The sequence below is a fragment of the Paraburkholderia dilworthii genome, assembly GCF_000472525.1.
GTDB lineage: Bacteria > Pseudomonadota > Gammaproteobacteria > Burkholderiales > Burkholderiaceae > Paraburkholderia > Paraburkholderia dilworthii.
In genome coordinates, this window is sequence record NZ_AWZT01000019.1 from 1 (window position 1) to 57,173 (window position 57,173).

At 62.1% G+C, this 57,173-nt stretch carries 50 protein-coding genes and 1 pseudogene; 22 read left to right on the plus strand and 29 right to left on the minus strand.

Going from position 1 to position 57,173, the window contains the following annotated elements; all coding sequences use genetic code 11:
* Positions 1–703: 703 nt before the first annotated feature.
* From F759_RS0117645 to F759_RS0117660, 4 genes are all read right to left on the minus strand, one after another.
* A complete protein-coding gene (locus F759_RS0117645; RefSeq protein ID WP_027801048.1) occupies positions 704–2,035 on the minus strand; it encodes an MFS transporter in 1,332 nt (443 codons plus the stop codon).
* A 41-nt stretch (positions 2,036–2,076) separates the two neighbouring features.
* Positions 2,077–3,060: a hydroxymethylglutaryl-CoA lyase gene (locus F759_RS0117650; protein WP_027801049.1), complete on the minus strand. Its 984-nt coding sequence runs from the start codon at positions 3,058–3,060 to the stop codon at positions 2,077–2,079.
* A complete protein-coding gene (locus F759_RS0117655; RefSeq protein WP_027801050.1) occupies positions 3,057–4,250 on the minus strand; it encodes a CaiB/BaiF CoA transferase family protein in 1,194 nt (397 codons plus the stop codon). The genes F759_RS0117650 and F759_RS0117655 overlap by 4 nt, the downstream gene beginning before the upstream one ends.
* Before the next feature lie 122 nt (positions 4,251–4,372).
* Positions 4,373–5,311 (minus strand): LysR family transcriptional regulator, encoded by a 939-nt coding sequence (locus F759_RS0117660; protein ID WP_027801051.1) that lies wholly within the window; start codon positions 5,309–5,311, stop codon positions 4,373–4,375.
* A gap of 266 nt (positions 5,312–5,577) precedes the next feature.
* On the opposite strand from F759_RS0117660, the gene F759_RS0117670 reads away from it, so the two are divergent.
* Complete coding sequence (locus F759_RS0117670) at positions 5,578–6,540, plus strand: GlxA family transcriptional regulator (RefSeq protein WP_027801053.1); 963 nt, start codon at positions 5,578–5,580, stop codon at positions 6,538–6,540.
* 103 nt (positions 6,541–6,643) lie between these two features.
* On the plus strand, positions 6,644–7,402 hold the full coding sequence (locus F759_RS0117675; RefSeq protein ID WP_027801054.1) for an SDR family oxidoreductase: 759 nt from the start codon (positions 6,644–6,646) through the stop codon (positions 7,400–7,402).
* A gap of 661 nt (positions 7,403–8,063) precedes the next feature.
* On the opposite strand, the gene F759_RS0117680 is transcribed toward F759_RS0117675, so the two are convergent.
* The 4 genes from F759_RS0117680 to F759_RS0117695 are packed head-to-tail and all read right to left on the minus strand — an operon-like array spanning position 8,064 to position 12,163.
* Positions 8,064–8,429 carry a response regulator gene (locus F759_RS0117680; RefSeq protein ID WP_007178665.1) on the minus strand — a complete coding sequence of 122 codons (366 nt, stop codon included), beginning with the start codon at positions 8,427–8,429 and terminating at the stop codon, positions 8,064–8,066.
* A gap of 29 nt (positions 8,430–8,458) precedes the next feature.
* The gene (locus F759_RS0117685) at positions 8,459–8,998 is read right to left on the minus strand and encodes a hypothetical protein (RefSeq protein ID WP_027801055.1); all 540 of its coding nucleotides are present in this window, start codon (positions 8,996–8,998) and stop codon (positions 8,459–8,461) included.
* Positions 8,995–9,729 carry a methyl-accepting chemotaxis protein gene (locus F759_RS44855; protein ID WP_027801056.1) on the minus strand — a complete coding sequence of 245 codons (735 nt, stop codon included), beginning with the start codon at positions 9,727–9,729 and terminating at the stop codon, positions 8,995–8,997. The genes F759_RS0117685 and F759_RS44855 overlap by 4 nt, the downstream gene beginning before the upstream one ends.
* A 43-nt stretch (positions 9,730–9,772) precedes the next feature.
* Positions 9,773–12,163: a HAMP domain-containing protein gene (locus F759_RS0117695; RefSeq protein ID WP_027801057.1), complete on the minus strand. Its 2,391-nt coding sequence runs from the start codon at positions 12,161–12,163 to the stop codon at positions 9,773–9,775.
* A gap of 273 nt (positions 12,164–12,436) precedes the next feature.
* Between F759_RS0117695 and F759_RS0117700 the strand changes: the two genes are divergently transcribed.
* Entirely contained in the window at positions 12,437–14,176 is a 1,740-nt protein-coding gene (locus F759_RS0117700) for a phospholipase D-like domain-containing protein (protein WP_027801058.1), read from the plus strand.
* 376 nt (positions 14,177–14,552) lie between these two features.
* On the opposite strand, the gene F759_RS0117705 is transcribed toward F759_RS0117700, so the two are convergent.
* The 4 genes from F759_RS0117705 to F759_RS0117725 all read right to left on the minus strand — a co-directional run bounded on the left by F759_RS0117705 (position 14,553) and on the right by F759_RS0117725 (position 18,044).
* Positions 14,553–15,770, minus strand: a complete 1,218-nt coding sequence (locus F759_RS0117705; protein ID WP_027801059.1) for a diguanylate cyclase domain-containing protein — start codon at positions 15,768–15,770, stop codon at positions 14,553–14,555.
* A gap of 309 nt (positions 15,771–16,079) precedes the next feature.
* Positions 16,080–16,610, minus strand: a complete 531-nt coding sequence (locus tag F759_RS0117715; RefSeq protein ID WP_027801060.1) for a hypothetical protein — start codon at positions 16,608–16,610, stop codon at positions 16,080–16,082.
* A gap of 219 nt (positions 16,611–16,829) precedes the next feature.
* Positions 16,830–17,309, minus strand: coding sequence for a nuclear transport factor 2 family protein (locus tag F759_RS0117720; protein WP_027801061.1), 480 nt, complete (start codon positions 17,307–17,309; stop codon positions 16,830–16,832).
* Positions 17,310–17,348: 39 nt separating this feature from the next.
* The gene (locus F759_RS0117725) at positions 17,349–18,044 is read right to left on the minus strand and encodes a TetR/AcrR family transcriptional regulator (protein ID WP_027801062.1); all 696 of its coding nucleotides are present in this window, start codon (positions 18,042–18,044) and stop codon (positions 17,349–17,351) included.
* A gap of 107 nt (positions 18,045–18,151) precedes the next feature.
* Between F759_RS0117725 and F759_RS0117730 the strand changes: the two genes are divergently transcribed.
* Complete coding sequence (locus F759_RS0117730; protein WP_027801063.1) at positions 18,152–18,802, plus strand: YceI family protein; 651 nt, start codon at positions 18,152–18,154, stop codon at positions 18,800–18,802.
* A gap of 40 nt (positions 18,803–18,842) precedes the next feature.
* Here the strand turns inward: F759_RS0117730 and tdh are convergent, their stop codons facing one another.
* Together tdh and F759_RS0117740 are read right to left on the minus strand one after the other, a co-directional pair.
* On the minus strand, positions 18,843–19,874 hold the full coding sequence (tdh, locus tag F759_RS0117735; protein ID WP_027801064.1) for an L-threonine 3-dehydrogenase: 1,032 nt from the start codon (positions 19,872–19,874) through the stop codon (positions 18,843–18,845).
* 12 nt (positions 19,875–19,886) lie between these two features.
* The gene (locus tag F759_RS0117740; RefSeq protein ID WP_027801065.1) at positions 19,887–21,086 is read right to left on the minus strand and encodes a glycine C-acetyltransferase; all 1,200 of its coding nucleotides are present in this window, start codon (positions 21,084–21,086) and stop codon (positions 19,887–19,889) included.
* Between the two features lie 175 nt (positions 21,087–21,261).
* On the opposite strand from F759_RS0117740, the gene F759_RS0117745 reads away from it, so the two are divergent.
* Positions 21,262–21,888, plus strand: a complete 627-nt coding sequence (locus tag F759_RS0117745) for a helix-turn-helix domain-containing protein (protein ID WP_027801066.1) — start codon at positions 21,262–21,264, stop codon at positions 21,886–21,888.
* Positions 21,889–22,009: 121 nt separating this feature from the next.
* On the plus strand, positions 22,010–22,408 hold the full coding sequence (locus tag F759_RS0117750) for a DUF2471 family protein (RefSeq protein WP_027801067.1): 399 nt from the start codon (positions 22,010–22,012) through the stop codon (positions 22,406–22,408).
* 227 nt (positions 22,409–22,635) lie between these two features.
* Here the strand turns inward: F759_RS0117750 and F759_RS0117755 are convergent, their stop codons facing one another.
* Positions 22,636–23,841, minus strand: coding sequence for a DNA-binding protein (locus F759_RS0117755; protein WP_027801068.1), 1,206 nt, complete (start codon positions 23,839–23,841; stop codon positions 22,636–22,638).
* Positions 23,842–25,671: 1,830 nt separating this feature from the next.
* Here F759_RS0117755 and F759_RS0117760 point away from each other — a divergent pair.
* Positions 25,672–27,021 carry a replication initiation protein gene (locus F759_RS0117760; protein WP_027801069.1) on the plus strand — a complete coding sequence of 450 codons (1,350 nt, stop codon included), beginning with the start codon at positions 25,672–25,674 and terminating at the stop codon, positions 27,019–27,021.
* Positions 27,022–27,123: 102 nt separating this feature from the next.
* On the opposite strand, the gene F759_RS0117765 is transcribed toward F759_RS0117760, so the two are convergent.
* On the minus strand, positions 27,124–28,179 hold the full coding sequence (locus F759_RS0117765) for a ParB/RepB/Spo0J family partition protein (protein WP_027801070.1): 1,056 nt from the start codon (positions 28,177–28,179) through the stop codon (positions 27,124–27,126).
* 24 nt (positions 28,180–28,203) lie between these two features.
* Positions 28,204–28,866, minus strand: a complete 663-nt coding sequence (gene parA, locus F759_RS0117770) for a ParA family partition ATPase (protein WP_027801071.1) — start codon at positions 28,864–28,866, stop codon at positions 28,204–28,206.
* Positions 28,867–29,175: 309 nt separating this feature from the next.
* Between parA and F759_RS43665 the strand changes: the two genes are divergently transcribed.
* The 3 genes from F759_RS43665 to F759_RS0117785 all read left to right on the plus strand — a co-directional run bounded on the left by F759_RS43665 (position 29,176) and on the right by F759_RS0117785 (position 30,956).
* Positions 29,176–29,397, plus strand: coding sequence for a hypothetical protein (locus F759_RS43665; RefSeq protein WP_152530666.1), 222 nt, complete (start codon positions 29,176–29,178; stop codon positions 29,395–29,397).
* Between the two features lie 371 nt (positions 29,398–29,768).
* Entirely contained in the window at positions 29,769–30,128 is a 360-nt protein-coding gene (gene arsC, locus F759_RS0117780) for an arsenate reductase (glutaredoxin) (protein WP_027801072.1), read from the plus strand.
* A 537-nt stretch (positions 30,129–30,665) separates the two neighbouring features.
* Positions 30,666–30,956: a DUF1272 domain-containing protein gene (locus tag F759_RS0117785; RefSeq protein ID WP_027801073.1), complete on the plus strand. Its 291-nt coding sequence runs from the start codon at positions 30,666–30,668 to the stop codon at positions 30,954–30,956.
* A 40-nt stretch (positions 30,957–30,996) separates the two neighbouring features.
* Here F759_RS0117785 and F759_RS0117790 read toward each other — a convergent pair whose 3' ends face one another.
* Positions 30,997–31,206 carry a zf-HC2 domain-containing protein gene (locus tag F759_RS0117790; protein ID WP_209440496.1) on the minus strand — a complete coding sequence of 70 codons (210 nt, stop codon included), beginning with the start codon at positions 31,204–31,206 and terminating at the stop codon, positions 30,997–30,999.
* The gene (locus tag F759_RS0117795) at positions 31,187–31,795 is read right to left on the minus strand and encodes an RNA polymerase factor sigma-70 (RefSeq protein ID WP_027801075.1); all 609 of its coding nucleotides are present in this window, start codon (positions 31,793–31,795) and stop codon (positions 31,187–31,189) included. Before F759_RS0117795 ends, F759_RS0117790 begins: the two co-directional genes overlap by 20 nt.
* A gap of 451 nt (positions 31,796–32,246) precedes the next feature.
* Here F759_RS0117795 and F759_RS44860 point away from each other — a divergent pair, with 451 nt between their 5' ends.
* A complete protein-coding gene (locus F759_RS44860; protein ID WP_020068649.1) occupies positions 32,247–32,378 on the plus strand; it encodes a hypothetical protein in 132 nt (43 codons plus the stop codon).
* A 144-nt stretch (positions 32,379–32,522) separates the two neighbouring features.
* Here the strand turns inward: F759_RS44860 and F759_RS0117805 are convergent, their stop codons facing one another.
* On the minus strand, positions 32,523–32,729 hold the full coding sequence (locus F759_RS0117805; protein WP_027801076.1) for a hypothetical protein: 207 nt from the start codon (positions 32,727–32,729) through the stop codon (positions 32,523–32,525).
* A gap of 277 nt (positions 32,730–33,006) precedes the next feature.
* Between F759_RS0117805 and F759_RS0117810 the strand changes: the two genes are divergently transcribed.
* Positions 33,007–33,561 carry an NADPH-dependent FMN reductase gene (locus tag F759_RS0117810; protein ID WP_027801077.1) on the plus strand — a complete coding sequence of 185 codons (555 nt, stop codon included), beginning with the start codon at positions 33,007–33,009 and terminating at the stop codon, positions 33,559–33,561.
* Positions 33,562–33,657: 96 nt separating this feature from the next.
* Here F759_RS0117810 and F759_RS0117815 read toward each other — a convergent pair whose 3' ends face one another.
* Both F759_RS0117815 and F759_RS37925 read right to left on the minus strand, forming a co-directional pair.
* Positions 33,658–34,734, minus strand: a complete 1,077-nt coding sequence (locus F759_RS0117815) for a hypothetical protein (protein WP_027801078.1) — start codon at positions 34,732–34,734, stop codon at positions 33,658–33,660.
* Positions 34,735–34,975: 241 nt separating this feature from the next.
* Positions 34,976–37,258 (minus strand): annotated as a pseudogene (locus F759_RS37925) (ATP-binding protein).
* Positions 37,259–37,934: 676 nt separating this feature from the next.
* Between F759_RS37925 and F759_RS0117830 the strand changes: the two are divergent.
* From F759_RS0117830 to F759_RS0117860, 7 genes are all read left to right on the plus strand, one after another.
* Positions 37,935–38,303 carry a response regulator gene (locus F759_RS0117830; protein WP_027801080.1) on the plus strand — a complete coding sequence of 123 codons (369 nt, stop codon included), beginning with the start codon at positions 37,935–37,937 and terminating at the stop codon, positions 38,301–38,303.
* Positions 38,296–38,919, plus strand: a complete 624-nt coding sequence (locus F759_RS0117835) for a chemotaxis protein CheC (RefSeq protein WP_027801081.1) — start codon at positions 38,296–38,298, stop codon at positions 38,917–38,919. Before F759_RS0117830 ends, F759_RS0117835 begins: the two co-directional genes overlap by 8 nt.
* On the plus strand, positions 38,916–39,854 hold the full coding sequence (locus F759_RS0117840; RefSeq protein ID WP_027801082.1) for a GGDEF domain-containing protein: 939 nt from the start codon (positions 38,916–38,918) through the stop codon (positions 39,852–39,854). Before F759_RS0117835 ends, F759_RS0117840 begins: the two co-directional genes overlap by 4 nt.
* A 289-nt stretch (positions 39,855–40,143) precedes the next feature.
* A complete protein-coding gene (gene hpnD / locus F759_RS0117845) occupies positions 40,144–40,992 on the plus strand; it encodes a presqualene diphosphate synthase HpnD (RefSeq protein ID WP_027801083.1) in 849 nt (282 codons plus the stop codon).
* Between the two features lie 4 nt (positions 40,993–40,996).
* Positions 40,997–42,271 (plus strand): hydroxysqualene dehydroxylase HpnE, encoded by a 1,275-nt coding sequence (hpnE, locus tag F759_RS0117850; RefSeq protein ID WP_027801084.1) that lies wholly within the window; start codon positions 40,997–40,999, stop codon positions 42,269–42,271.
* Positions 42,268–44,355: a squalene--hopene cyclase gene (shc, locus tag F759_RS0117855; RefSeq protein WP_027801085.1), complete on the plus strand. Its 2,088-nt coding sequence runs from the start codon at positions 42,268–42,270 to the stop codon at positions 44,353–44,355. Before hpnE ends, shc begins: the two co-directional genes overlap by 4 nt.
* Before the next feature lie 3 nt (positions 44,356–44,358).
* A complete protein-coding gene (locus tag F759_RS0117860; protein ID WP_027801086.1) occupies positions 44,359–45,090 on the plus strand; it encodes a phosphorylase in 732 nt (243 codons plus the stop codon).
* A gap of 215 nt (positions 45,091–45,305) precedes the next feature.
* On the opposite strand, the gene F759_RS0117870 is transcribed toward F759_RS0117860, so the two are convergent.
* Both F759_RS0117870 and hpnN read right to left on the minus strand, forming a co-directional pair.
* Positions 45,306–46,370 carry an MlaA family lipoprotein gene (locus F759_RS0117870; protein ID WP_027801087.1) on the minus strand — a complete coding sequence of 355 codons (1,065 nt, stop codon included), beginning with the start codon at positions 46,368–46,370 and terminating at the stop codon, positions 45,306–45,308.
* Between the two features lie 2 nt (positions 46,371–46,372).
* On the minus strand, positions 46,373–48,988 hold the full coding sequence (gene hpnN / locus F759_RS0117875; RefSeq protein WP_027801088.1) for a hopanoid transporter HpnN: 2,616 nt from the start codon (positions 48,986–48,988) through the stop codon (positions 46,373–46,375).
* A gap of 298 nt (positions 48,989–49,286) precedes the next feature.
* Between hpnN and F759_RS0117880 the strand changes: the two genes are divergently transcribed.
* Entirely contained in the window at positions 49,287–49,892 is a 606-nt protein-coding gene (locus F759_RS0117880; protein WP_027801089.1) for an MlaC/ttg2D family ABC transporter substrate-binding protein, read from the plus strand.
* A gap of 129 nt (positions 49,893–50,021) precedes the next feature.
* On the opposite strand, the gene hpnH is transcribed toward F759_RS0117880, so the two are convergent.
* The gene (gene hpnH, locus F759_RS0117885) at positions 50,022–51,176 is read right to left on the minus strand and encodes an adenosyl-hopene transferase HpnH (protein WP_027801090.1); all 1,155 of its coding nucleotides are present in this window, start codon (positions 51,174–51,176) and stop codon (positions 50,022–50,024) included.
* A 10-nt stretch (positions 51,177–51,186) separates the two neighbouring features.
* On the minus strand, positions 51,187–52,131 hold the full coding sequence (gene ispH, locus F759_RS0117890; protein WP_027801091.1) for a 4-hydroxy-3-methylbut-2-enyl diphosphate reductase: 945 nt from the start codon (positions 52,129–52,131) through the stop codon (positions 51,187–51,189).
* A gap of 339 nt (positions 52,132–52,470) precedes the next feature.
* Here ispH and F759_RS0117895 point away from each other — a divergent pair, with 339 nt between their 5' ends.
* Positions 52,471–53,652, plus strand: a complete 1,182-nt coding sequence (locus F759_RS0117895; protein ID WP_036024672.1) for a glycosyltransferase — start codon at positions 52,471–52,473, stop codon at positions 53,650–53,652.
* A gap of 95 nt (positions 53,653–53,747) precedes the next feature.
* On the opposite strand, the gene F759_RS0117900 is transcribed toward F759_RS0117895, so the two are convergent.
* Complete coding sequence (locus tag F759_RS0117900) at positions 53,748–54,290, minus strand: hypothetical protein (protein WP_027801093.1); 543 nt, start codon at positions 54,288–54,290, stop codon at positions 53,748–53,750.
* A 92-nt stretch (positions 54,291–54,382) separates the two neighbouring features.
* A complete protein-coding gene (gene hpnA, locus F759_RS0117905) occupies positions 54,383–55,393 on the minus strand; it encodes a hopanoid-associated sugar epimerase (protein WP_027801094.1) in 1,011 nt (336 codons plus the stop codon).
* Positions 55,394–55,569: 176 nt separating this feature from the next.
* Between hpnA and F759_RS0117910 the strand changes: the two genes are divergently transcribed.
* Positions 55,570–55,863 carry an acylphosphatase gene (locus F759_RS0117910; protein ID WP_027801095.1) on the plus strand — a complete coding sequence of 98 codons (294 nt, stop codon included), beginning with the start codon at positions 55,570–55,572 and terminating at the stop codon, positions 55,861–55,863.
* A gap of 293 nt (positions 55,864–56,156) precedes the next feature.
* Here the strand turns inward: F759_RS0117910 and egtD are convergent, their stop codons facing one another.
* Positions 56,157–57,137 (minus strand): L-histidine N(alpha)-methyltransferase, encoded by a 981-nt coding sequence (egtD, locus tag F759_RS0117915; protein ID WP_027801096.1) that lies wholly within the window; start codon positions 57,135–57,137, stop codon positions 56,157–56,159.
* Positions 57,138–57,173 lie beyond the last annotated feature (36 nt).

A 57,173-nucleotide genomic window follows, 5' to 3' on the forward strand; every position in this document is an offset into this window, starting at 1 on the left:
CCATCAGTGAATCTCCCAATCAGAATCAGACGATGCCGCACGTGCTGTCGCAGCGCAGATATCGCCGCTGTTCGACCAACCCATGCAATTCAAACTAATCAGGAAAGCATATCGTTATGCAGCGTCAGACTGATATGGGAATGTCCTGAGAAAACTCCGAAAATCGACCGGCAAAATATTCGAGATGGTAAACGGGAGAAGTCAGCGCCATACATTCCGGTAGGGTCCGACGGCATCCATCCGGTGCAACAGACATGTGCGGCCGGTTGACCCATGTTCCACGCCCGGTCTATCGGGTTCCCGTGGCACGCGCCGTTCATCGCCCTAACCGCCGTTGCCGTGTTCCTGTCTACTGATTGCGAGGGATCTGGCGTCATCCCGGTATCAGACCAGCACAGGACTCCTATGGGAATGACGCGAAAAGAAGTGCGGAAAATTCAGATTGACGTGCGTCAGTGCCCGCGTCGAGCAGAAGTATCGCGGCGACCGCAGTGGCGTATGGATGCGCGACCTGCTTCGAACAGTGCAGACGCGCCGTTTGTCGTCAGTCCAACGCCAATCCCGAGTTGTCTCTAATCGGCAAGGCGCAGGTCGTCCAGCAGGTCAGGAACCTATCCACGCAGAGCGCGATAGCCGCGCCCCTGGTCCTGACGGCATCCAACAGATGCTGCGCACGGTGAAGGCGCAGCAGCTTGCCGCCGCCTCACCCCACCCCATCCCTCCTCCGCAGCGACTCCGGCAACCCACGCAGCACGATCAACGCACAAATCACACTCATCGTGCCGATCACATACAACGCCGGCGTCGTACTGCCGGTCAGATCCCGCACGCGCCCAACCATGATCGGACTCACGATTCCCCCGAGTTGCCCCAGCGTATTGATCAACGCGATGCCGCCAGCCGCGCCTGCCCCGGTCACCAGCTTCGGCGGCAGCGCCCAGAAGGCCGGTATCGACGCCACCACTCCCGCGCCCATCACGGCCAATGCGACGATGAGAAACCCCGTCTGTTCATCGAAGAAGCCCGCAGCAAAAAATCCGATTGCCGACATGAGGAGCAGCCCGAAAACGAACTTGCGCCGCTCGCCGGTCGCGTCGGATAAACGCCCCACCACGACCATGCAGATGGCGCCGCATACATACGGCACCGCCGTGAGCAAACCGATCAGCGTCGGATTGTGCGTGCCCGCCACGCGGATCAGATGCGGCGTCCAGAAATTCAATCCATACGACGCAACCTGAATCAGAAAGTAGACGAGCCCCAGCGTGAGAAAGCCCGGCGTCCTGATTGCGCCGAGCAGCGAATGTCCGGTCTGCGGATGACGGCTCTGCTGCGCGATCTGCTCAGCGAGAAACGACTTTTCAGCGGGAGACAGCCAGTTCGCATCCTCGATGCGGTCTTTCAGCAGCTTCAGCACGAGATAGCCGAGCAACACGCAAGGTAGCCCGCCGAGCAGGAACAACCAGTGCCATCCCGGCATGCCGAGCACCCCGTTCATGTGTCCGATGACGAGCCCGGCAAGCGGCGCACCGACCAGTCCCGAGAACGCCGACGCGAGAAACAGCATCGACGTAATCCGCCCGCGATAGCTCGGCGGAAACCACAGCGTGAGGTAATACAGCACGCCGGGAGCGAAACCCGCTTCCATCGCGCCGATTACAAACCGCAGCCCGTAGAACTGCCATTCGGTATTGACGAACACCATCGCCGCCGTCGCGAGACCCCACGAAATCATGATCCGCGCGATCCAGCGCCGTGCGCCAACCTTGTATAGAAACAGATTACTTGGTACTTCGAACAAAACATAGCCGATCACAAAGAGGCTTGCACCGAGACCATACGCCGTATCGGACAGACCTAGATCGCTTTGCAACTGGAACTTCGCGAAGCTGATATTGATGCGGTCAAAAAACGCAAACAGATAGCAGATCATGATAAGCGGCATCAGCCGCCATGCCACTTTGCGGATGATGGCCGCCGCGCCGTCCGCGCTTTGCTCGCGGCCGCCGGTTGCGATTGCGCCCAGGTCACTCATGTTCGTCTCCAATGCCGGATTCGGCGATGCCGTCCGGTCGTTTAGTGGATTAAGGAAGGTGAGATTTGCAGCACGTAATCCGGCACGGGATGCAGGTCGCTGTTGCGACCCGCCTTCGCCACTTGCCCGGGAACGTCATGGCCGAGCAAGTCCGGCAGTGCCCGCGACAACGCAAGCAGCTTCTCCAGATCGATGCCGGTCGGGATGCCCATCTCGTCGCACAGATTCACGAGGTCTTCCGTGCAGATGTTGCCGGATGCACCGGGCGCGAACGGACAACCGCCGAGGCCGCCCAACGCGGCGTCGAAGCGGCGCGCGCCGGCTTCATATGCGGCCAGCATGTTGGCGAGCCCGAGCCCGCGCGTATTGTGAAAGTGCAGCGTGAGCGCGGAAGGCGCCACGCGTTCGAGCACTCGCGTCACGAGCCGCGTCACCTGGCGGGGATTCGCCATGCCGGTCGTATCGGCGAGCGTGATGCCCTCGATGCCCATCTCGCGATACGTATCGACAATGCCGACCACGCGATCCTCGTCGATCGTCCCTTCGAACGGACAGCCGAACGCGGTCGCCACGGAGGCATTGAGCAACACGCCCGAATCCTTTACATGACGCACGATGTCGCCAAACGCCGTCAGCGACGACTCGCAACTCATGCGCATGTTCGCGCGGTTATGCGTCTGACTCGCGGACATCACAAGGTTGAGTTCATCCGCTTTCGCGGCCAGCGCGCGCTCGGCGCCCTTCAGATTCGGCACCAGCGCCACATAGATCACGCCCGCGTGGCGCTCGATCTGCTGAAACACCGCGTCGCCGTCACGCAGTGCAGGAATCGCTTTCGGCGACACGAACGAGCCCGCCTCGATGCGCGTGAAGCCCACCGTCGAGAGCGCGTTGATCAGCGCGATCTTGTCGGCCGTCTCGACCCATGTAGGTTCGATCTGCAAGCCGTCGCGCGGTGCGACTTCCTGCACGATGAGCTTGTCGGCGGGCTGCGTGTTCAACGCACGGTTCGATGCGTGGCTCATTGCACGGCTCCTTCGCGGCGCAGCCGCTCGATTTCTTCGGTTGCAAATCCGAGCTCGCTCAGCACGCTGCCGGTATGTTCGCCAAGCGCCGGACCTTGCCAGCGCACTTCGCCCGGCGTATCCGAAAGTTTCGGCACGATGCCCGGCATCTTCACCGACGCGCCGCCCGGCAGTTGCGCCTGCAACAACATGCCCCGCGCCTGGTAATGCGGATCGGCGACGATGTCCGCCACCGAATAGATGCGTCCCGCAGGCACTTCGGCGCGTTCCAGCGCGGCCAGCACGTCGTTGGTGGAATGGTGCGAGGTCCACGCGGCGATGGCGTCGTCGAGCATCGCGCAATGTTTGGCGCGGCCGTCGTTGTGAGCGAGCGCGGGATCGTCGGCGAGATCGGCCCGGCCGATTACCTGCATGAGCCGCCTGAAGATCGGATCGCTGTTGCCTGCGATCACCACATAGCCATCGTCTTCAGTGGGATACGTGTTGGACGGTGCAATGCCTGGCAACGCGCCGCCGCTGCGCTCGCGCACGTGACCGAGCAGATCGTATTCCGGCACGAGGCTTTCCATCAGATTGAAAACGCTTTCGACGAGCGACACATCGACCACCTGGCCCTCGCCCTGTCCGGTCTTCACGCGAAGCAGCGACATCAATGCGCCGATCACGCCGTGCAGCGACGCGAGCGAATCGCCGAGACTTACGCCGACGCGCGCCGGCGCGCCGTCTACTTCGCCCGTCGTATAGCGAATACCGCCCATCGCCTCGCCGATCGCACCGAAGCCGGGCCTGTCGCGATACGGACCCGACTGGCCATATCCGGAGATGCGGACCATCGTCAGTTTCGGGTTGATCGCGTGCAGCACGTTCCAACCGATGCCGAGCTTTTCGAGCGCGCCGGGACGCAGGTTTTCGATCACGACATCGGCCTCGGCCGCAAGCCGCTTGACGATCTCGACTCCATCCGCCGACTTGAGGTTCACGCAAACCGACTTCTTATTGCGCGATTGCAGATACCACCAGAGCGAGGTGCCCTCATGCAGCTTGCGCCATTTGCGAAGCGGATCGCCGGTTTCGGGCGCTTCGATCTTGATCACGTCGGCGCCGAACTCGGCCATGAGGCGCGCGGCAAACGGCGCGGCAATGAGAGTTCCGATCTCGACGACGCGGATACCCTGAAGGGGTCCACCCATGTGCTGTCTCCAAAGCAGTTTTCTGTTGGGAGACAGCTTGCAGGCATGCCGTGGCGGCGTCCAACCGCAATTCGCCAACGACCGTTCGCGAACGGCGAACGCTCAGGCGGCATCCGGCGGATTCATGTCGCCGGCGTGTGCGGACCGTCCGACGCCTCGACCGACCGCAGATGATCGAACAGCAGACGGCTCACCGGCGATAACGCGTCGACGTCGCGCACGGCCAGCACGAGGCTACGCTGCGACCATTCGTCTTCGAGTGGCGCGCCGACCAGTCCAAGCGGACGGCCCATGAGTTCATAGACCTTTTGCGGCAATACGCCGACGCCCATGCCGGCTTGCACCATCCGGCACACCGCGTCGAAACCCGGCACATGGATGCGCAGCCGCAACGGCTTGCCCGCCTGCCGCGCCGCCATATGCGTGCGCGCGTTGATGGAACTCGCGGCATGCAGACCGACGTGATCGCCGTCGAGCGTTTCGGCGAAGGCCACGCTCTTGCGCGTGGCCAACGGATGATCGTCGCGCATCACGAGCACGAGCGAATCGCGCCGATAATGCTCGACGTGCAGATCGCGTGTGTCGGCGTCGCCGGAACAGATGCCGAGATCGGCCAGGCTGTCGTCCACTGCTTCAACCACGCCGCCGCTCGGCCGCTCTTCGAGATCGAGCTTCACGCGCTCGTGCTCCAACTGAAACGCGCGCAAATCTTCGGGCAAGAATTCGACGATCGCCGACAGGTTCGCCATCATCCGCACGTAACCGCGCACGCCGCTCGCGTGGCCTGCGAGTTCAATGCCGATGTTTTCGATGTCGCGCATCACGCGCCGCGCGTGATGCAGCAGCGTTTCGCCGGCCGGCGTGAGGGTCATGCCGCGCGCGTTGCGTTGGAATAGCGTCGCGCCCACCGCCTGCTCGAGTTCGAGCAGGCGCTTGCTCGCAGCCGATACGGCAATCGCCTCGCGCTCCGCGGCGCGCGTGAGCGTGCCTTCTTCATAGACGGCGAGAAACAGTTGAAGCGTCGTGAGGTCGAGCTTGCGGAGGAGGTTCTTGATCACCATTGGCGCGGCGCCGGGAGTTCGGTCAGTGGGTAATCATCCCATATGCAGATGAGGAGCCGCTGTTTGAACGCACGGTCGCTCCACGATGTGTGCTCATGAACCATCGCGCCGATGTGCAACGGCTCTGCACCGAACTTCAACCGGATTGCGCTCGCCGTGCAGCGCGAAAGCGCGTTTGGTATGCTGGACCGCCTGGCATTCCACGCAAGTTGCCGCGTTGCGCACCGCGGCTCGCGCAATTCGCTCATCGTCACAGGAATCATTCGATGCCCACCGTCGCGATTGCGATCTTTCCCGGCGTGCAGGCGCTCGACGTCGCCGGGCCCGTCGACGTCTTCTCGGAGGCCAACCGCTTTATCGCGCCCGAAAAGCACTACGAGGTCACGCTGCTGAGCGCGGAACCAGCACCGCTGCGCGCGTCAAACGGCATGACGTTGATCGCCGACGCCACGTTCGGTCACTCTCGCGAGCCGTTCGACCTCGCGTTGGTCGCGGGCGGCCCCACACTACCGGAAGGCGACCCGCCCGATGCCCGCTTGCTCGACTGGTTGACGAACGTAGCACCTCGATGCGGCCGCTACGGTTCCATCTGCACCGGCGCTTTCGCGCTTGGCCATGCTGGCCTGCTCGACGCGCGCAACGTCACCACGCATTGGCAGCATGCGGCCCAACTGGCCGCGCAGTTTCCAAAAGCGCGCGTCGATTACGACCGCATCTATCTGCGCGACGGCCAACTGGTCACCTCGGCGGGCGTGACCGCAGGCATCGACCTGTCGCTCGCGCTCGTCGCCGAAGACCACGGTTCGCACGTCGCGCTGGCGGTGGCGAAGCGACTCGTCGTGTTTGCGCAGCGGCAAGGCGGCCAGTCGCAATTCAGCCCATACCTCACAGCACCCGCCGACGAAACATCACCGGTCGCGAAAGTCCAGGCGCACGTGATGGAGCGCATCCACGAGAGCTTCACGGTCAAGGCGCTCGCCGATGTCGCCGGAATGAGTGCACGCAATTTCGCCCGCGTTTTCGTGCAGGAAACGGGCGTGACGCCGCATGAGTTCGTCGAGCGCGCGCGTGTCGATGCGGCGCGCAAGCTGCTCGAAAGCAGCAGCGCGGCGCTGAAGGCAGTCGCCTACGATTGCGGTTTCGGCACGGCCGACCGCATGCGGATCGTCTTCATGAAAAGAATCGGCGCCACGCCGATGCAATACCGCGAGCGCTTTCGTGCAAGCTGAGTGCGTGCGTGCGTGCGTGCGTGCGCGCCGCGCCGCGCCGCTGCGCGCGGGAAACATGCGTGAGAAGATAACGGCATGCCAAAGCCAACGCTCAAGGAACGACATGAACTCCTCTTCTCCGATTCGCGCAATCGTCACCGGACACACACGCGGCCTCGGCGCGGCGCTCGCTGAACAACTGCTCGCACGCAATATCGCGGTGCTCGGTTTGTCGCGCTCGCGTCATGCGTCGCTCAAACAGCGCTTTCCCGCACTGCTCGAAGAAATCGAACTCGAACTCGCCGATACGGCGCGCGTCGCTCAATGGCTGGCGACCGATGCGTTGCGTGCATTCGTTGGCGGCGCAAGCACGGTCCTGCTGATCAACAACGCGGGCATGGTGCAGCCGATTGGTCCGATAGAAGGACAAGACGCGGCGGCCATTGCCATCGCCGTCAGCCTTAACGTCGCCGCGCCGCTGATGCTGGCGAGCGCGCTCGCCGCGGCAAGCCCGGACGCGAGCGATCGGCGCATCATGCATATTTCGAGCGGCGCGGCGCGCAATGCGTACGCCGGCTGGAGCATTTACTGCGCGACGAAAGCAGCGCTCGATCATCATGCGCGTGCGGTCGCGCTCGATACGAATCGCGCGCTGCGCATTTGCAGCCTCGCGCCAGGCGTGATCGATACGAATATGCAGGCGGAGATTCGCGGCACTGGCGCTGAACAATTCCCCATGCGCGAGAAGTTCGAGGACCTCAAACGCAACGGCCAGCTTTCCACGCCCGATCAGTCCGCGGCTCACTTGCTCGACTATGCATTGAGCGATGCATTCGGTGAAACGCCAGTGGCCGATATCCGCGAGATTGCGAAGCCGGCCTGACGCGCTGCCATTGTCGTAGCTCCCGAAAAACCTCACCTTTGAGCGCACGCGGCGATGATTCGCGTACTTTTGCAGCGGGTCATCGCACGAATCGGGCTCTGTATGCGGGGCTTCTCGCGCGTTGCTTTCGCTACTTGCTGGAAATACGATGGCGAACCGCACGCTCCCGAAAACGCTCACCTTTGACTGGAAGCCGTCAACGCCCGGCGGCGATCAGCGGTTTGGCAACTCCCGAAAACGCTCACCTTGGGAGTCGGGGACAGGCCGCAAAGCCATACTGGTCGGGGCATCGCCTCCGCCAAACAGACGGTTCCCGAAAACTCTCACCTTTTGAATCAGCGAATGATCGGGATACCCAGGTAAGAAGCCGTGGGCGCGATTCGATACACGAGCACTCGTGGGCAGCGAATCCGACTTACAAGAACGGTGAGGCGGCCTCGGTTGTACCGCTCACGGATCGATGCAGCGCGTCATCGGCTCCTGAATTTCCTCACCTTCGCGTGAACGACACGGCACGTGGAGCATCCTTTCATCACCGCGCGGGTCGGACCTTCAGCGGATTTGGCGCATTCCGGCAGCAACAAGCAGAGCAAACCGGGCGTTCGGCCCGTTCGTCGACTGGCTCCCGAAAAGGCTCACCTTCGACAATCGCGCCCCGCAATTAGCTCGCGAGCTTGCGAAACGTCTCAAGAACCGCGTCGCCCTTGAACGGCTTCACGATCCAGCCTTTGACGCCCGCCGCCTTGCCGCGCTCTTTCATCGCGGGGCTGCTTTCCGTTGTCAGCATGATGACGTTGACGGTCTTGTTCGCGAGTTCGCCGCGAATCTTTTCGACCATCGTGAGGCCGTCCATGTTCGGCATGTTGACGTCGCTAATCACGAGCTTGATGCCTGGACTGGCTTTCAGTTTCGCGAGACCGTCCTTGCCGTCCACCGCGGTGTCCACATCGAGACCGTTTTTCTTCAGAAAGCCGGCCACTTCGTCGCGCACCGTGCTCGAGTCATCCACTACCAGAATTTTCGACATATCTTTTCCTTCAACAATCCGTCGGAAGATCAAAACAGCTCCAGCTCACCGCTGGTTTCCTCGATGGCGCTCGTATCCGCGATGAAGTCGACCGGCGCAGACGCACAAACACATAAGGTCGCACCAAGCCGCGCAATGCCGCCGAGCGTCACCGAATACGAAGACAGCAGCCCTGGCTTTAGTTCATGCAGATGTGGCAAGCAACGCGCGCTCAGCACGTAGGGCGTCGACATGCCCAGGTCCGGGAAGTAGCGCAACAGTTCCTGGTTCATCGCGCCACAACACAGGTTGCAGATTTCCAGAAACGCATCCTGAAACGGCCGCTCGTCGCCTTCTTTCAGGTAATACGCGCGCGTGCTGTCGTTCTCGTCGAAATGAAGAATCAGCAGCAGTCTGAATACGATCGACGAAATGGTCAGTACGACCACCTGTGTGCCAGGTGTCGCGTGCGTGTCGGCCTGTGCGATGGGCACGATGTCGCACGGATCGTCCGGACTCAACGGCAAGCGCGCCTGCGCGGCCTTGCGAAAAATACGCTCGAAGCTGTCCTTTGCGTGGGCCGTAATCACGCGGGCACCTCGTCCAGCTTCGAGTGAAACTGACTGGCCATCGACTCCACGCTCGCAAGCGACGCCGCAATCATCTTGCCGCCCGCCTGAATGTCCTGAAACGTCGAGGTCGTGGTCAGGTCGTTGCGATGCAGGCTGTCGCGATAGCTCTTCGACAATTCCTCCGAACGCGCGGCGAGCGAGCGTACTTCGCTCGCCACCACCGCGAAGCCTCGGCCGGCGGGGCCCGCGCGTGCCGCTTCGATCGACGCGTTCAGCGACACGATCACCACATGCCGCACGATCGACGACAACTCCTGGTTTTTCGCGTGCATGTCGTGGTTCTGCGTCATCAGCGAGATCATTTGCTCGTGCCAACGCTCGAACGCGGCGCCGAGACTTTTCAGGCGCGCGGCTTCACTGGCAAGTTGCCTCGCCTGTTGTGCCCACTGCGCCTTGTCTTCGGTCAAGCCTTTGAGCGTCGCGCGCAGTTCGTCGACGCTTGCCGATCGCTCCATCAACTCGGCGCGCAATTGGGCTGTTTGCGTTTGCAGTTCATGCGCGGCCTGCTCGCGCTCGTGGGTCGATACGTCGAGCGAGGCCTGCTCGGTCTCGAGTGAATCGATTCGCGCTTGTGCATCGGCGCGTAGTCTTGCCGTAAGCCTCGCAACGTACAACCGATGCGCGGCGAACCCGAGCAACGCGGTCGCGGCGCTGCCCGCCAGCGCCGCCAATAGATACTGTTGAATCACAACCATTCCTTGAAGGGCGCCGCGACGTGCGGCGCAAAAATGCTCAGCGCGTCATTGCGTCGATGCGAACTTCGCCGTCTTCGTTGCGAGACTCGGTGCCGAGCGTGTCTACGGCGACGCTGTCCGGCAGACACACGATAGTTTGAAATTGACGGAAGGCCGCGCCCTTGTGATCGTCGGTGAAGCGCAGTTCGATGCTGCCGTTTTCGCGCTTCAGGAAATCGCGCACCGCATCCATGCCGACGCCTCGCCCCGACACCGCAGTGACGGTGTCCGCTGTCGAAAAGCCAGGCCGGAAAATGAACTCGGCGATGCCTTCGTCGCTCGGTGTTTCGTCCGCGCCGATCCAGCCGCGCTCCACCGCAATGCCGCGTATCCGTTCGAGCGCAAGGCCACGGCCGTCGTCGCTGAGTGTGATCTGCAATGCACCGTTGTCCACGCCGACCTCGATCGAAATAGCGCCGGCCGGCGTCTTGCCTGTCGCGCTGCGGGCCTCGGCGGGTTCAATGCCGTGATCCATCGAGTTGCGCAGCAAATGCATGAACACGTTGTTCAGCGTGCTCGCCGCCTCGGCGCGCAGCCGGTAACCGTTGTCGTCGATATGCACGGTCGGCGCCGGCTTGCCCAACTCGCTTGCTAGCGACGGCAGCGAGCCGAGCACGCCTGACAGCGCATCGCGGATGCTTTCGCTGCCGAGCGCGCGCAAATTCCGGCGCAGTGTCTCCTGCATCGCCCGAAATTCGTGCGGCTCGCGTGCATCCGACCTGTCGAGCAGATTCAACGTGTGCTGGATCTGTTCCTTGTCGACCATCACATAGCGCCCCGCATTGCCGGCATCGTTTTGCTGCGCTTTGCCCTTGCGGCCAAGACTCTGTTCGTTGATCCTCGCGTAACTCTCGATTGCCTCGCGCACACGTGTCAGCTCCCGCATCAGATGCTCCTGATCCCACGGGCGATCCGCGTCCGGCTGGCGCAGTTCGTGATAGCTCTGCTCCGTTTCGTGAACGACGTCGGTCAGATGCTGCAAGTTATACGTGCGCGCGTTGCCCTTGATGGTGTGCATATTGCGGAACAGTTCGGCAATCGCCGCATGGTCCGCCTCCGAATGCTTGCGAATGATGCGCTCGTTCTCGCTGATAAAGCCCGCCGAGCTCTCGATGAAGTGATGAAACTTCTCTTCGCTGACAGCAAGGATTTCACCGATCATGTCGAGGCGCCGGCGCTGCTCGCTGGCTTGCGCAGCGAGCTTGCGCAATTCGGTCACGTCGCGCACACACAGCATCAAGCGGACGATCGTGTCGTTTTCGTCGGTAATCGCGGACCAGCTCAGATCGAGTACTTTCACGCGGCCATCGGGCATGCGCTTCGAAATTTCGCCGACCAGCAGATGCTGGTTGAACGCGAAATTGATGCAGTCTTCGCCGAGGCACGCATGCGCGGCGGCGTCGACTTGCGACAATGCATCGGCGCCCAGGTCGGTATCCGCGAACACGAGATCCATGAGTCCGCGTCGGGCAATGTCCTTCGTCTCGAAGATGTCTTCCAGATACGCCGAGTACTCCGCGTGGATCACGGCGCCGTCGATCACGGTCAGAATGCCCTGCTGCATGTTCTGCAACATTGCCTGAATGTCGGCGGTTTTCTGTTTGAGTTGCGCCGAGCTTTGCTGGATCTTTTCGATCATGCCGTTGAAGGCGACAATCGAATGGCCTATTTCGTCGAGCCGCCCAACCGGCACGCGGCGCGTGAAGTCCTGGCTCGACGCGATCTCGCTCATCATCGCCTGCATGCGGCTAAGCGGGCGCGTGATCTGACGGTAGAGCAATGCGCCGATCGAAGTCAGCAAGATAATCGCGATGCCGGTCACGACAGCGATCGCAGTCGTCGTGGTCGACAGTGTCGCGTTGAGCGCGGTAATCGCTTCGTCTTTCTCGCGGTTTTTCTCGACGCGCAGCGTCTCGACAATGCCTTCGAGTTCGTCGCGATACTGCGCGACGTTCGCAAACAGATACGCCTGCGCGAGCTCGTTCTTGCCGTCGGCTTTCATTTTCGCCGTCTCGGCAATCGCGGAGAAATAGTTGTCGAGACTGTCGCTGGCCTGCGAAACGAGGCCCTTTTGCGCATGGCTCGCCGCGTCTCTCGCTTGTACTGCCAGCGCCTGTTGCAGCACGATTCTTTTCTTCTTCAGTTCGTCCTGCGCCTGCGCGACAACGTCGCCGTCGGGCGCGTAGACAAGCGTCATCGTAGCGAGCTGCACGTCCTTGACTTGCGACACAAGGTCCGCTGAAGCGAGCGCGCTTGGCACCACGCCTTCGGTGACCTTGCGCACTTCGGCTGCGCTGCCGCGCGTTTGATAGACGGCGTAGCCGCCAATCGCGGATAACGCAACGAACATTAAAACAACCAATAGCGTGATGCGATGACGGATAGTCATGTGAACCCCGGGTTCTGGCCTTCGCGTCTGCCCTCGTTTGGAGCAGCGCGTTTTTATGCGAAATGAAATCGTGCTTGCAGCGCTGCCGAGTATTGCCGACGCGTGTTACTAAGCGATGACTACAAACTTTTATCCGCATTCGGAGGCGCAAATTTATTTCTCAAGTTTTCGGCGGCTATGCCGTTAATTTACGGTCATTAATTTTCGCGTTGTCACCATTCCAACAAACTGCGCGTCCATGCTGAAACTCCATCTGAACCGTGGAGCGATGCGATGAACGTCAGCGTGCGCAGCTATCTTTCTCCGACACTCGTATTACTCGCGTTCGATTGGCCCGAAGGCGGCACGCGCGACGATTTTCTCGGCTTCGCGATCAAGCGCACGCCGGGCTTTCTTTCCGCCGATGGAAAACGACGCGAAGCGAGCAGCTGGCTGCCGAACCGGCTGACGTTCAATGGCGCCGTGCGTGACACGCAAAAGGACGCGCCGACCAACGAGGCGCCGATCCAGAAATTCATGTGGTGGGACGCGCGTATCGACGAAGCGGATCGCGAGAAGTCGTTCACGTATCTGGTGTATCCGGTGGTCGGTACGCCACACGCGCTACATCTGCTCGACGCGCAAAAGGGCGAATGCAAGCTGACGTTGCCGTCGCATATCGAAGCGGGCATCGGCACGTGGTTCAACCGCGCGGTGGTCAGTTCGCAGGCGTTCGCGCGCAAGGTCGCGGCGCTGCACCTTGCGCCACACGAGGCGCCGTCAGCGGAGCAGGCGTTGCGCCTGCGCACATGGCTCGCGAACGATTTGCAGAATGTGTTCTCTTTGACACTCGGCGATGCGCGCCGCGCGGCTTGTGCCGTGTATCACCTGACCGACCCGTTATGGGCGATTCCGGCACTCGCCGCGTTCGGCGCAAAGCAGGGTAAGGCGTCGCTCGCGATCGTGTACGACTCTCACGAAGTGCCAGAGAAGGGCACGCCGCCGGCACCGTCGCCGAATCAACCCGCTGTCGAACAACTGGCCGATGTCGCGACCTTCGCGCCGCGCGACAAGACGCACATCATGCACGATAAGTTTATCGTCACGGACAACGGCAACGGCGAAGCCGCGCCCGCACGCGTGCTGACGGGTTCAGCCAACTTCACGAGCGAGGGCATCACGGAGCAGGCCAACGTGCTGCATCTGTTCGATTCGCCGGAACTCGCCACGCTTTACAGTGAGCGCGCGAAGGCGCTGGCGGGCAACCCCAGTATTGCGGAGACAGCGAAACTCGCGCCGGGCTGGTCGGACGCGGTCACAGTGGGCAGCGCGAAAGTACGCGTCTGCTTCTCACCGGAACCGAAGAGTTCGCGTTTGCAGATCGATACGATCGTCGATGCTATCAAGAAGGCGAAGCATTCGGTGGTGTTCTGCCTTTTCATGCCGACAGACGCGCCGTTGCGCGACGCGTGCTTCGCGGCCGGCGACAAGGGTTTGATGATGTTCGGCCTCGTCAACCACATTAGCGTTAAGTCCGCGCAGGCAGCGCAAGAGGCACAGGAAAACGGGCAGATCGTCACGACCACCGCGCTCGCCAACATGGAGTTGTATCACCGCGGGCGCGACCAGCACGACGTGATCGATGCGGAATACTTTTTGCCCCGCCTCTTTCCTGCCGAAAGCGCACCCAGCTACGCGCCTGTGATCATTCACCACAAATTCCTGGTGATCGACGCGGAAGGCGCGAATCCGATCGTCTACACAGGCTCGGCGAATATGAGCAACAACTCGGAGCACTTTAACGACGAGAATTTGCTGGAGATTCGCGACCGCCGCATCGCAAGCACGTATCTCGCGGAATTTTTGCGGCTTTATGAGCACTACCGCGCGCGAGCTTTGGCGATACGTCAGCGACACGGAGGTACGCGCCAGCAATTGATGCTCGCACCGGACGGCGCATGGTCGAAGAAATACTTCGTTAGGGATAGCCCAGAAGAGAAAGCGCGCGTTGCGCTCGCTCACGGCGCGGATTGAACAGCACAAGGCAGGCGGGAGGCAAAGCACGCTCCCGCGCTCCCGTATTCCCTCACCTCAAAGATAAAAGTGCGCCGACAGGTATGCACATACTCACCTCGCGGCTCCCGAATATTCTCACCTGACGGGCGGCGATCTCCTGGAACTCCTCACCTTTTAGCCGGACGCCGCGCGAAATACCCGCGTCGAATACTCGAAGGTGCGGCTCGAATCCTGGGATCACTCACCATTGCGCGCCTGGCAACGTCTCCTGGAACTCCTCACCTTTGCACCGAATACGTCCCACGGTGACACCGTCTCCTGGAAATCCTCACCATCCTGGAATTGCTCACCTTTGACGGCCGTACGCGGGCGCAGCGTATCTTCCTGCGGCGCGTTACCGCGTCAGCTTTACGACGTTCGAAAGTCCCGGTCCGGGCGAGGCGCCAAAGCTGTATGTCGAGCGGCCGCCGCGCTTGGCTACGTACATGGCCGCGTCCGCGACGTCGAGCAATCCCGCAATCGTCTGGACGCGGTCGGGAAAGGTGGCGATTCCGATGCTCACGCCAATTGCAAAACGGCCGCGATACTCTTTCTCGCCGACGGCGCGAACGCTCGAAATAAGACGCTCCGCCAGTTCTCTCAATCGCGAGTCGTCACCGCAATCGGTCGCAAGCAGCACGAATTCGTCGCCGCCGACACGAGCCAGCATGTCGTTGTGTCGCGTCGCCGTCCGCAGCGATTCGGCGAGCCGGCGCAGCAATACGTCGCCGGCGCTATGGCCCATCGCGTCGTTGACATTCTTGAAGCCGTCTATATCGAGGTACAGAAGCGCAATTCGCTGTGAGTCGGCCGCTTTGCCCGAGAGCGCGTCGATGGTTGCAAGCAGCCGACGGCGATTCGGGAGCTCCGTCAGGATGTCCTGCGCCGCTTGCTGATCGAGTGCGTTCGAATACGCGTGCACCCGGGCGAACGCGCGACGCTGGATATAGACCGTATAAACCATCAGGCAGCACACCAGCACAGCGATGGCGACCAGCGCGGCGCTTCCGAACACGAGCCGCTGGTGAGCGTCCTGTGTGGCGACACTTCGTCTTTCGCGCCAGTCGTTCAGCAGCAGCCCGAGGTCCTCGCGCAACGCATCCATGTATTGCTTGCCTTCGTTCGTCTGCACGAGCGCGATGGCGGCCGCACGGTTGCCGCTGCGAGCCAGTTCGATAGTGCGCGCAAGTTCCGTCACCTTGTCGGTCTTCGCATGCTCGAGGCGGCGCACGAGTTCGATAGACCGCTCGTCGCTGCTCGCTACCTGTTGCAATCGCAGCACCGTGTCGTCGAGATCGCGAACGCCCTGGCGATAAGGCACCAGGTAAGTCTCGTCGCCAGTCAGCAGGTAGCCGCGCTGGCCGGTCTCCGCATTCTCCAGATCGTGCAGCACGCGATTGGCGGCGCCCAGCACGGCGAATGCTTCCTCGTCGCGCAGACCGTCCGCGACGATGATCCGCGCTTCATACACAAACAGACCGGCGGCGACCAGCAAGCCAATGGCCATGCTGACGTAAAGCGCAATGAAACGGTTACGGTCAGCTTTCGCAGAGCGGAACAAACGCGCGGGCACAAGGGGCTCCAAGGCGGTGTGGGGTGGGGCAAGGGCGCAATGATACTGGAGAGCCGTGACGGGCCTTTGCCAGGTGTTTCGCGAGGCCGCCAGGAAGTCCTTATCGGCTTCACGCTGTGCGTCGCAAATGTGGCGACACCTGCTATCAATCCAACGTTGCGAGTAACCCAGGTGGCAGCGACCGCCCGTGCTGCTCGCCGGCGAGCGCGGCGGCGGCAGGCTCTATGCGCATGCGGGCCGGCGTGGCCTGAAGATCGTTCGTTGCGTTTTCATCAAAACAGCTTCGCCCAGCCTCCCGGCTCATGCACGCTAGAACTTTACCTTCACCTGAAAGCCGATGGTGAACGGCAGGTCGTCGGACGGAATCGGCGGAATCACGATGAAGTTCGCGCCCACTCGCTTGTATTCGACCATGATGAGCGGCGCGAGCACCGGTCCGATCGTATGGTCGCGGCCGAGTCCCCAGTTGCCATAGTTGTAGCCGGAGATGACGCCGCCCATCGCCGCGATTCGCACGATGCCCCAATGCAGGAAATCGGGCGACCAGACGCCGCCGCCGTAATACGACGGCCGACGCAGCGAATTGCGGAAGCCGCCCGCCGTCAGCGCCCATTGATTATTGAGCCAGCATTCGACGCCAAGCCCCGGATTGAACTGTTCGAAATGCTTGTCGGGGTCGGGATTGATGTGATACGAGCCGAGCATTGCGTCGACCCATACGCCGCCCTCGCACCAGTTGCCCGCGTGTGCTGCGGAAGTACCGGCGAAGCCCGCGACGAGCGCGAATAATGTGTGGCCAATGTGCTTGCGGATGTTCTTGCTGATCTGCCGAAGATGCATGTCCTCTCCATCACCGGTCGAGCGCCGGCGCGATGCTGTTCTGGTATTTGTGCGTGCCGCCCGTCGCGCACTGTACCGCAAGCCACTCATGCGATGTTGAAGACGCACTCGGGCTTGCGGGCACAAGACGTGCCGGCAAGCGGCAGCACAACCATAACGGAGGACCGATGGCAAAGCGGTAAAGGCGCCTCGCGCGCCTTCACGTTGCGTGATGAACGGCTACAGACCGAGATCGGAGAGACCGGGGTGATCGTCGGGGCGGCGGCCGAGCGGCCAGTGGTACAAACGGTCTGCTTCGCGAATCGGCAGGTCGTTGATGCTCGCGTGACGGCGCGCCATCAATCCATGCTCGTCGAACTCCCAGTTCTCGTTGCCGTACGAGCGGAACCAGTTGTTCGAATCATCGTGCCATTCGTAGGCAAAGCGCACGGCGATGCGGTTATCGGTGAATGCCCACAACTCCTTGATCAAACGATAGTCGAGTTCCTTCGCCCATTTGCGGCGCAACAACCCGACGATTTCCGCTCGGCCATGCGTGAACTCGGCGCGGTTGCGCCATATGCTATCCGGCGTGTACGCGAGCGATACGCGTTCGGGATCGCGAGTATTCCAGCCGTCCTCAGCGGCTCGGACTTTCTGGATCGCGGTTTCGCGCGTGAACGGCGGCAGCGGTGGGCGGCTTTCGATTGGATCGGCCATGAGGTTCCTCGCTTATTGGTCGTTGTGGTCGGGTTGTGGTCAGATTGCTGTCCGCCTGGACGGCGGGGACTTGCTTGAAGATCGACGTGAGGCCGTGCTGCTAGCGGACCCGTTTGGCTTGCCGGTCGATTGCGCGTCGAGCAAGGTCCGAGCGACGGCCTGCGCGTCGAGCGCGGCGTCAGGCTCGCCGCTAACCAGAGCAACGGCGATCGCACCGTCGAGCAAAACCAGCCATTGCCGCGACAAACGCGCGGCGCGCCTTGCGTCCGCATTCGTTTCCGCAAAGAACGCGTTGCATTGCGTGCGCACGAATGCCAGCAGGCGTTCCTTGTGTTCACGCGCGACGACGCGGATCGGGTCTTGCGCGGAAGCGATTTCGCCGGCAGCGTTCAGAAACGCACAACCGTGAAAGTCCTCCGACGCGAACCATTCACGCAATACGTCGAACATGCGGAGCAGGCGTTTGCGCGCGCTCGTGCCGCCGCGCTGCTGAGTGCCTGCGATAAACCAGTTCATCCAGCGTTCGTCGCGCCTTTCCAGCGCGGCGGCGACGAGCGCGTCTTTCGATTCGAAATGCGTGTAGAAGCTTTTGCGCGCGGTGCCGGATTGCCTGACGATTGCATCCACGCCGGTTGCATGAATGCCGCCCGCGTAGATCAACGCTTCGGCGGCGTCCAGCAGTCGCTCGCGTGCACCGGGCGCTGACGCTTCTTCAGTGCGAGTATGAGTAGCCATGTCCGAAGAGTAGAACGATCATTCTCCACCGTCAAGCTGACCGCATTTTGCGCGCGGCTGCCGTCAACTGTTATCTTGATCGCGATCAGTCAACCGGAAGCCACTTGATGAATACATCGACTGCCCGCGCCATCGTCGTGCGCACTTTGCTCGCGGCAACGCTGCTCTCTGCAATGGCATGCACGCCACTGCAGGTGCTCACGCATTCGGTCAGCCAGAACGAGGCACGCGTGCCGCCTGGGCGCTACGATCTCGACCACGATCATTGCAGCATCACGTTCGACGTCGAACACTTCAAGTATTCGCGCTTCACGATGCGGTTCGACCGTAAGAAAGGGCAGTTGGACTGGAAGGAAGGCGGCCTTGAGGGCAGCAGCGTGTCCGTTGCGATCGACGCCGCGAGCATCGACACGAATGTGCCGCTGCTCGACAAAATGGTGAAAAGCCCGAGCCTGCTAGACGTGGAGCGCTATCCGGAAATCCGTTTCGTGAGTACGGGGTTTGAGCGCACCGGCGAATCTCGCGGCACGTTGACGGGCGATCTGACCATTCACGGCGTAACACAACCCGTCACACTCGATGTCACGTTCAACGGTTTCGCACCCGATCCGCTAACGAAGAAAGACACGCTCGGGTTTTCGGCGGAAGGCCGTTTCAGCCGCGCGAAGTTCGGACTCGCGACATGGTACCCAGCGGTCGGCGACGATATTCACGTGCGCATTCAGGCCGAGTTTGGCAAAACGCCCGCAGGCGCCTGAGCACGCTGCGGGCGTTTGCGACACGACAAGCAGTTGTGTCCTATGCCGAAGTCCAGTCGAGAATGACCTTGCCGCTTTCGCCGGAGAGCATGGTCGCGAACGCCTGCTGATAGTCGTCGACCTTGAAATGGTGCGTGAGGATCGGCGACAAATCGAGACCGCTCTGCAGCATCGCGACCATCTTGTACCAGGTCTCGAACATCTCACGTCCGTAAATGCCCTTGATTTCGAGGCCTTTGAAAATCACCTGCGTCCAGTCGATCGCCGTTTGCGCGGGCGGAATACCGAGCAGCGCGATTTTGCCGCCGTGGTTCATTGCTTCCAGCATGCCGGTGAACGCGTCCGGAACGCCGGACATTTCGAGGCCAACGTCGAAGCCTTCGGCCATGTGCAGGTCGGCCATCACGTCGCCCAACGATTCACGCGAGACATTCACTGCACGCGTCGCACCCATCTTGCGCGCGAGTTCGAGCCGATAATCGTTGATATCGGTGATCACGACGTTGCGCGCGCCGACGTGCCTGGCAATCGCCACGGCCATGATGCCGATCGGCCCCGCGCCTGTGATCAGCACGTCTTCGCCGACGAGATTGAACGAGAGCGCGGTGTGCGTGGCATTGCCGAACGGATCGAAAATCGCCGCGAGGTCGTCGGAGATTTCAGGCGGAATCTTGAACGCGTTGAACGCCGGAATCACCAGATACTCGGCGAACGCACCTTCGCGATTTACGCCGACACCCACCGTATTGCGGCACAAATGCCGGCGCCCAGCGCGACAGTTGCGGCAAAAGCCGCAAGTGATGTGCCCTTCACCCGACACACGGTCGCCAATCGAAAAGCCGCGCACTTCCTCGCCCATGTCGACGATTTCGCCCACGTATTCATGACCGACATGCATCGGTACGGGAATCGTTTTTTGCGCCCAGTCGTCCCACTTCCAGATATGAATGTCGGTGCCGCAAATAGCGGTGCGCTTGATACGGATCATTACGTCGTTATGGCCGACTTCGGGCACCTTGACGTCAGTGAGCGTGAGACCGGGCGCGCGTTCGAGTTTTGCCAATGCTTTCATATGCGTCCCGTTTCAGATGACACCCAGTTCGCGGCCGACGCGCGCGAATGCATCCACGGCGCGGTCGATCTGTTCGGTTGTGTGCGCCGCGCTCATTTGCGTGCGGATGCGCGCGCGGCCCTTCGGCACAACGGGGAACGAAAAGCCGATCACGTAGACGCCTTCGTTCAGCAACGCATCGGCCATTTTCGATGCGAGCTGCGCGTCGCCGAGCATGACTGGAATGATCGGATGCTCGCCGGGCACGAGCGTGAACCCGAGCGCGCTCATCTTGTCGCGAAAGTGCGCACCGTTTTTGCGCACACGCGCGCGCAGTTGCGCGCCTTCGTCGCTTGCGAGCAATTCGAGCACTTTCAGCGATGCAGCAGCGATGCTCGGCGTCAGCGTGTTCGAAAACAGATAGGGGCGCGACCGCTGGCGCAGCAAGTCCACGATTTCCTTGCGCGCGGCGACGTAGCCGCCCGATGCGCCGCCGAGCGCTTTGCCCAGTGTGCCGGTGATAATGTCGACGCGCGACAGCACCCCGCAATGTTCGGGCGTGCCGCGCCCGTGTTCGCCGACAAAACCAACGGCGTGCGAATCGTCGACCATCACGAGCGCGCCGTAACGATCCGCGAGATCGCAAATGCCGGCCAGGTTGGCGATGATGCCGTCCATCGAAAACACGCCGTCTGTCGCGATCAGCGTATAACGCGCGCCGACCGCGGCGGCCTCCTGTAGCTTCGCTTCGAGATCGGCGAGATCGTTGTTCTTGTAGCGAAAGCGCTTGGCCTTCGAGAGTCGCACGCCGTCGATAATGCTGGCGTGATTCAACTCGTCGCTGATGATGGCGTCGTTCTCGTCGAGCAGCGTTTCGAAGAGACCGCCGTTGGCATCGAAACAGCTTGAGTAGAGAATGCAATCGTCAGTTTGCAGAAATTCGGCGAGCGCTTCTTCGAGTTGCTTGTGCACGGTCTGCGTGCCGCAAATGAAACGCACCGACGCCATGCCGAACCCGTCGTTGTCGAGCCCTTGTTTTGCGGCCTCGATGAGCCGTGCGTCATTGGCCAAACCGAGATAATTGTTCGCGCAAAAATTCAGCACGCCAGTACCGTTGGCGAGCCGAATGTCAGCCGATTGCGGGCTGGCGATCACGCGCTCGCTTTTGAAGAAACCATCGGCGCGAATCTGCTCCAGGGTGCCGCGCAGATGAGCGAGGTATTGGTCACGCATGAACGAGACTCCTGAGTGAGTGACAGACGAGGCAACACATCCACCGCCTTGGGTGCTTTCAATATAGGCGGAGACGAGACGGCCTGCTATAGTTGGCTGTCAGTTCTATCGGAAATTTTCGTTTTTTCGAACGAAATTCCGGTATGTCGAACAACTTTAAACGATGGGTCAGGAAATGGCAAGTTTGGGTATCCGCCGTGCGACGACTGGCGCCGCGTCCGCTCCCAATGCAATGGCGGCTCCGGCAATCGCGGCGCCGCCGCGCGTCGGCGAGCAGATTCAGCGTTTGCGCGCCGAACGGCGCATGACGCTCGACGATCTGTCGCGTGCGGCTGGCGTGTCGAAATCCATGCTTTCCGAGATTGAACGCGACAAGGCGAATCCGACGATTGCGGTGGCCTGGCGGCTGACCAACGCGCTCGGCGTCAGTCTCGATTCGCTGTTTGCGCCGCAAAAGACGCCGGAGGCGATCACCGTCGCCGGTCCGCACGAGATTCCCACGCTGAGCGGGCATGAGTCGAAATACCAGTTGCGGGTGTGGGGGCCGATCGAGCTGGCGGGCAAGTTCGAGTGGTACGAGTTGACGCTTCAGCCGGGCGGGGCGCTGGTATCGAACGCGCACGAACCCGGCACGCGCGAACATCTGACGGTGCTGCAAGGGTCGATCGAGGTCGAGGCAGCCGGCGCCACGAAGCGACTCAAGGCGGCGGACACTGCGCGCTATGTCGCGGACGAGCCGCATGCTATCCGCAATGCCGGCAAGGGCGAGGCGAAAGCGTTGCTGGTGGTGATTCACGGCTGAGCCCAGCTTCGTTCCGCGACTGCGTGAAGTCGTAAGACGCTCGCAGACGGAATCACGAAGCGTTCAGGTTGCGTCGAATACTGTATGTTTGTACAGTATAGGATATCGACTGGAGCCGATAATGAACGACCTGACGACCGAGCCAACCGACCGCGGTCTGGCTGCGCTGCGCTATCAAACTGCGGCGCGCGATCTCGAATATATCGTCCGCAACATCGCCGCGCGCTATATCGTGCGGCAGGTGCCGCTTACCTGGCGCCTGCTTCACGCAATCGAAGCCGAGGCGCTTGCGGACCTCGGATTTGCCAGCCGGCATGACGCGCTCATGCTCGGTCTGTTCCAGCGGCCGTCCGACCTTCCTTATCCGGAAACCGACGAAGCGGTGGACTTCGGCATGTCGACCGCGTTGCCCGCCGTATTCGCGTTCGCCGTCTCAGCCTACGAGCAGGCGGCTCAAGGCGCCGCGCAACGGACATCCCAACATGCTGCGCCCAGGCGAGTGCGCGCTTGGGGCGGCTGAGCGTCGGGTTCGTGGTCGAGCCTACAGTGTGCGCAACTAACTGAAAGACAGCATGGGCGAATCAGCACAATTCGCGTGCCGTCGATGAACCGGATCCGGCCGCACCGCTCTTGCCGGAGCCCAGTTGACAGGCGTTTCACGAGGAAGCCAGATACGGCGGAGTCCTGAAACCTCTCACGTTTGGGGTCCCGAATTTCCTCACCTTTGACCGCGGTCCGGCCGTCGCTTCAGACAGGTGCCGAAAGCGAGCCGCTGGACAAAAACTGGCTCACCGCTTCAAGCCGTGAATTGCCGAGCCCGGACGAGTGCTCGCATTCCGGACATTGCAATTCAAACCGGTGATCGACCTGCGAAAGTTCCGGCTCACCTTCGTCGCACTTCGGGCAACGCAGCGGCAAGCGGACATGGCCGTCCGCCGCAGTGCCGATGGTCCGCAATTCGTCGCTCCTGAGCCGGCCGGTTTCGACGAGCGAGCACAGCAGACCGCCGATCGCCGGATCGATACCTTGCTGGCTGCGCAGCGCCGCGACCTCTTTTGTCAGCGCGTCGACCTCGTCCGATTGTTCGCGTAACTGCGCGTCGAGCCGGTCGCCGCGCGCCTTCGCCGCCGCAAGTTGCTGAATGAACTCGAACTCCTTGCGGCTCGCGTCGCGCACGCCCGACTGATAGGTCGCGGCCATGCTGCGCAACGAATCCAGTTCGACGAGCATCGGTTTCACCCGGCGCTCGGCTTCCGCGACGGCGTCTTTGATCTGCTGCGCGTAATGTTCCGTGCTTTGACGCAGTTCGATATGCAGGGCGTCGATGCGATCACGCAGCGTTGTGTTGGTCGCCTGCTCGGTGTCGAGGCGTTGGCGAAGTGTTTCGTTCTCATTCTCCAGCCGACGCACCGTTGCCTGGAGGCCTTCATGGTGAGCGGTGCCGTGCGTGGTGACGCTCGACAGTTCGTTTTCCAGCGCCCGAACTCGCTCCCACGCAGTTTCGGCCCGTTGCTCGCTCCGCCTGATTGCGTCCTCGGAAGCGTCGCGGCGAATTTCGGCGTCGCGTGCACGTTGTTCCGCTGCGGCGATTTGCGCGCGCGCTTCCTCGCGTTCGGCGTCCAGGGTAGTGCGGGCTTGTGCGACAGCTTCTTCGAAAAGTGCGCCGAGCAGTTCTCCCGCGCGTTCCTCCAAAGCTTTTGGGATGGCTCCCGCTCCCACCTTGATCCGCGACACGTTGCGGATACGTTCCCAGAAGTGGTCGATGTCTTTTGGTATGTCGCTCGCGCTGCCGGTTTGGGTCAGGTCGCGCACCGCAGCCATCGATGGGCGGACGCCCAGATCGAAGAACAATCGCTTGCAGGCGTGTAGGGACAATTCCTGGCGGCGGCTGCCGCGCGTTCGCATGGCGTCAAGTTCCTGACGGATAGCTTGGCGTTCGTCGTCCTGATTCATAAAGGCCTCGATCGTCATAAACCGAATGAATCATAACAATTTACGTATCAGTTGCTACATTTTTCTTTCGTTACTTTTTCCTTGGGGTTCGATATGCCGTGGAACTGCCACTTTGTCTGCGCAAAGTCGTATGGGGAGGGTTTTTTCGTGAAACAAAACTAAGAACCACGGGCAACCGATTGTAAATGAAGACATTTTATGGCGTTGGCCTTCACACAGCATTGTTTCACGATGCGCAACTAGCCAGCCGCTTAGGGGTAAGCGTCTATCCGAGGGGCTCTCCAATGCTAGAGAGTAATAAAAGTAAACACCCTTGAACCCATGTTAAAAGCGTTAACGCCTCGGCAAAAGCTTGCCTGGCGGGGCTTTTGGCGGAGCAAGGTGAAGCTTTTCGGGAAGCTTGGTGAGGTGCTGCGGGAATCTGCAGTGATGAGGTTCGGGAGACACGGTGAGTAGGTCCGGGACAGTTCGTGAGCGGGTTCGGGAGGCCCCCTCGTAACGCGGGTCAGTGCAAGGTGAGATTTTGCGGGAGTTCATCGGCCGCAAGCGTCCGACAGCGCGAGACAGTGATCGCTCACGCGGTCGTAGCGAAGGTGAGCGCTTTCGGGACGGTCGCGGCGCGGCCGTTTTACCCATATTTGGCGTCCCAAAAAAGCCGAGGTGAGCGAAGACAGGAGCAAACCCGAACGGAAGGTGAGATTTTACGGGGCTTCACAGCCCGTTTTGCCTCAGTTTCGGGCGATGCAAGCTGTCAGGTGAGCCTTTGCGGGAGGCGCTTGCGGCCAAGGCACCGCTCCGTACATGACGAGGGCAGCCTGTGCGGCGATTATCCGATGCAAAGGTGAGGAAATGCAGGAGCGGTTGCTGACATTGCTCGCGGCTCGCCAAAATTCGAGGCCCACCAGCAAAAGGTGAGACTTTTCGGGAGGGATTGTGGCCGATTTTAAGGGTAAAGGTGAGCTAATCCGGGGACGCGAGGCGCTTTGTTGTCCGCGAAAGACCAGCGGACGGGACGTTCCTCTCCATCTGCTCGATAGTACATAAATGGCTAGGGTGAGAGTTTTCGGGAGTATCAAGTCCTCGAATGCGGGCTGGAGCCACCGGCAAGACAGCGTTAAGGTGAGACTTTTCGGGACTCGCGAGGCTTGGCGTTCATGGTACGACGGTACTCGATGACGATATAAGTCGTTGAAGATTAAGGATAAAACGTCTCTTTGTTTTCTAAGGTGAGGTTTTTCGGGAGGGGATGCCGGCGCGCTTTACCGGTGCAGCGTTGCTCGTCAGGTGAGATTTTCCGGGACTGCTTGATGCCGATTGTCAGCGGTTGCACCTAGGAAACCCGCGCCGTCCGGAGCATTGAACTTGATCAACGGTGAGCTTTTACAGGAAGCAGCGGACGAACTAGGCGCCTGACGCCGGGTGCACGGCGCAATTTTGCTCCGTTCGGGTGGTGCCGATCTGAGCTTTTGGCCACGGTGCGGTAGCACGCGCGTTGGGGAGCCAGTCGGCCAGCGAACCGTCCGTTTGTCGGCGTGTAGGTTCTCGCCCGAGCAACGCAGCGGAAAACCCGAAAATTATTTGAGGTGAGAAGATTCGGGATGAGACGCTCCCCTTTGAGCCGACGTCAAAAACGTGGTGATTTTCCCTAACCCGTGACATTAAAGGATCGCCGGAACCTGGCGTGAAACGGCGAAGGTGAGGGTTTTCGGGAGTTACCGGAGGTGAGTCCCGCCGCGTACACACGCTTCACCCGCAACGGTGAGAGCGATGCTATAGACGTGTATCACCGCAGTCGGTATGCTTTCGCCAAATCTCTCCCTGACCAGACGCATGGCCACGAAGCGCGCCAAGAAAACCGATGTAGTCAGCCCGAGCTCGGCGGAATTGCGCAAGGCCGTCGAGGCGATCGCCATTCAGCCGAAGAGCGGCAAAATCACGCTGCTGACACGCAAGCTGTTCAATGTGCTGCTCGCCGTCGCCCAGCAAGCCGACGAATCAGGCGACACCTATCGCGCGTTGCTGTCCGATATTGTTGCCAATTCCGCGTTCGACTCCAACGACACTGCTCTCGTTAAGGAGCACCTGCGCCGGATGGTCTCTGTTCAGGTGGAATGGAGCACCGGCACCTCCAGTCAGAAGCCCGGCCGCAAGTGGGGCATCTCGACGCTGATTGCCGACGCAGAAATTCTTGAAGATCCGACTACACGTCGCGTCTGGGTCGAATTTTCTTTCGCACCGAAGATCAAGAAGAAGCTGCTCGATCCGGTCCAGTATGCGCGTTTGAGCCTGCAGTTCCAGAGCCAGTTGCGCAGTAGCGCGGGCTTGGCATTGTACGAAATCTGCGTGCGCTATCTGACTAATCCAAGCCATCTGACGATGCGCGAATCGTGGGAATGGTGGCGCCCTATCCTCTCGGGCACTCCGGACACCGAAGCGGGCGACGAAGCAAAGCGCGAATACAAATACTTCAAGCGCGATTATTTGCGACCAGCGATTGCCGAGGTAAATGCCGTCACGAACATCTTCGTCGAGTTGATCGAGCACCGCGAAGGCCGGCGTGTGGCGGAAATCCAATTCCGCGTGACCGAGCGCAAGCAGCCGATGCTAGCGCTCGACGAACATCCGAACGTATTCGACAGCACGCTCGTGGACCGCATGGTCAAGATTGGCATTCCTCTGAAAGAGGCTCAAACGCTGTACGCGGACAGTGAGGAAAACCGTATCCGCGCGGCTTTGCAAATGACCGAGCAACGCATGCGTAGCACGTCGTTGCCGCCTGTGCGCAGCGCGCCGGCGCTCTTCAAGGATGCGTTGAAGAAAGGTTATGCTCCGCCGGTTGAAGCTGTTCCGTCTGCTGGCGGCGCCAAGGCTGCGGTGGCTGCTCCTGCAGACGACCTGAAAGCTCGCCTATTGGGCGAGTATTCCGCATATCGCCGCAGGGAAGCGCGCGAACTCTATGATGAACAGGGCGAGTCGGAACGCGAGATGGCGCGGCAGTCGTTCGAGCAAGAGGAACTGCCGGGGCTTGGAACCCACATGCGCGACGACTGGCGCCGCCGCGGACTGGACTCGAAGATCGTTGAAACGGCGTTCTTTGATTGGCTCGCCCGCAAGACGTGGGGCGAGCCGACGGATGGCGACCTGCTCGCCTTTACGCTGAGCCAGTCGCGCGCGGCCTGATCAGCTGGCCGTCCGGCAGACTGTTGGCACCTTTGGAAGCGGCGGCGCCTCTGGCTGTGGGCCGCTGCGCCGCCGCTTACTCGCCACTTACTTCCGCGTCTGTTACTTCAACATCTTTTCGATCTGGCGAAGAATGTCGTCGCGCTTCTCACGCGTGAGCCCCTTGAGGCGCAGTTCGATCCGATCGTCTCCGTACGACTTCAGATCGCCCACCGACACGCCGTCGAGCTTGATTTCCAGACGCTGCGCATAGCGCTGCCGACCCGCCGGTTTGGTGCTTTCCTGCGCACTGGCCCTGCCCTTGACGATGTCGGCTACTTGTCGCGTGCTGAGGTCGTCGGAGAGGATCTTGTTGATCAGGCGCAGCGTCGCGTCAGCGCCGCGAGCGGCGTGATAGCGGCCCACCTGATACGCCATGTTGGAGCCAAACCGGTCGGGCCGGGCCACCATCTCATGCATAACAGGCTCCGGCAGCTTGGCGATCGACAATGCCACCGCGACCGTCGACTCGTCCAGGCCAAGATGCTCGGCCAGTTCTTTCTGGCTCTGGAAATGGCGGTCCTCGAGAAAGCGTTTCCATACGACTGCGTTGTCGAACACTGTCTGCGAATCCCGCTGCACGTTGAGGTCGTAGCCCAGCTTGTAGCTCTGGATTCCGATTGGCAGATCGATAACGATTGCCTTTACCGATTCCTTATTCGCTTCCTTCAACGCGCGCACACGTCTGCCACCGTCGCTGACGAAGTAGGTGCCGGGATTGTCGTAATCGGGAATGACATGGATTGCCTGCTGTTGGCCCTGCTTTGCCAGGTTGACAGCAAGCTCAGCAATCGACGACTTCAAATAAAAATGCCGCGGATTGAACGGGCTGGGCTTGATGGTTTTCAGCGCAAGCTCGATGACCTGGCCTGGACGATATCCATGCTCGATCCTCCACGCACGGTACGCTCCGGACTCGTTTTGCGTAGCGGCGTCGAGATCGGAAGCGGTTTCCGGGACGACGGCCGATAGCGTTCGTGCGTTTGCGTCCGGGGCTTTCGAAGCATTGTTCTTGACCAGACCGTCAATGGCGTTCAAACGATCTAGCGCGGTTCGCTTCTCGCTGCTGGTCGTATCAGGACGTGCTTGAAAGCCTTTGGCGAATTGGGAGGGTTTCATTCAGGGTCCTTTATGCGCATAAATTCAGGGAAGCAAGGCGGCGATCTCACTCGCGCACGCCCGTACTTCAATGGCCGCGAGTTTGGCGCCGCGATCGCTCATCTGTAGCACTGTTTGACCCAGCGCCATCGCCTGTTTATAGGCTTCGCGCGTGGGAATCTGGGTCTTGAGAAGAGGAAATCCAAGTTCCTCTAACGCACGCTTCAACTCGCGCGTGAGCATCCGCTTTTCTTCGGTCTTGTTCAGGAGGAAGACCGCGCGCAGATCTTCGTTCATCACCTGCGCTTGCTGGACAAGTTTGACTAGTCCGACGCTCGACCAATAATCGGCGGGCGAAGACGACGTCGGAATTACGGCGACGCTCGCCGCGAGCAAGACGACGCCCGAGACCTTTTCCGTGATAGAAGGCGGGCAGTCGACCACGATTATGTCGTAGTCCCCCACGAACTTTTTGATCTCGCGGTGAATCTGGCTACCGGCTTCGGAGAGGTTGACGACGGGGAACGGGATACCGGTGTCGCCGTCCGACGACGCGCTGGCCCAATGGATCAGTGTGTTCTGACCGTCTGCATCTACGACGAGGACTCGTTTGCCTTTCTCGTGGAAAGCCGCCCCGAGGTGCATCGCGATTGTGCTCTTCCCGACACCACCTTTTTGCTGAGTTACCGCGATGATTTCCGCTGCCAATGTTCACCTCCTCTTTTTAGATGCAGATGGATTTTACCTGGATGAATTCGCATTTCAATCGTTTCATTGGAAATGAGGATAGAAATAGCCATTCGGCCAAGTTTATGCGCATAAAGAGACGAGGTCGGAGACGCGACAAGCAGCGATCCCGAGTTCGCCGTCGAAGGGCAGCAGACCGTGTTGACGCGTGATGATGCGGGCCACTGCGCGTCGGTTAGTAGGCCGGCGCGACTCTTGGCGCCGTCTTGGACATGCGCTGGCGAGTTGACGGTTCGTAGCGCCCGGGAAATGTCTGCGCTAAGCAATCAGATGATGGCGGCCACGTCACTCAGCGCCATCGCCATCGCCATCGCCATCGCCATCGCCATCGCCATCGCCATCGCCATCGCCATCGTCGGCGCCATCGCCATCGTCGGCGCCATCGTCGGCGCCGACGACTTAGCGTGGCGCCTGCTGTGCGTCGAAGTCACGACACGCGCCGTCAAAAGCGCAGTGGCACGCGACCACCGGCGCATCAGTTTCTGCGCATAAACCGCCGGCAGTCCTGAACGTGCCATGTTTGCGCTTTGCTCGGTCGAGGACGTGGTCGGTGTGTCTTTGCCTTGCTCACGAAGAGCGGGCACCTAGATATTTGGTTGTGGAAAATCAGTCATTCATCGATGAACGAGGAGCGGCTCACCTCGGGCAGAGCCATAGCCGCTGGCGCGACGCTCTTTATGCGCATAAACCGCGCTCGGCGTCCTGCCTCAGAAATGAACCACGCCCTTCAAACTTCGACTCAGATCAAGAGCGGCACTAAGCGACGACCGCGCCCAGAGCTTGGGGGCTAGCAGCTAAAATCGCACACTCCCGGTTTCCACCAACCGACCGGTCCCATCTAACCCCTACTGAACCGAACCGACATGGTTACCATCTATCACAATCCTCGGTGCTCGAAATCCCGCGCTGCCTGCGAACTGGTTGCAACTATGTACGGCCGGGACGAAGAAGCAGCAGAGATCGTCGAATACCTCAAACAGCCGCTCACTGTGGCTCAACTACAGGAACTCAATAAGCAACTCGGCTGTCCGGTGCGCGCGATGATCCGCGACTCCGAGGCGGTGTACGAAGAACTGCGTCTTTCCGACGCCGCACTATCCGACGCTCAGTTATACGAAGCATTGGCGGCGCATCCCATTCTTCTCCAACGCCCGATCGTCGTCCGGAACGGGCGAGCGGTGATTGGCCGGCCCCCTGAAAATGTAGCGACATTGTTCGTATGACGCGGCCCCGACGAGCGTCAGGGAACCGCATGCCGTCGTCCCGCGACGCCATGCAAGGCGTACTGCAGCCGGCTGGTCCGCTGCATCTTGCGCAGCGGCCCTTCTGAGGATGATGTAGCACTTCGCCGATTCCTCGGCGACGCGTCGTGGTCCGGACGGTACAACTGGGTTGGCGTCCTTACCGATGCGGCCATAGTGGCAGGACCCACCTTCGGTCCGCGCACGTCAAGGCGCAGTTGCGTTGCCGCCTCGCCGAAACGAGCAAGCGCTCATGTCGCATCTTTATCGATCTAGTCGCTTCTGATCGACCCAATCTCTCCGTCGCATTGCATGAACACGCGTCCAGCAACGAACCTCGGCTGATTGATGACCACCATACTGCCGCTACAGGCGAACCGTTGCACAACGCCATATGGCAGCAATTAACGCAGCGCTGTCACTTGCAAACATCGCACGCCCCATACACTAGCGTAGCAGCACCAACAGATGCCTCGCACGTCTAGCGCGAGCAAAAGCAGAACAGAAAACGGAGCCCTAATGCTTGAACTACGACCGTCCTGCGAAGGATGCGGCAAGTCACTGCCGCCGAATGCGTCCGACGCCATGATCTGCACCTACGAATGCACCTTCTGCGAAGTGTGCGCGCTCACAACTTTGCGCAACGTGTGCCCTAACTGCGGCGGCAATTTCAAGCGTCGGCCGATACGCACGCGAGCGCAGTTAGCGAAACACCCCGCTCGTAGCGAGCGAAGCGCCGTCGCGATCGACGAAGCCTCCCACGCCAGCTTTTTCGACCGCTACCGCGATACGCCTCCCGGCGAGCGATAAAGCGCAAAGCCTGCCGCTCATGGCGCGGCGCGCTGCGGCGTCAATCGTCCCCGTTCGTTGCGCCCGGCGTTGAAATGCCGCTCATCGTATGGGCGGCGTTACGCAGCAGGCGAATCTGCTTGCGATAGTTGCGACAGCCGCTGCACGTCGGCAAATGCAGCCGGATGGCGACCCATTCGCCGGTCGTCAAAGGACGGTCGAGTGCGTCGGACAACAGGCGGGTGATGTTCTTACATTTCCCCATTGGCATCCTCACTGGATAGTCCCTTCTCGCTCAGACAAGTGCGCAAGCGCAGTCGCGCGCGGTAGATCAGCACGCTGCAATGGTTGGCGGTCATCTGCAATTCAGAACAGATCGCGTCGGTGTCGAGATCGAGAAATTCGCGCATCATGAAAACGCGGCCTATGTGTGCAGGCAGATGTTCGAGGCACATCTCGAACAAGGTCCAGAACTGTTGCTGACGCAGCGCCGTTTCCGGCGTCGGCCACGGGCGCGGCTTCGTCTGTTGCGACCAGTGGCCGTTGTCCTTGAACAACTCGCGATCAAGTAGCGCCTCGTCCTCGAGTTCCGATTCGAGGGCCGAGAGGTTCACCGTCCGTTGCCGCGCGCGCAGCGTATCGACGAGCTTGTGCCGCAGTATTCCGAACACCCACGTCTTATGCTCCGACTGCCCAACGAACCGGTCAGCCTGCGTCCACGCGGCGGCCAGTGCTTCCTGCACAGCGTCTTCGGCGGCTGCGGCGTCGCGCAATTGCAGACGGGCAAACCGCACGAGATCCCGGCGAAGCTGTGCCAGATAAACCGGATCGTCCAGTGCGGCTCTGCTCAATTGCGCCACGGCAGGCTCCGCTGTACGTTTAGCGGCACGCGCGTAAGGTCGTTTGGGTGGTTGTCGCTCATAAGCGGGGCGTTGGTTTCGCACGAGGTATGGACACGTGCGCCATTCTGCCGTAGACGGCAGCGCAAACGAATGGATATCGGACATTCGCGGCTCTCGAAGATAAGGACAAGACGAGCTTCGTCGCGCGGGGCCGCCGACTTATGACAAAGAGAAATAGATTATTGCGCAGACCGAGAATAACGCCTGTTTCGATTTTCCCACGACGTTTCCCCCAGCCAAGCCGCGCAACGGTGACGCCGCGTCGGCTCCCTAAGCCGTACCGACACATTATTTCAATAACTGAAAAAAAGTCTTCCAATCTTCCCCATTTTTATGCAGACACTGAATCGCTATTCTTCAGGCATCGATCGCACTAGATCGCCAGCCAACACTCAAGAGGAGTAGCACCATGAAACGCATCCTGTCCGCCCTGATCGCTTCCGTCGCCTTGTTCGCCGCCGCTTCGGGCGCAGCCGAAGCCGCCGCTCCGGCGCAATGCAACGGGCCCGCGTCATACTGCAACGTGTTTTTCGGCAACTGATTCGTTGCAGCTACTGGCCGGAGGCAGAATCAGCAGCCGATGTCCGGACACACGGACGTAGCAACGGAGGGCGCCCATAGGGGCGCCCTTTTTGCATCCAACGCCGGCGGGGCAGGAGGAGAGCTATCGGTGCCAGCCTGACGTCTAGGACTTCCCGCTCCCGTCCATGCCGGCGCCCTCACGCCAAACCTGCTTGCCGCGCTCCGATAATCGGCCGCTGCTGTGCGTCGCGTCCGGTTGCGTGCCTTCGACGGCCATCTCGCCGCCCGGCTGCTCCAGCGAACGGGGCTTTTCCTTTTTGCGAGCGGCGACTGCTTCATCGTGCGATTTACCTGCGTGATCGAGACTCATCGTTGATCCTCCGTAAAAGCTGCTGCCTCCAAATGGCGCGAACCGGAGGCAAGCTTGATTGACAAGGCAAAAGTAGCAGTTATCCACAAGGTTATTCAGTAAATCTGTGGATAACTTTGCTGCCTGAAATGTTATCCACTGGGCTAGTCCGAAGCCGCCGCATCTTTCCGCCACTTCGCCCGGTTCAGGTAGCCGCGCGCGCTTGCGCCGAGCTTTTTGCCTATGATGGCAACTCGTACCCTTTGCGCCTCGAGCGCCTCACTCAAGGAAGCGAACCATGGCCTTACACATTGCAGTTGTCGTTGGCAGCCTGCGCCGCGAGTCGTTCAACCGCCAGTTGGCGCAAGCCGTTATTTCACTTGCGCCGCCCGAATTCACATTCGAGTTCATCGATATCGGTTCATTGCCTCTGTACAGCCAGGAGTACGACGCCGATTACCCCGAAGCCGGCAAGCAACTCAAACAGCGGGTCGAAGCCGCGGATGGCCTGTTGTTCGTCACCCCCGAATACAACCGCTCGATTCCTGGCGTCCTCAAAAATGCGCTCGACTGGGGCTCGCGCCCGTGGGGCACCAATTCCTGGGGTAATAAACCGGGCGCCGTGATGGGCACCTCGGTTGGCGCGACAGGGTCGGCGCTCGCGCAGCAACATCTGCGCAACGTGCTGGCCTATCTCGACGTTGCCACGCTTGGTCAGCCCGAAGTATTCATCAAGCACGATCCGGCGGTCATCAACGAGAAAGGCGAAATACTCAACGACGGCACGCGCAAGTTCCTGCAGACTTTCGTCGATCGCTACGTCGCATGGGTCAAGCGGCATACCGCTGCCTGACTTGCGCAAGATCGCCCGATGCTAATGGGGCGGCGGCGTCGCCATCGCCTCACGGCGCGCCGCCGCTACTGCTCACACGTTCCTGCGCCGAAGCATCTATACGTGGTGATGCCCGGTCACGCGCTCCCAGCCGTGGCGCACCGCGAGCTTGAAGCGCTCCCATGTGCTATCCGGCGACGTCGTTTCCCAATGACGCCGCGCTTCCGGTTCCACGTCGTCCCACGCCCTGTCGCGATAACGCACGTCCTTGCCGATCTCCGCACCGTAGCGGTAAGCCGGCACATAGTCCTCGTAGCGCGAGTCGTCGGCGGCGTACTGCTCGTCGTAATGCGTACGGAAGTCTTCTTCGTATTCCAGATATTCGTTTGGAATCTGGCCGCTGAGACCCGCCGTCGGTTGCGCCGCTCCGGAGACCACCTCCGACGGCTGCATCACGGCGCCCGAGCCCGGCGCCGAGCCGGCGGCAATTGCGCTGCGGCCGGCATCGTCGGCTAGCGGGTCCGGCATGGGTTCGCTGGTCGCGCCCGTTGCTGAGCGCTCGCTGAGCGGCGGCGGCACGAACGGCTCAGCGTCGGTGCTGCGGGGCGTCGAATACAGCGGATCGGCCGCAGCAGCAGGGCGGGTGGCCGCGCCGCCCGCAGTCGTCGTCCCGGCTGTTGTCCCGCCTGATGCGGATGTTGCCGTGTCCCTGCCGGTCGACCCAGCCATTCCTGCTTCGGATCCGCGCGGCGTTCCCGGCGTGACCGCGCCGATTCCCAGCTCGTCGAGCAGCGAATGTTCCCGCGCACTCTCCGTGGCCGATTGCGTGCCCCAATCCGGCGAACGCTCGCCGATGTCAGTCGCGCCGAGCCTTGTCAGCGTATTGCGAGCGAGTTCCGCGTGCGATTCGCTGGCGGCGTCAACAACGACAAGCACGGCGCCCCGCCGCACGGCCTCCGTGTAGCGCGCCGTCTCGGGCGCCCGCGAGCCGCTGGCAAAGAGGCTCGACAGGAACCGTTCAATGTTCGCGAGCACGCCCGAACCGGCGACTTCCCCGGTTGCGGAGCCGATCGACGGTTCGGCATTTGCTTGCAATTCGATGGTGTCGCGCGCGAAACCGGTCTGCACCAGCGTGTCGCGGGCGGTTTCGGCCTGAGCATAGGTGTCGAATAAACCAATCACGGTATGTCGCATGGCTGTCTCCCGTTTGGGTAGGACGGACAGCGCGCCACGCGCCATCCCCACTATTTAGTGAGTGCCGCAACGTTCATGCCGGGAGCGCGGCTTACGCGGCGCGTGCCCGTAGCGATGGGCACGCGCCGAAGCGCTTCATCGCACGACGCCGAGACTGGCGGCCCGCGCTTTTTACAATTCAGCGCAAATCAGGCAAGCAGCGAGGAAAAGCGGGGAGAGAGGCGGCGCGCAAACCATCGTGCTATTGCACCTGATGCGTCGCTGAATCGAGGCCGCTCTGGGCGAGGTCGCGCTGGATTCCCTGCAAAAGACTCTCCAGCAGCGCGATATCGAAGGGTTTGGACAGTACTCGCACGTTCACATGCCGTGCGCGATCGAGCTCTTCCGCGTAGCCGGTGACGAGTATGACCGGCAGCCTGCTGTCCAGCGCCCTGATCGCCTCGGCCAGATCGATGCCGTTCAGGCTCCCCGGCATATGGATGTCCGAGAGCACGAGGTCAAACGGCAGAGGCTCGCCGGTGCGGACTTGTTGCGCGTGCGCATCGCCGAGAAGGCGCAACGCCATGTCGGCATTGAAGACGCACGTGACCTGGTGATCCATCATTTGCAGCAACGCTTCCGTGCCCGCTGCCACTTCCTCGTTGTCCTCGACGAGCAGAACGCGCAGTCCATGCGACGCGCCGTTGTCGTCTGCCCCCGTTTCGGATGGCCCGTCGATCGCCGACTCCTCCGCCGCGCGCGGCAAGTACAGCCGCACGGACGTGCCGGCGCCCACCGCGCTGTCGATCGCGGCAAGGCCGCCGGAGCGCTCGCAAAAGGCAAACACCTGCGGCAGACCGAGCCCCGTCCCCATGCCCTTCGCCTTGGTCGTGAAGAGCGGCTCGAAGGCGCGCGCGAGCACCTCGGACGCCATGCCGACACCGGTGTCTTCGAGCGACACCTAGACGAAGTCGCCGGTCAGCGGGAAGCCGTCTTCGTGACGGAACGTGATGTTGATCGCGCGCACGGTGAAGCGCCCGCCGTTGGGCATGGCGTCGCGCGCGTTCACGGCGATGTTGATGAGCGCGAGTTCGAGCTCCGCGACGTCCACGCGCATCGGCCAGACGTCGGCGCCGATATCCAGCACCAGCGATACCTTGGCGCCGAGCGACGCGCGCAGCAAGTCCCGGCAGGCCGGCAGCCAGCGCTCGAGCGCGACGGTTTCATTGCGCAGCGGCTGCTTGCGGGCGACGCCCAGCAACTGTCGCGTGAGCGACTGACCGCTCTTGAGCGCGCGCTCCATCGCCGAGAGTTCGCGATCCAGGCCGGGCGCGCTGCGCCGCCGCGCGATCTGCAGGTTGGCCGAGAGGATCATCAGCAGGTTGTTGAAGTCGTGAGCGACGCTGCCCACCAGCGTGCCGAGCGCTTCCATCTTGCGTGACTGCCGGTATGCCGATTCAATCGAGCGGCGCATCGACGCTTCCGCCTGCCAGCGCTCCCACGCCTGCTGCTCGGCGCTGAGCCGGCGCAGTGACAGCCAGATCACCCACCATAGCGCGACAGACGGCGTGAATATCGACAGAACCAGAACGGCGAGGTGCCGATACCACGCGGCCCACATCGCCGACGCGCGATAGCCGCACATGACGTACACGGGATAAGAGCCGACATGCCGGAACGCGACGATCATGTTGTCGCCGTCAATATTCGAGCGCATGCGGGTGACGCCGGCGCGCCGTCCCTGGTTCATCGCCTCGGCGAATGGCGAGTCCGCCGCGACGACCGCCGGTTCGCGCGGGCGGCGCGGATAGTGTGCGAGGAACGCGCCATCGGAGCGAACGAGGCTCATGCTCATCGGCGCGCCCTGGTTGCCGCCGAGCAGTTCGCGGTAGAACGCGTCGAAATAGCTCGGACGCAGCGCGACCGACACGACGCCCGCGAAAGTGCCGTCGGGCGCGCGCCGCTCCACGCCCGTGTTGAACACCTGTTCGCCGGCGACGTGCCCCGTCATTACCTTCGATACGTGTTCGAGGTCGCGGCCATCGCGAAGGCCGACGAAATCGTCGCGGTCGCCGATCGAAACCGACGGCGCCGGATAAAACCGGCTGCTTACAAGCAGCGCGCCGTCGCGGCCGAAAATCGACACCGCGGCCACCTGCGGATAGCCGCCGCCCATTGTGCGTACTTTCTGGTGAATGGCGGCTTCGCGCGCGCGAATACCGTCGTCGTCGAGTCCTTCGGTTAAATCGACGATGCGCGTGTCGAGCGTCTCGTTCATGTCGAAGACTTTCAGCGCATGTTCTTCGGCGACACGCACGGTGCGCAGTGTCATGTTGGTCGCGTCGGCTTCGCGGGTGCGCAGATCGCTAAACGCCATCGCCGCGACATAGAGGCACGGCAGCACGATCGCGGCGACGAGCAGCGCGATCAGCGTCATTCGTCGAACCTGGAAATTCTGCTCGGGTACTGCGGGGAATACGGCGTCGTCCTGCCCGTCTGCGGAAAGGCGGCTCGCTCGGTGCGGGTCGAACCGGTCTTGTTTCATTTGTTAAACGCTCATGTCTTTCTGACGGAGAGACGGGATGATACGAGAAGCATAGTCGCTGAACGGCGGTAGAAGTTACCGTTGTTTGGGGCGCGCGCCGATTCCGCGCGCGATTCGTCAGCCTTTTAAATCAGTGACGAATCAAGAAGCGCAAACGTACACAAAAGTATAAACGGTATGCAATGCACTAATATGCGGCGTGTATCTTTTCGAAAAATGGCTCGACAAGGAAGATATTGTCAGCCGGACGAAAATACCGCGTATTGCTTTTCGACTGTTTTACTTCGAGAATCAACGCAATCACAAAAAGTGCGTCCGCCATGTTCGAACGCATACGCCGCGAGGGCACCGGATCATGCGTACACGCGTGAGTGCCGGCGTTCGCGGAAACCACGCGCGCGGCACGGGACCAGCCTGATCCGACGAGCCGCGCCGACTCACTACGGGGTAGGCTCAGCACATGCCGGTCATAGCCGTCGTCCAGCGTACGCGCACGCAGTCTTGCATGCGCCCGGGATTCGCCAAATGTGCCGCGCCGCGCACTCTCCTCGCCCGGCTGCAAGCAGCACTCCACCAGGGCGACGCGCCTTTCGCCGCTCGCCCCCAGACTCCGCACTAAAGAGATCCCGCTATCCGCCGTTAACCCGCAAGAGCTCATTCCGTCTTTCGACCCGCCATGCCTTTGCCAATCGTGATCGCCGATGATTCATTGCTTGCCCGCAAGGTGCTCACAAAGGCATTGCCGCCGGATTGGGACGTCGACGTGTCTTACGCCTCGAACGGACGCGAAGCGCTCGGTTTGTATCGTCAGGGAAAAGCCTCGGTGATGTTCCTCGACCTGACCATGCCGGACATGAACGGCTATCAGGTGCTCGAGGCATTGCAGCATGAGGATCTGAACACCTTCGTCATCGTCGTCTCGGCCGATATCCAGCCGATGGCCCAGGCGCGCGTGCGCGCGCTCGGCGCCGCGGCGTTCATCGCCAAGCCCGTGACGCCGGAGGCGGTACTGCCCATCCTCAAGGAGTACGGGTTGTATGTCTGAGCCAGTCCTCACCGAAGATCAGCGCGACGCGCTGCAAGAGGTCGCCAATCTGGCGATGGGTCAAGCCGCGACGCGTCTCGCACGGCTGCTCGATTCGTTCATCGAATTGTCGGTGCCGCGCGTGAAGGTGGTGGCCGTCAGCGAGGCTGCACGGGCGCTGCGCGAAATGACCGGTATCGAGGACCGGGTGAGCGCGGTGCGCCAGGGCTTTCGCTCGGACATCAAGGGCGAGGCGCTCGTGATTTGCCGCAGCGACAGCGTCGAGGACCTGTGCGCGCTCGTCAGCGATCCGTATTCGCGCTCGGCATATGAAGCAGTGAGCCAGAAAGAACTGATGTTCGACGTCGCGAATGTGCTCACCGGAGCGTGCGTGTCATGCATTCTGGACCAGCTCGGCCGCACGCCGGTGTTCTCGGCGCCCGGCCTGCTCGGCGATGCACTGACGCTCGACGAAGTGTTTCAGCCCGGCGTACTGCAATGGGAAGTCGCGTTGCTCGTCGAAGTCAACTTCACGCTCGAAAACCAGAGTTTTCGCGCGCATCTCGTGATGCTGATGGCCGAAGAGTCCATCCGTCACATGAACGACGCGCTCGACGCGCTGCTGTCCAGTCTATGAGCGCGCCTACAGAGTCGTTGAGCGATCTCGTGGTGGAGCGAGTGGGCTTCGGCATCTTCGTGCTCGACCGCGAAATGAACGTGCTGATGTGGAACCGGTTCATGCAGGACCACAGCGGTTTGTCGGCGGAGCAGGTGGTCGGCAAGTCGCTGTTCACGCATTTTCCGGAACTGCCGCGCGTGTGGTTGTCGCGCAAGATCGAAAGCGTTTTTCAGCTCGGTAGTTTCGCGTTCAGTTCGTGGGAACAGCGTCCGTATCTGTTCAAGTTCGATCACGATCGGCCGATCACGGGCGGCGTCGATTACATGCAGCAGGACGTCACGTTCATGCCGCTCACGCGCGATCGGGAAGTGGTGGCCGTCTGCGTGACCATTTCCGATGTAACGCATGTGAGCATCGTGCAGCGCGAGCGCGAGGAGGCCGTTGCAAAACTGCAGGAATACGCGGACCGCGACGGGCTCACCGGCATTGCCAACCGCCGCTTCTTCGAGGCGCGTCTGCTGGACGAGTACACGCGCTGGCAGCGCTATGGCGGCGACATGTCGGTGCTGCTATTCGATCTCGATCACTTCAAGAAGATCAACGACCAGTTCGGCCACGGCGTCGGCGATACTGTTTTGCGGGTGATGGCGCAGCGCGTTGCCGAGGTCGTGAGGGCGCAAGACACCTTCGGGCGCTTCGGCGGCGAGGAGTTCGCGTTGCTGTTGCCCTGCACGCCGCTTGAGGACGCGATGCGCGTCGCGGAGAAAATTCGCCGCACGATTGCGGATACGCCGGTCGAAGTGCAGGGCACGAGCGTGCCGGTGACAGCGAGCGTAGGCGGCGCGGCGGCGCGTCCCGGCTTGCCCGCGTATGACGTGTTGATCAACGAGGCCGACGCGGCGCTCTACAGCGCGAAGCGGCAGGGACGCAACCGCTCCGTCGCGTTGACGTGATGAGCGATGATCGAAGGTGATTCGTAGCACGTGCTTGCGCTCGAGCTGCCGGTTGCATGCGCGGCGCCACGCGCTGCACGTCGCGCCCGGTTCGCCGGTCCGAGCTGCTTGCGGCCCTCATTCCGCCGCGAAAACTGCGTCGTCTCATAAACGTTGTTATACTTTTCGCCGTTTCCGGCATCCCAGCCGTCTGTTTCGCGCGTGTCCGCGCGCGCGGGCCGCCCGCCCTGCGGCGGGACATAAAAATTCCTGAACGCCTTTCAGCGGGCGCCCTCCTGCGGAGATCGTCTTGGCTGTTTCCAATCCTGTCGTGGACGATACTGAAATCGACGCCGCTGCCGCTACGTCCGGCAGCTCGTTCTATCTCGCCATGCGCATCCTGCCGGCTGCGCAACGCGACGCGATGTATCAGGTCTACGCATTCTGCCGTGCTGTCGACGACATTGCCGACAGCGACATGCCGCGCGCCGATCGCGCGGCCGCGCTAGAGCGCTGGCGCGCCGACATCGACGCGTGCTATGCCGGCGCACCGCGCGCCTCGTTGCGCGCGCTGACGCGGCACATCCACACGTTCCATCTACAACGCGAGGACTTTCACGCGATGATCGACGGCATGGCGATGGATGCCGCCGCCGACATCTGCGCGCCCGACGAGGCCACGCTCGACCTCTATTGCGACCGGGTGGCGAGTGCGGCGGGCCGTCTATCGGTGAGAATATTCGGGATGCAGGAGGAGCCGGGCCGTTTGTTGGCGCACCATCTCGGCCGCGCGCTTCAGCTTACGAACATTCTTCGCGACATCGACGAAGACGCCGGCATCAACCGTTGTTATCTGCCGCACGAACTGCTGGCGCGCGAAGGCATCGCGGTGAAGAACCCCGCGCAGATCGCCGACGATCCCTCACTGCCGCGTGTCTGCGCAACGCTTGCCGGGCGCGCGAAAGCGCACTTCGCCGCGTCCGACGCGATCATGGACCGTGAGCCGCGCAATCAGGTGCGCGCGCCGCGCATCATGTCGGGCGTGTACCGTGTGCTGCTCGAACGCACGCTGGAGCGCGGCTTCGACATTCCGCGTACGAAGGTCAGCAAGCCGAAGCTGCGCATGCTGTGGATCGTCGCGCGTTACGCGCTCTTCTGAGCTGATGTCGAGACTCGTACATGTGGTCGGCGCGGGCCTCGCCGGCCTGGCCGCCGCAGTGCAGTTGCAGCGGCGCGGCGCGCGAGTCGTGCTGCACGAAGCGGCCGAACAGGCCGGCGGCCGTTGCCGTTCGTATTACGACGCCAAGCTAGGCGCGACGATCGACAGCGGCAATCACCTGATGATGTCCGGCAACGTCGCCACGCTGAACTATGCGCGGGCGATCGGCTCCGCTGACGAACTCACGGGGCCCGCGTTGCCCGAATTCCCGTTCGTGGACCTCGCCACTCGCGCGCGCTGGACGGTGCGCCTGTCGTCGGGGCGGCTGCCGTGGTGGATCTTCGATCAGAACGCGCGTGTGCCGAACACCGGCCCGGGCGATTATCTCAGTCTCGTGCCGCTGCTTTTCGCAAAGCCCGGCCGCAGCGTCGCGCAAACCATGCGCAGCAATGGCCCGCTCTGGGACCGCTTGCTCGCGCCGCTGTTTCGCGCAATGCTCAACGCCGAGCCGCGCGACGCGTCGGCGGAACTGACTGCGGCGATGGTGCGCGAGACGTTGATTGCCGGCGGCCTCGCGTGCCGGCCGCTTATCGCACGCAACGGTCTGAGCAGCGCTTTCGTCGATCCGGCGTTGCGGTTATTGCAGCATGGCGGCGCTGCGATCGAGCTCTGCTCGCGGCTCGAAGAAATCGTGTTTGCCGCAAATGCGAATACGAGCCGCGTGCAGGCGCTAAGTTTCGCCGAACAAAGCGTCGTGCTCGATGCAAACCAGGCCGTGATTCTGGCCGTGCCGCCGGACATCGCGCATACGCTCGTGCCAGGCTTGCGCGCGCCCACTCGCTTTGCTTCGACCGTCAGTGTGCATTTCGCGGTCGAGCCGCCGTTCGGCTTGCCGCCCGTCAGCGGCCTGCTGAACGGCACTGCGCAATGGCTGTTCGCGTCCGACGGGCGTCTTTCCGCGACGGTTTACGGCGCAGAGCATGTTATCGACACGCCGCGCGAAGAACTCGCGACGCGCTTGTGGGCCGAGGTGACGCAAGCGGCCAATCTGCCGGCTGCGCCAATGCCGGCCTGGCAGATGGTCGTCGACAAACGCGCGACATTCGCCGCGTTGCCGGACCAGCAAACGCTGCGTCCGGGCACGCGCACTCGCTGGAACAATCTCATGCTCGCGGGAGACTGGACGGCCACCGGCCTGCCCGCGACGATTGAAGGCGCGATCCGCTCCGGCCAGAAGGCCGCGGATACGTTGCTGAATCAACCGATGGAACGCCGATGAACGACTTATCTCAAGCCCACATGCTGGGCGCCGTCATGCCCGAATCCGCCGGTGAGGCGCAAAGCGCGCCTGGCGACGCGAGCGACGCGGCTGACGCGCTGACCGCGTCCAACGTGTCCAACGTGTCCAACGTGTCCAACGCGTCCGCCCCGTTTGCCCCTTCGCTCGACGCCGCGATCACGCGCGCGACCGACGCCATCCTCGCCGCGCAGAAGCCGGACGGCCACTGGATTTACGAACTGGAAGCCGACGCAACGATTCCCGCCGAATACGTGCTGCTGGTCCATTACCTCGGCGAAACGCCGAATATCGAACTGGAGCAGAAAATCGCGCGCTATCTGCGCCGCATCCAGCTCGCCGACGGCGGCTGGCCGCTCTTCACCGACGGCGCGCTCGACGTCAGCGCGAGCGTGAAGGCGTACTTCGCGCTGAAGATGATCGGCGATCCCGTGGATGCCGAGCATATGGTCCGCGCACGCGAGGCGATTCTCACGCACGGGGGCGCGGAGGCAGTGAACGTCTTCACGCGAATCCTGCTGGCGCTGTTCGGCGTGGTGTCGTGGCGCGCAGTGCCGATGATGCCCGTCGAGATCACGCTGTTGCCGATGTGGTTCCCGTTCCATCTGTCGAAGGTGTCGTACTGGGCGCGGACCGTGATCGTGCCGCTGCTCGTGCTTAACGCAAAGCGGCCGCTCGCGCGCAATCCGCGCCGCGTGCGCATCGACGAGTTGTTCCGTGGGGCGCCGGTCAACACCGGCATGCCGGCGCGGGCGCCGCATCAGCATGTCGGCTGGTTTCGCTTTTTCCGCGTCGTGGATACGGTGCTGCGCGCGGTCGACGGCCTGTTTCCGAAAGTCACCCGCGAGCGCGCGGTGCGTGAAGCGGTGGCCTTCGTCGATCGGCGGCTGAATGGCGAAGACGGCCTCGGCGCGATTTTCCCGGCTATGGCCAATTCAGTGATGATGTACGACGTGCTCGGCTATCCGGCCGATCATCCGAACCGCGCGATTGCGCGCCAGTCGATTGAAAAGCTGCTCGTTATCAAGGATGACGAAGCATATTGCCAGCCGTGTCTGTCGCCGGTGTGGGACACGTCGCTTGCCGCGCACGCGTTGCTCGAAACCGGCGAAGCGCGCGCCGAGCAGGCGGCTGAGCGCGGCCTTGCATGGCTGCGTCCGCTACAGATTCTCGACGTGCGCGGCGACTGGATTTCGCGCCGCCCGAACGTGCGTCCTGGCGGCTGGGCTTTCCAGTACAACAACGCGTATTACCCGGACGTCGACGACACGGCCGTGGTTGCGATGGCCATGCATCGTTCGGCGGCGCTCACGGAATCGGGCGTCGATCGGGAAGCGATTGCGCGCGCGCGCGAATGGGTCGTCGGCATGCAGAGCAGCGACGGCGGCTGGGGCGCGTTCGAGCCCGAGAACACGCAGTATTACCTGAACAACATTCCGTTCTCCGATCACGGCGCGCTGCTCGATCCGCCGACTGCCGACGTGTCCGGCCGTTGTCTGTCGATGCTCGCGCAACTCGGCGAGTTCCCGCAGAACAGCGAACCGGCGCAACGCGCGCTCGACTACATGCTGAAGGAACAGGAGCCGGATGGCAGCTGGTATGGCCGTTGGGGTTTGAACTACATCTACGGTACGTGGACCGCGCTGTGTTCGCTGAACGCGGCCGGCATGCCGCACGACGACCCGCGCATCCAGCGCGCCGCGCAGTGGCTGTTGTCTATCCAGAACGAAGACGGCGGCTGGGGCGAGGGCGGCGAGAGCTACAAGCTCGACTATCGCGGTTACGAACGCGCGCCGAGCACGGCTTCGCAAACGGCGTGGGCGCTGATGGGCCTGATGGCGGCGGGCGAGGTGAATCACGAGGCCGTTGCGCGCGGCATCGACTATTTGCAGCGAGAACAGCGTGAACATGGCTTGTGGGACGAAACGCGGTTTACCGCCACCGGTTTCCCGCGCGTGTTTTATCTGCGCTATCACGGCTACCGCAAGTTCTTCCCGCTGTGGGCGCTCGCGCGCTTCCGTCATTTGAAGCGCAACGGGCTTACGCGCGTCGCGGTCGGGATGTAACGGATGCCCGGTCCCACAGCGCCGTCCGCCGATGCCGGCCGCAGCGGCTTGCCGGTCATCGTCGTCACGGGCATGGCTTTCGAAGCGCGAATCGCGCGAGGCCAGGGCGTCGAAGTGGTCTACGCGGCGCGCGCCGATTTGCTGGAACGCGCGCTGAGCGCAGCGGTGGCGCGCGGTTGCTCGGGGATCGTCAGCTTCGGTACGGCGGGCGGCCTGGCGCCGGATTTGAAGCCGGGCGCGCTGATTGTCGCGGATGCCGTCGAAGGTCCGTTCGGCCGCGTTCCCACCGATTCAGCCTGGGCCAACCGGCTCGCCGCCGCGCTGACTAAGGGACCGCTCGCATCGCGTTTGCAGCGCGGCTCGATGGCCGCGGTTGCAGCACCGCTCATGTCCGCCGACGACAAGCGGGCGCTGCATCACTCGACGGGCGCGTTGGCTGTGGATATGGAGTCGCATCTCGCTGGCGCGATGGCCGTCGCGCGTGGATTGCCGTTCGCCGTGTGCCGTGCGATCGTGGATCCGGCGTGGCGCACATTGCCGTCGGCAGCGACTGCGGGGCTGCGCGATGACGGCAGCACCGCGCTTGCCCCGATCCTGCGTGAGCTGATGCGGCAACCGTCGCAGATCGGCGCGCTGATTCAGGTGGCGATGGATGCTCGCGCGGCGCGCGTCTCGCTGGTGCATGCTCGGCAAGCGCTCGGCGCAGCGGGGGCGTTCAATATCGGCGTCGCCTGACGCTGTCCGATGAGCCGTGGTGCTGCTTGCCGCGCGCTTGCCTGCCGCACTTCACTTGCCCGTCTATAACCCTGCCGCCATCCTGGGCGCGCATTCGCTGATGTTATTGCTGAGCCAGTGCTGGATAGACGCGGTGCATGTTGCCGCCTGCCTGCGGCGGTTCGCGTAGCCATTCAACGCCATCGGTCTACGCCTGAGGCGCGCGTTCACCGATGCTATTGCGCAGCCGGTGCTGAAGCCGGTTGTTTGTTATCGGCTGGCGCGGCAGTCGGTAGCGTGGCCGTGCCCGGCGCTGACGCCGGAGCCGGTGCGGTTGTGGGCGCCGTAGCTGTACCCGCAGTTGTCCCCGCATTCGTCCGATTCGGCATCGAGCCCGCCGCGCCGCTTGCCGGCGCAGGCGCGTCACCCGGATCCGTGTAATTGGGCACGCCCGCCGGCGCGCCCGTAGCCGCTCCAGACGCCGCATCCGGCGTCGCAGCCGTATCGCCTGGGTCCGCGTAATTGGGCAGCGCGGCCGGCGCGCCTGCGGCAGCACCCTTCGCCGGAACGGGTGCAGCGCCGGAATCCTCCTGATCGTCGTATTCCGGCAGCGGCGCTGCATTGTCGCCGGTGCCGCGCAGACGCGCCCGCCGTTGCTGCGTATAGGCGTCGCGCACGAACGAGTATTTGTCCAAAGCCGCTTGTTGCAACAGATCCGTTGCGCCGAGCAGATCCGAACGCACGCTCACGAATTGCAGCACATACAGCGGATTACGCAACGCCGGCTCCATGTAGTTCAATGGATTGAACTTCACGTCCACCACGAGGCCCATGCTGTCGCGCACGGTGCTAGGCCCGAATAGCGGCAACACCAGATACGGTCCCGACGGGATCCCCCAGTGTCCGAGCGTCAGGCCGAAATCCTGATGATGCTTCGGCAACCCTGCCGGCGTCGCCCAATCGAGCAGGCCGCCGAGGCCGAACGTCGAGTTGAAGGCGAAACGGATGATGTCCTCGGTCGCGTCGGTGATCTTCAATTGCAGCAGCGCGTTCGCAGCGTTGCTCAGGTCGCCCAGGTTCGAAAAGAAGTTGCTGACGGCCGTGCGCAACGGCTGCGGCGTCACCTTCTGATAGCCCTTGGCGACGGGCATCGCGACGTAGCGGTCAAGACCGTCGTTGAAAGTGAACACCGCCCGGTTCATCGGCTCGAACGGGTCGCCGGGCTTGCGGTCCGGACCGGTTGCGCAGCCGGCAATGAGGCCGGTGGCGGCGAGCGCCAGCACGGTGGTACGCAGTTTCATGCTTATATTCCTTTGTGCTTCGCGCGACGTGGGCGCGGCTTGCCCATCAGCACGGGTTGGAAAACCACTGCACCGATGAGCGTGCAAAACAGCGACAGCGCCAGCAGGCGGCCCATGCTGGACGTTCCCGGATGATGCGAAAGCCACAGGCTGCCGAACGCCGTCGCCGTGGTCGCCGCGCTGAACAGCACGGCGTGCGTCAGGCTCGACTGCAACAAGCCGGTTTGTCCGTTGCGCCATGCCATCACGAAGTAAATCTTGAAGGCCACGCCGACGCCGAGCATCAGCGGCAATGCGATGATATTCGCGAAATTCAGCGGCATGCCGAACACCACGCACAACTCCAGTGTGACAAGCGCCGACACGAGCAGCGGAACGAGGGTGCGCAGCATATCGCCGAGGCGCCGCAGCGCGACCCACAACAGGATCGCGATGGACAGCAGCGCCCAGCCCGCGGCCTGCAAGAACGCCTTGATGATCGTATCCGCGGAATGAAGGATTGAGATCGGTCCGCCGATCGCGCCGGGCTCCGCCTTCTTGACAGCATGCGCGAAGCGCGCGAGCGCCACGTCGTCGTTTGGATCAGTGCCGGGCTTCACCTTCGGCGCAATGTCGACGAGCGCCCGGCCATCCTTCGATACCCAGTCCTTCGAAATTTCCTTCGGCAGATTGTCCCGCGTGATTTCGGTCGGCTGCAGCAGATTCTCCAACTGCTTGAGCGCGATGCGCAGCGGCTCGGACATCGCGGTTTCCGCGCGGTCGCGTGTGGCGGCATCCACGGCGGCGAGCTTTTGCAGCGTGGCCGACAGATGTTTCGCTTCGGCGGCGCCCGGACCCGGGTGATCGTCGGCGGCGAGCGAGAGCTGGTTCGACGCGCGCTTGAGCGCCGCGACGCGCACTGCGTCCGTGGCTTGCGGCGCCGGTTGCTGTTCCAGCGCGGGCAGCAGTTGCTGCGCGGCGCTCGCGATGAGCATCATCTTTTGTTGCTGCTGCGCGGGGACAAAGGTGTCGAGCGTCGTGACGCGGCCCACTTCGGGCAATGCGCGCAAACGCTCGGCCACGCGATCGGCCTCAGCAAGCGAGGGCGCGAGCGCATGCACGTTGTTCACCGCCGCCTCGGGAGAATCCTTCAGCGACAGCAGCGTGGCCATCGACTCCGTATGCGGATCTTTCAGATGCAGCGGATTGAAGTCGAAATGCAAACGCGTGAGCAACGGCGTGGCGCCGATCACGACGATCAGCGTGCCGATCAGCACGGGCTTGCGGTGACGGGCGAGGAAATCGTCGACGGGTGCGAGTTGCTTGAAGCCCGGCGACGCGGGCTCGCCCGGCGGGTTGAAGATCTTCAACAGCGCCGGCAGCAGCGTCATATTGGTCAGATACGCGACGAACATGCCGACGCCGGCGATCTCGCCCAACTCGGACACGCCGCGGTACGCCGTCGGCAGAAACGAGAAGAAGCTCAGCGCAACCGCGACCGCGGCGAGGGTGAGCGGCACGCCGATACTGTGCGCGGTATGGGCGAGCGCGGCGGAAAGACGGTCGTCGCGATTGCGCTCTTCGCGATACTTGACGCCGAACTGCACGCCAAAATCGACGCCCAGGCCGACGAATAGCACCATGAACGCAACCGAGATCATGTTCAGCGCGCCGACCATCATGAGGCCGAGGGCCGCGGTAATCGCGAGCCCGACGAACAGCGTGATGAAGACCGCGGCGATCATGCGGCCGGAGCGCAGCGCAAGCCACAAGATCACCAGCACGACGACGAATGTGCCGATACCGTTGAGCACCGCGCCGTCCTTGACTGACGCGAACTCTTCGTCCGCGAGCGGCTGTGCGCCGGTCAGGCGGACTGTGGCGCCATAACGCGAGTCGAGATGCAGCGAGGCCGCCGTATCGCGGATCGCCTTAGACGCCGTTGCGCCCGGCTCGAGCGCATCGTAGTTGACGACCGGCTGCACGACCACGAAGGCGCGGGCCGGATTGGTCGCGGCACTTTTGTCGACGAACGCGCGCCACGAAAAAGCGGCAGGCTTGCCCGCCAGCACGAGGTCCAGCGTATTCGCGCTTTGCGACAACAGGCGGCTCATGTCCGAGAGCTTCACCTGACCGATCTGCAACGGCAGCAACAGGCTCGTGGTGAGCGTGCCAGCAAGTCCTGTGAGACTGGGATCGTGCGCAAGGGTGTTCACGAGCGGGCGCGACTGCACGAGTTGCGAGGTGGTCGACATGACCTCTTCAGTCGACGGGAACAGCAGGCCGTTGTGTTCGAAGAACGGGCCGCCAGCGGGCTGCGAGACTGCGACGAATTCCTTCGGCTCCGCTTTCAGCGCTGCCGTTAGCGCGTTCGCGGCGGCGTCGGCGAATTCAGGCGCTTGCGCCTCGACGACGACGAGCACCGTCTCGCCGCGCTCGGGGAAGGCTTGGTCCATCGCGTGCTGGAGCGTGGACCATTCCTTGTCCGTTTCGATGAGGCGGCTGATGTCCGTGTTGATCTTGAAGTGATGCGCGACATAGATCCCGCTCAAAATGGCGAGCACGATCGACAGTGCGATGATCCGCAAAGGATGGCGCACCGAGTAGGCGACGAGGCGAACGATAGATGACTTCAGCATGTAGGCGAACTTGGCCTTATCACGGGTGGCATTTTGACGAAAGTGCACAAGTATACAGAGCCGGAGCAAAGCGGACCGCATTCAGTGCCAGTGCGCGGCAGCGATGCCGCCGGGGGCGGACAGCGACAATGAGCAATAGCGACGCCCTCCGACAGCGCAGGCAGCACTGCCCGTAGCAAATGCGGCTCCCGGTGCAGCTCGATGGGGCGGGAACGCAATGTCGGTATACTGGTCTACCCAGCTTTCGCCGCGAGTTCAGGGTCGGCGGCGCACACTCTTTTCAGGTCTTGTCGAGCGTATGAAACGTTATCTGTCTGCTTTTCTGGCTGCGGCCGTGGTGTCAACAGCCGCCTATGCGCAAAGCGCGCCCGACGCGGTGGTAAAAAGTGCCGTCGAGGGAACGGTCTCGGCAATGAAAGCCGATCCGCAAGCCCGCGGCGGCGATATGACGAAGATCACGCAACTGGTCGAGACGCGCTTCGTGCCGGCAACGGACTTTCAGCGCACCACGCGTATCGCAGTCGGCAAGGCGTGGAGCACCGCTACCCCCGAGCAGCAGAAGCAGCTTTATGAGCAGTTCACGCTGCTGCTCGTGCGCACGTATGCTTCGTCGCTTTCGCAGTTGCGCGATCAGGACGTGAAGTTCAAGTTCCTGCCGGCCAATGTGCCTGGTGGCGCGAAAGACGTCGTCGTGCAATCGCACGTGATCAGCAATGGCGGCGACGACGCAATCGACTACCGGCTCACCAAGGGGCCGTCCGGCTGGAAGATCTATGACATCAATATGATGGGCGCGTGGCTGATCCAGGTGTATCAGACGCAATTCGCCGATCAGCTTGCCAAGGGCGGCGTCGACGGTCTGATCAAGTTCCTCACCGCGCATAACGCACGCAGCGCGGGGTGACCTGAACCGGGAGTCTGCTTGCCTCTTGAGTAGAACCAGCAAAGAAAAAGCGCGGCCTTAAAGACCGCGCTTTTTTGCATCATGCAGCACCGGTTTGACGAGCGGCGCGAGGCCGCTGCCCGTGAACGCTCAGTGCGCAGCAGTAGCCGTCTGCACCTTGCTGCCCTTGCCGGCCACCTTGATTTCTTCCAGCTTGATCTCGACGTGGCGCGAGAACACGTATTCAGCCGGGCGCTGCTTGTCCAAAGGAATGTCCTTCGTGAAAGCACCCGACGTCTTCGGGCCGCGCATGCTGACCTTCAACGCCTTCAACGGATGCGCAACCGTATCCATCACGGCCGTGGCTTCGAAGCCGCAGTGGACCATGCAGTCGGCGCACTTTTCATAGTTGCCCGTACCGTATTTGTCCCAGTCCGTGGTTTCCATCAATTCCTTGAAGGTCTTCACGTAGCCTTCGCCGACCAGATAGCACGGCTTCTGCCAGCCGAACACCGTACGCGCCGGGTTGCCCCACGGCGTGCATTCGTAGGTCTGATTGCCGGCCAGGAAGTCGAGGAACATAGCCGACTGGCTGAACGACCAGTTCTTGCCGTTGTTGCCGCGCTTGAAAATTTCGCGGAACAGGTGCTTGGTCTTGTCGCGGTTCAGGAAGTGCTGCTGATCCGGCGCGCGCTCGTACGCATAGCCCGGCGAGACGGTGATGCCGTCCACGCCCATCGGCCCGACTGTGTCGAAGAACGCGGCAACACGCTCCGGCACCGCGTCGTTGAACAGCGTGCAGTTGATGTTCACGCGGAAACCGCGGCGCTTCGCTTCCTTGATGGCCGCAACCGCCTTGTCGTACACGCCGTCTTGCGACACCGAATGGTCGTGCATCTGCTGATCGCCATCCAGGTGAACTGACCAGACGAAGTACGGATTCGGCTCGTAGTCGTCCATCTTCTTTTCCATCAGCAGCGCGTTCGTGCACAGGTACACAAACTTCTTGCGTGCGATGATGCCCTTTACGATCTGCGGCATTTCCTTGTGCAGAAGCGGCTCGCCGCCTGCAATCGACACTACGGGCGCGCCGCATTCGTCGACGGCGCCCAGGCATTCTTCCAGCGACAGACGCTGATTCAGGATGGGGTCCGGATAGTCGATCTTGCCGCAGCCATTGCAGGCAAGATTGCAGCGGAATAGTGGCTCCAGCATCAGTGCGAGCGGGTAGCGTTTGTTGCCGGAGAGGTGCTGACGCATGATGTATGCGCCGACCCGGACTTTCTGTAGCAGCGGAATAGACAAGACGTCCTCCTTAAACTTCGCGTACGGCGAGTGGTTGCATCAACTTCGATGGCAACTTGAATTCGACCTTCTCTTCACGGCCCGCCATCGTCGTGACATCGACGGGCCCCATTGCGCTAAGCGCATCGATTACATTTTTGACCATTTCTTCCGGCGCCGAAGCGCCGGCCGTGATGCCGATGGTCTGCGCATTCGCAAACCACTCCGGCTTCACTTCGGAACCGTCGGCGACGAGATAGCTCGCCACGCCGCTTTCGCTGCCGATCTCGCGCAGCCGGTTCGAGTTCGAACTGTTCGTGGCGCCCACCACCAGCAGCACGTCCACCTGCTTGCTCAACTCGCGCACGGCGGCCTGGCGGTTTTGCGTGGCATAGCAGATGTCGCGCGTGTCAGGACCGACGATGTTGGTGAAGCGGCGCAGCAACGCGTCGATAATGCCACGCGTGTCGTCCACTGAGAGCGTAGTCTGCGTGACGTAGGCGAGCGGTGTATCGGCCGGCAAGTTCAGATGCTCGACTTCGGCCTCGCTTTGCACCAGCAGCACCTTGCCCGGAATCTGACCGATCGTGCCTTCCACTTCCGGATGTCCGGCGTGGCCAATCAGAATCAGCGTGCGCCCGGCGCTTACATATTGACGCCCCTGCACATGCACCTTCGTGACGAGCGGGCAGGTCGCGTCGAGCACGTCAAGACCACGCGCTTGCGCGTCGCGCTCGACCGTTTGAGCGACGCCATGCGCGCTGAAAATCGCCACGGCGCCTTGCGGCACTTCATCGAGTTCTTCGACGAAGCGCGCGCCTTTCTGGCGCAGATTGTCGACCACATGACGATTGTGGACAATCTCGTGGCGTACATATACAGGCGCGCCGTGCTGCTGCAACGCCCGATCGACAATCTCGATTGCACGAACAACGCCCGCACAAAAGCCGCGGGGTTGGGCAAGGATGACTCGCATAAATTGGCGGACTCCGACTGACGCGGGTTTCGAGGAAGCCGGAAATTCTGACTTTATCGCCGCGACCATCTAATTAGTTGACGTCTTGAACTCCGGCGACGTGCCGGTATAGCAAAACCAAACGCGCATTCTAACGCTATCAGGCCAGCTTTGCTTTGGCGGGGCCGCTGTAGTGTTGGGCGGACGCGGCACATGCGCGAAGCGCCGCCCTGACTCATGCGGCAATAATTGCACGCTGCACCGCGTTAGCGGAACCCTTAAACTACGTCGTTCTGTGAAGCGCTTCGCGCCTCGCATTATGAATGATTCGACGCTTGCGGAAATCGAGGGTAATGCTTAATGGGCTTGACGGCGGTGATTCTGTTTTTTCTTTCCTGTTTGTCCCTGCTGATCTGGGCCGTGCTGCTATTCGCTCGCGGCGGCTTCTGGCGTGCGCGCCCGGCCACGCCGCTTACGCCCGAGCCGCGCGATGCATGGCCCGCCGTGGCCGCCGTGGTGCCTGCCCGCAATGAAGTCGATGTCATCGCGCAAGCCGTTACGACGCTGCTTCAGCAGGATTATCGCGGTGAATTCCACGTGATCGTCGTCGACGACCACAGCACCGACGGCACGGCCGACGCCGCTCGCGCCGCCGCATTACAGCTGCAATGCCCGGACCGCTTGACCGTGTTGAGCGCGAAGCCGCTGCCGCCGGGGTGGTCCGGCAAGGTGTGGGCGCAGTCGCAAGGCATCGAGGCGGTGCGCACGCTCGGCTTGCCGGCCGAATTTCTACTGCTGACTGACGCCGACATCGGCCATCCCGCCGACGCCGTCACGCAACTGGTCGCCCGCGCCGACGTCGAAAAGCGCGATCTCGTCTCGCTGATGGTGCGCCTGCGCTGCGATTCGTTCTGGGAAAAAGCGCTGATTCCGGCCTTCGTGTTCTTCTTTGCGAAGCTGTATCCGTTCGCGTGGGTCAACAACCCGCGCAATCGAACGGCGGCTGCGGCGGGCGGCTGCATGCTGGTACGGCGCAGTGCGCTCGAGGAAGCGGGCGGCATTGAATCGATCCGCGCGGAACTGATCGACGATTGCAGCCTGGCGGCGCGCATCAAGCATCGTGGCAGCGGGCGCCATCCGATCCGGCTCGACGTGGCGGCGCGCAGCGTGTCGTTGCGTCCTTACGATAGCTGGCGCGACATCTGGAACATGATTGCGCGCACCGCGTTCACGCAATTGCATTATTCGCCGATGCTGCTCTTGGGCACGCTTGCCGGCATGACGATCATCTACCTGATGCCGCCGGTCGCGGCCCTGGTGCTGGGCCCGACGGGCTGGCCCGCGTGGCTCGCCTGGGCCGCGATGTGCTGCGCATATGCGCCGATGCTCAGCTATTACCGACGTTCGCCGCTATGGGCGCCGTTTCTGCCGCTCGTCGCGCTGTTCTATGTCGGCGCGACGTTTGCGTCGGCGCTGCGCTACTGGCGCGGCAAGGGCGGGCAATGGAAGGCGCGGGTTCAGGCGCCCGTGCAGGAACGTTGACCTATCGGCGCTGCGATGAGCCGGCCATGACGGCCGCGCGGTAACGTAAAAAGCGGCGCATGCGCCGCTTTCTTTTTGCATTTTGCAGTTTCGTCTCAGCCCTTGGTAAGCAGCATATAAAGCTGAATCACCATGTCCGGTGAGAAAGTGAACGGCACCCAGCCGTGACCGGTATGACGCATGACCAGCAGACGGTCGCCGTTCGACTGCTTCTGCACGGCCATGACGGGGTTTTTCGTCGACACGAAACGCCAGCCTGGCGGAATGCCCGGCGGCGGTTCCGGCGTCATCGAGGCGCGCGCGTTCGACAGTTCCTCGATCAATTGGCCGATCTGCTCCGCGCGCAATGCGACGGTCTGACCACCAATGGTCATGGTGATTTCGTTCTGCGCCGGGCGGTTGATTTCCAGCGTGGGCAGAGGCGGGGTTGCAGGGGGTTGCGCTGTGGCGTCGCCTACCGCGGCTTCGGCCGCGACCGTTTCCGCCTCGGCTTCCGACACGGCATGTTCAGCCGGCGCCTGCTGCGCGTCGGCTTCATTGGGTGTCTCGGGGATGTTCTGGGCCTGCGGGGCCACGACAGCCTGAATGAGCTGATCGACGCCCACTTCCAGCGCGCCGAGCTGTTCGTGAAGATTCATGCGAGGTTTCTCAGGTAAGACCCACGATTTTAACTGCTGCGCGTAGGCTTTACCTTCCGCAAATACAGCGACGTTGTAACAAAATGCTTGCGCTAAGGCTTCAGATAGCCCGCCTGCCGGAACCATTCGAGCGCGTCGCTCAAGCCCTCGCGATACGGGCGCGCCCGGTAGCCGAGTTCGCGTTCCGCCTTGGCGGAGCTGAAGTACATCTTGTTCTTCGACATCTTCAATCCGTCGACGGTGACGAACGGTTCGCGCTTAGTGAACTTGGCGACCGCTTCCGCGCCCATTGCGAGCGGGTAAAGCGGCCAGCGCGGCAAGCTGATGGTGGGCGCCTTACGGCCGGTCAGCGCCGCGATGTCCGCGAGCATCTGCTGAAGCGGCAGGTTTTCGCCGCCAAGAATATAGCGTTCGCCGATCTTGCCGCGTTCGAGCGCGAGAAAGTGCCCGGCCGCGACGTCGTCGACGTGCACGAGATTCAGTCCCGTATCGACGAAAGCGGGAATTTTGCCGAGTGCCGCTTCCACGATGATGCGCCCAGTCGGCGTCGGCTTGACATCGCGCGGACCGATGGGCGTGGACGGATTGACGATCACCGCCGGCAGGCCGTCGTCGGCGATCATGCGCTCCACCGCGCGCTCGGCCAGCACCTTACTGCGTTTATAGACGCCGATCGCCTGGTCGGCTTTTAGCGGCGACGTTTCATCGGCCGAGTTGCCGGAGCTCGTCACCTTGAGCGTGGCCACGCTGCTCGTGTACACGATGCGCTCGACGCCTTCCTTCAACGCCGCGCGCATGGTCGCCTTGGTGCCCTCCAGATTGGAGCGCTCGATTTCGCTCGGGTCCGGCGCCCACAGCCGGTAATCGGCGGCGACGTGCAGCAGATAGCGCACGCCGCGCAGTGCGTTGCGCATCGACGCTTCGTCGCGCATGTCGCCGACGACGATTTCCGCGTCGAGCGACTCGACGTTCTGACGTGGACTGGTTGCGCGCACCAGCACACGTACCTTGAAGCCCTTCTGTTGCGCGATGCGCGCCACCGACGAGCCGACAAAGCCGGATGCGCCGGTCACGAGCACGAGATCGCGATTCTGTTCGGTCATTCTGTTTCCGTTTCCTGCGTGACAGTCGAGAGGGATTGTACGTGGCGCGCGGGGGTGGCGCCGCTGACGCCGTGTGCAGTGATCGACGAGCAGGCGATCACCCTCCGCTGGCGGCAAGCAGGCTCACCACGACGCGACTAGAATGCCGGCTTGAAAGATAGCGAGGAGAGAACGGCATGGCCCCGGATCTGGATGAGCGGATCGAAACGTATTACGTGCGCGTGCGCGGCACCGTGCAGGGCGTCGGCTTTCGCCACGCGACTGTTCGGCAGGCACACGCGCTCGGCATCAAGGGATGGGTCGCGAACCTCGACGATGGTTCGGTCGAAGCGATGTTACAAGGCGCGGCTAACCAGGTCGACCGGATGCTGTCGTGGCTGCGGCACGGACCGCCGGCCGCGCGCGTGACCGAGGTGACCGGCGAAGAGCGCGTGACCGAAAAGCGCTACGAGCGATTTGAGCAGCACTGAGTGGGGTCAACGGACGAGGCGTGGTGGGCCGCATGAGCGGTAGTGATTTCCAGTGAGCGGCATGAGCGTATGAGACGCAACAGCGCAACAGCGGCCACCGCGCCAACAGCGGCAAGAACGGCAGCCAGCCGCAGTCAACTGCAACCCAACGCTGTCGACTGGAACCAGCCGCGCTAACACCGTCGGTTTTCAGCCGCGCCGAAATCTACGCGAGAAAAACCGCGCGCGACCATGCAACGCGCGCGGTTCAACTGCTCACATGAAAGCCCGCAGCCCCGAGAGCCCTTCCGCGCCTACCGCGCCACCAGCAGACTCTCTGCAAATCCCCAGTCGCTTTCCAGCCACTGATAGCTGCACGCGAAGCCCGCGTCGTCGGCGATCGCGGGCATTTCGTCCGCGCGGTATTTGTGGCTGCTCTCGGTCCAGATCGTCTCGCCAGCGTTGAGCGACACCGTCAGATTGGCAGCGGCGATATGCGCGGTCACGGCCCGCTTTGCACGCAAATGCATCTCGATGCTGCGCGCGTCCGGATTAAAACGCGCGACGTGCTCGAACGCGTCGAGCGGAAAGTTGCCGCCGAGTTCGCGATTGACGCGCGCGAGCAGATTCAGATTGAACGACGCCGTGACGCCGATTGCGTCGTCGTAAGCGGCGATCAGCATGGGCGTCGGCTTGATGAGGTCGGTGCCGAGCAGCAACGCATCGCCGGGCGCGAGCATGTTGCGAATGTCGCGCAGAAAGCGCGTTGCCGCGAGCCTGCCGAAATTGCCGATCGTACTGCCGAGAAACAGTACGAGTAACCGCTCGTCGGCTGCGCGCTTTTTGCTGACTTCCGCGAGACCGGCCAGATAATCGCGCTCGTAACCGACAATCGAAATCCGCTCGATGTCGCCCAGTTCGCGCCTGCACAACTGCAACGCGGTGCGCGAAATTTCAATCGGGCAGTAAGAAGTGGGGCGCTTTTTACACAGCGCTTCGAGAATGCGGCGCGTTTTGCGGCCGCTGCCGCTGCCGAGTTCGGCGACGGTTACGTCGTGCGGAAGATGCTCGACGATGTCCGCCGCGTGCTTCGCGAGCAGCCGCTCCTCGGCGCGTGTCACGCCGTATTCCGGCAGCACGGTGATCACTTCGAATAACGCGGAACCCACTTCGTCGTACAGATACTTCGAGGGCAACTCTTTCTGCGGCGCGTGCGTGAGGCCGGCGCGGACGTCGGCGGCGAACGCGGAGCGTTGATCGGGCGATGCGTCGTGCGAGAGGGCTGGCTGGGTCATGCTGGCTCCAGTAGTCACATTCGATGAGCGGGATGG

Bases quoted from the DNA above. Each gene is read 5' to 3' on its own strand.
- F759_RS0117645 (WP_027801048.1), bottom strand. From the start codon at position 2,035: ATGAGTGACCTGGGCGCAATCGCAACCGGCGGCCGCGAGCAAAGCGCG.
- F759_RS0117650 (WP_027801049.1), bottom strand. From the start codon at position 3,060: ATGAGCCACGCATCGAACCGTGCGTTGAACACGCAGCCCGCCGACAAG.
- F759_RS0117655 (WP_027801050.1), bottom strand. From the start codon at position 4,250: ATGGGTGGACCCCTTCAGGGTATCCGCGTCGTCGAGATCGGAACTCTC.
- F759_RS0117660 (WP_027801051.1), bottom strand. From the start codon at position 5,311: ATGGTGATCAAGAACCTCCTCCGCAAGCTCGACCTCACGACGCTTCAA.
- F759_RS0117670 (WP_027801053.1), top strand. From the start codon at position 5,578: ATGCCCACCGTCGCGATTGCGATCTTTCCCGGCGTGCAGGCGCTCGAC.
- F759_RS0117675 (WP_027801054.1), top strand. From the start codon at position 6,644: ATGAACTCCTCTTCTCCGATTCGCGCAATCGTCACCGGACACACACGC.
- F759_RS0117680 (WP_007178665.1), bottom strand. From the start codon at position 8,429: ATGTCGAAAATTCTGGTAGTGGATGACTCGAGCACGGTGCGCGACGAA.
- F759_RS0117695 (WP_027801057.1), bottom strand. From the start codon at position 12,163: ATGACTATCCGTCATCGCATCACGCTATTGGTTGTTTTAATGTTCGTT.
- F759_RS0117700 (WP_027801058.1), top strand. From the start codon at position 12,437: ATGAACGTCAGCGTGCGCAGCTATCTTTCTCCGACACTCGTATTACTC.
- F759_RS0117715 (WP_027801060.1), bottom strand. From the start codon at position 16,610: ATGCATCTTCGGCAGATCAGCAAGAACATCCGCAAGCACATTGGCCAC.
- F759_RS0117720 (WP_027801061.1), bottom strand. From the start codon at position 17,309: ATGGCCGATCCAATCGAAAGCCGCCCACCGCTGCCGCCGTTCACGCGC.
- F759_RS0117725 (WP_027801062.1), bottom strand. From the start codon at position 18,044: ATGGCTACTCATACTCGCACTGAAGAAGCGTCAGCGCCCGGTGCACGC.
- F759_RS0117730 (WP_027801063.1), top strand. From the start codon at position 18,152: ATGAATACATCGACTGCCCGCGCCATCGTCGTGCGCACTTTGCTCGCG.
- tdh (WP_027801064.1), bottom strand. From the start codon at position 19,874: ATGAAAGCATTGGCAAAACTCGAACGCGCGCCCGGTCTCACGCTCACT.
- F759_RS0117740 (WP_027801065.1), bottom strand. From the start codon at position 21,086: ATGCGTGACCAATACCTCGCTCATCTGCGCGGCACCCTGGAGCAGATT.
- F759_RS0117745 (WP_027801066.1), top strand. From the start codon at position 21,262: ATGGCAAGTTTGGGTATCCGCCGTGCGACGACTGGCGCCGCGTCCGCT.
- F759_RS0117750 (WP_027801067.1), top strand. From the start codon at position 22,010: ATGAACGACCTGACGACCGAGCCAACCGACCGCGGTCTGGCTGCGCTG.
- F759_RS0117755 (WP_027801068.1), bottom strand. From the start codon at position 23,841: ATGAATCAGGACGACGAACGCCAAGCTATCCGTCAGGAACTTGACGCC.
- F759_RS0117760 (WP_027801069.1), top strand. From the start codon at position 25,672: ATGGCCACGAAGCGCGCCAAGAAAACCGATGTAGTCAGCCCGAGCTCG.
- F759_RS0117765 (WP_027801070.1), bottom strand. From the start codon at position 28,179: ATGAAACCCTCCCAATTCGCCAAAGGCTTTCAAGCACGTCCTGATACG.
- F759_RS43665 (WP_152530666.1), top strand. From the start codon at position 29,176: ATGATGGCGGCCACGTCACTCAGCGCCATCGCCATCGCCATCGCCATC.
- arsC (WP_027801072.1), top strand. From the start codon at position 29,769: ATGGTTACCATCTATCACAATCCTCGGTGCTCGAAATCCCGCGCTGCC.
- F759_RS0117785 (WP_027801073.1), top strand. From the start codon at position 30,666: ATGCTTGAACTACGACCGTCCTGCGAAGGATGCGGCAAGTCACTGCCG.
- F759_RS0117790 (WP_209440496.1), bottom strand. From the start codon at position 31,206: ATGCCAATGGGGAAATGTAAGAACATCACCCGCCTGTTGTCCGACGCA.
- F759_RS44860 (WP_020068649.1), top strand. From the start codon at position 32,247: ATGAAACGCATCCTGTCCGCCCTGATCGCTTCCGTCGCCTTGTTCGCC.
- F759_RS0117805 (WP_027801076.1), bottom strand. From the start codon at position 32,729: ATGAGTCTCGATCACGCAGGTAAATCGCACGATGAAGCAGTCGCCGCT.
- F759_RS0117810 (WP_027801077.1), top strand. From the start codon at position 33,007: ATGGCCTTACACATTGCAGTTGTCGTTGGCAGCCTGCGCCGCGAGTCG.
- F759_RS0117815 (WP_027801078.1), bottom strand. From the start codon at position 34,734: ATGCGACATACCGTGATTGGTTTATTCGACACCTATGCTCAGGCCGAA.
- F759_RS0117830 (WP_027801080.1), top strand. From the start codon at position 37,935: ATGCCTTTGCCAATCGTGATCGCCGATGATTCATTGCTTGCCCGCAAG.
- F759_RS0117835 (WP_027801081.1), top strand. From the start codon at position 38,296: ATGTCTGAGCCAGTCCTCACCGAAGATCAGCGCGACGCGCTGCAAGAG.
- F759_RS0117840 (WP_027801082.1), top strand. From the start codon at position 38,916: ATGAGCGCGCCTACAGAGTCGTTGAGCGATCTCGTGGTGGAGCGAGTG.
- hpnE (WP_027801084.1), top strand. From the start codon at position 40,997: ATGTCGAGACTCGTACATGTGGTCGGCGCGGGCCTCGCCGGCCTGGCC.
- shc (WP_027801085.1), top strand. From the start codon at position 42,268: ATGAACGACTTATCTCAAGCCCACATGCTGGGCGCCGTCATGCCCGAA.
- F759_RS0117860 (WP_027801086.1), top strand. From the start codon at position 44,359: ATGCCCGGTCCCACAGCGCCGTCCGCCGATGCCGGCCGCAGCGGCTTG.
- F759_RS0117870 (WP_027801087.1), bottom strand. From the start codon at position 46,370: ATGAAACTGCGTACCACCGTGCTGGCGCTCGCCGCCACCGGCCTCATT.
- hpnN (WP_027801088.1), bottom strand. From the start codon at position 48,988: ATGCTGAAGTCATCTATCGTTCGCCTCGTCGCCTACTCGGTGCGCCAT.
- F759_RS0117880 (WP_027801089.1), top strand. From the start codon at position 49,287: ATGAAACGTTATCTGTCTGCTTTTCTGGCTGCGGCCGTGGTGTCAACA.
- ispH (WP_027801091.1), bottom strand. From the start codon at position 52,131: ATGCGAGTCATCCTTGCCCAACCCCGCGGCTTTTGTGCGGGCGTTGTT.
- F759_RS0117895 (WP_036024672.1), top strand. From the start codon at position 52,471: ATGGGCTTGACGGCGGTGATTCTGTTTTTTCTTTCCTGTTTGTCCCTG.
- F759_RS0117900 (WP_027801093.1), bottom strand. From the start codon at position 54,290: ATGAATCTTCACGAACAGCTCGGCGCGCTGGAAGTGGGCGTCGATCAG.
- hpnA (WP_027801094.1), bottom strand. From the start codon at position 55,393: ATGACCGAACAGAATCGCGATCTCGTGCTCGTGACCGGCGCATCCGGC.
- F759_RS0117910 (WP_027801095.1), top strand. From the start codon at position 55,570: ATGGCCCCGGATCTGGATGAGCGGATCGAAACGTATTACGTGCGCGTG.
- egtD (WP_027801096.1), bottom strand. From the start codon at position 57,137: ATGACCCAGCCAGCCCTCTCGCACGACGCATCGCCCGATCAACGCTCC.